The organism is Streptomyces sp. NPDC055243 (assembly GCF_044544025.1).
Taxonomy (GTDB): Bacteria; Actinomycetota; Actinomycetes; order Streptomycetales; family Streptomycetaceae; genus Streptomyces.
Window position 1 is genome coordinate 1,007,477 of record NZ_JBITWR010000001.1, and the last position, 57,671, is coordinate 1,065,147.

At 71.3% G+C, this 57,671-nt stretch carries 49 protein-coding genes (2 of these 49 running past the window's edge); 34 read left to right on the plus strand and 15 right to left on the minus strand.

Translation table 11 applies throughout. The features are described 5' to 3' along the window. Positions 1-301: the beginning of a lytic polysaccharide monooxygenase gene (locus tag ACIGXX_RS04410; protein WP_399972585.1), read on the minus strand. Its footprint begins 749 nt before the window's first position; 301 of the gene's 1,050 nt are visible here — the first part of the coding sequence; its start codon is at positions 299-301; its stop codon lies off the left edge, out of view. A gap of 104 nt (positions 302-405) precedes the next feature. Next, entirely contained in the window at positions 406-1,443 is a 1,038-nt protein-coding gene (locus ACIGXX_RS04415) for an NAD(P)-dependent alcohol dehydrogenase (RefSeq protein ID WP_399972588.1), read from the minus strand. A gap of 96 nt (positions 1,444-1,539) precedes the next feature. On the opposite strand from ACIGXX_RS04415, the gene ACIGXX_RS04420 reads away from it, so the two are divergent. The 3 genes from ACIGXX_RS04420 (at position 1,540) to ACIGXX_RS04430 (ending at position 4,297) form a co-directional block, all read left to right on the plus strand. After that, positions 1,540-2,127 (plus strand): TetR family transcriptional regulator, encoded by a 588-nt coding sequence (locus ACIGXX_RS04420; RefSeq protein WP_351155942.1) that lies wholly within the window; start codon positions 1,540-1,542, stop codon positions 2,125-2,127. A 188-nt stretch (positions 2,128-2,315) separates the two neighbouring features. After that, positions 2,316-2,489 (plus strand): hypothetical protein, encoded by a 174-nt coding sequence (locus ACIGXX_RS04425; RefSeq protein ID WP_351155939.1) that lies wholly within the window; start codon positions 2,316-2,318, stop codon positions 2,487-2,489. Positions 2,490-2,518: 29 nt separating this feature from the next. Beyond that, complete coding sequence (locus ACIGXX_RS04430; RefSeq protein ID WP_399972593.1) at positions 2,519-4,297, plus strand: HEXXH motif domain-containing protein; 1,779 nt, start codon at positions 2,519-2,521, stop codon at positions 4,295-4,297. Here the strand turns inward: ACIGXX_RS04430 and fxsT are convergent. The 5 genes from fxsT to ACIGXX_RS04455 all read right to left on the minus strand — a co-directional run bounded on the left by fxsT (position 4,273) and on the right by ACIGXX_RS04455 (position 14,133). After that, positions 4,273-8,172: an FxSxx-COOH system tetratricopeptide repeat protein gene (gene fxsT / locus ACIGXX_RS04435; RefSeq protein WP_399972596.1), complete on the minus strand. Its 3,900-nt coding sequence runs from the start codon at positions 8,170-8,172 to the stop codon at positions 4,273-4,275. The two genes, ACIGXX_RS04430 and fxsT, sit on opposite strands and share 25 nt — an antisense overlap. Next, positions 8,169-9,182: a MoxR family ATPase gene (locus tag ACIGXX_RS04440; protein WP_399972599.1), complete on the minus strand. Its 1,014-nt coding sequence runs from the start codon at positions 9,180-9,182 to the stop codon at positions 8,169-8,171. The genes fxsT and ACIGXX_RS04440 overlap by 4 nt, the downstream gene beginning before the upstream one ends. Next, positions 9,179-11,488, minus strand: coding sequence for a hypothetical protein (locus ACIGXX_RS04445; protein WP_366464120.1), 2,310 nt, complete (start codon positions 11,486-11,488; stop codon positions 9,179-9,181). Before ACIGXX_RS04445 ends, ACIGXX_RS04440 begins: the two co-directional genes overlap by 4 nt. A gap of 3 nt (positions 11,489-11,491) precedes the next feature. Further along, positions 11,492-11,812, minus strand: coding sequence for a trypco2 family protein (locus ACIGXX_RS04450; RefSeq protein WP_351155927.1), 321 nt, complete (start codon positions 11,810-11,812; stop codon positions 11,492-11,494). Between the two features lie 197 nt (positions 11,813-12,009). Next, on the minus strand, positions 12,010-14,133 hold the full coding sequence (locus ACIGXX_RS04455) for an alpha-galactosidase (protein ID WP_399972603.1): 2,124 nt from the start codon (positions 14,131-14,133) through the stop codon (positions 12,010-12,012). A 178-nt stretch (positions 14,134-14,311) separates the two neighbouring features. On the opposite strand from ACIGXX_RS04455, the gene ACIGXX_RS04460 reads away from it, so the two are divergent. The 12 genes from ACIGXX_RS04460 to ACIGXX_RS04515 all read left to right on the plus strand — a co-directional run bounded on the left by ACIGXX_RS04460 (position 14,312) and on the right by ACIGXX_RS04515 (position 28,858). After that, entirely contained in the window at positions 14,312-15,502 is a 1,191-nt protein-coding gene (locus tag ACIGXX_RS04460) for an ROK family transcriptional regulator (protein WP_351155921.1), read from the plus strand. Positions 15,503-15,510: 8 nt separating this feature from the next. Beyond that, entirely contained in the window at positions 15,511-16,824 is a 1,314-nt protein-coding gene (locus tag ACIGXX_RS04465) for an ABC transporter substrate-binding protein (protein WP_399972606.1), read from the plus strand. A gap of 39 nt (positions 16,825-16,863) precedes the next feature. Continuing rightward, positions 16,864-17,808, plus strand: coding sequence for a carbohydrate ABC transporter permease (locus ACIGXX_RS04470; protein ID WP_383824289.1), 945 nt, complete (start codon positions 16,864-16,866; stop codon positions 17,806-17,808). Further along, positions 17,805-18,731: a carbohydrate ABC transporter permease gene (locus ACIGXX_RS04475; protein ID WP_383824292.1), complete on the plus strand. Its 927-nt coding sequence runs from the start codon at positions 17,805-17,807 to the stop codon at positions 18,729-18,731. Before ACIGXX_RS04470 ends, ACIGXX_RS04475 begins: the two co-directional genes overlap by 4 nt. 69 nt (positions 18,732-18,800) lie before the next feature. Further along, positions 18,801-20,582: an alpha-galactosidase D gene (locus tag ACIGXX_RS04480; protein ID WP_399972611.1), complete on the plus strand. Its 1,782-nt coding sequence runs from the start codon at positions 18,801-18,803 to the stop codon at positions 20,580-20,582. A gap of 60 nt (positions 20,583-20,642) precedes the next feature. Continuing rightward, positions 20,643-23,063 carry a glycosyl hydrolase family 95 catalytic domain-containing protein gene (locus ACIGXX_RS04485; protein ID WP_399972614.1) on the plus strand — a complete coding sequence of 807 codons (2,421 nt, stop codon included), beginning with the start codon at positions 20,643-20,645 and terminating at the stop codon, positions 23,061-23,063. 77 nt (positions 23,064-23,140) lie between these two features. Further along, on the plus strand, positions 23,141-24,280 hold the full coding sequence (locus ACIGXX_RS04490; protein WP_399972838.1) for an SGNH/GDSL hydrolase family protein: 1,140 nt from the start codon (positions 23,141-23,143) through the stop codon (positions 24,278-24,280). Positions 24,281-24,347: 67 nt separating this feature from the next. Next, on the plus strand, positions 24,348-25,472 hold the full coding sequence (locus ACIGXX_RS04495; protein WP_399972617.1) for an NAD(P)/FAD-dependent oxidoreductase: 1,125 nt from the start codon (positions 24,348-24,350) through the stop codon (positions 25,470-25,472). Positions 25,473-25,628: 156 nt separating this feature from the next. Further along, entirely contained in the window at positions 25,629-26,030 is a 402-nt protein-coding gene (locus ACIGXX_RS04500) for a DUF6010 family protein (protein ID WP_351157911.1), read from the plus strand. A 120-nt stretch (positions 26,031-26,150) separates the two neighbouring features. Beyond that, the gene (gene mgtE, locus ACIGXX_RS04505) at positions 26,151-27,518 is read left to right on the plus strand and encodes a magnesium transporter (protein WP_399972620.1); all 1,368 of its coding nucleotides are present in this window, start codon (positions 26,151-26,153) and stop codon (positions 27,516-27,518) included. 91 nt (positions 27,519-27,609) lie between these two features. Continuing rightward, on the plus strand, positions 27,610-28,239 hold the full coding sequence (locus ACIGXX_RS04510) for a dihydrofolate reductase family protein (protein WP_366464113.1): 630 nt from the start codon (positions 27,610-27,612) through the stop codon (positions 28,237-28,239). 199 nt (positions 28,240-28,438) lie between these two features. Continuing rightward, positions 28,439-28,858, plus strand: a complete 420-nt coding sequence (locus tag ACIGXX_RS04515; protein WP_399972623.1) for a hypothetical protein — start codon at positions 28,439-28,441, stop codon at positions 28,856-28,858. A 45-nt stretch (positions 28,859-28,903) separates the two neighbouring features. Here ACIGXX_RS04515 and ACIGXX_RS04520 read toward each other — a convergent pair whose 3' ends face one another. Together ACIGXX_RS04520 and ACIGXX_RS04525 are read right to left on the minus strand one after the other, a co-directional pair. Next, positions 28,904-29,797 carry an SAM-dependent methyltransferase gene (locus ACIGXX_RS04520; protein WP_399972626.1) on the minus strand — a complete coding sequence of 298 codons (894 nt, stop codon included), beginning with the start codon at positions 29,795-29,797 and terminating at the stop codon, positions 28,904-28,906. Between the two features lie 112 nt (positions 29,798-29,909). Then, on the minus strand, positions 29,910-30,200 hold the full coding sequence (locus tag ACIGXX_RS04525; protein ID WP_351155897.1) for a hypothetical protein: 291 nt from the start codon (positions 30,198-30,200) through the stop codon (positions 29,910-29,912). Between the two features lie 178 nt (positions 30,201-30,378). On the opposite strand from ACIGXX_RS04525, the gene ACIGXX_RS04530 reads away from it, so the two are divergent. Together ACIGXX_RS04530 and ACIGXX_RS04535 are read left to right on the plus strand one after the other, a co-directional pair. Beyond that, the gene (locus tag ACIGXX_RS04530; protein ID WP_351155894.1) at positions 30,379-31,674 is read left to right on the plus strand and encodes an MFS transporter; all 1,296 of its coding nucleotides are present in this window, start codon (positions 30,379-30,381) and stop codon (positions 31,672-31,674) included. A 31-nt stretch (positions 31,675-31,705) separates the two neighbouring features. Further along, positions 31,706-32,224, plus strand: coding sequence for a TetR/AcrR family transcriptional regulator (locus ACIGXX_RS04535; protein ID WP_383824465.1), 519 nt, complete (start codon positions 31,706-31,708; stop codon positions 32,222-32,224). A 28-nt stretch (positions 32,225-32,252) separates the two neighbouring features. Here the strand turns inward: ACIGXX_RS04535 and ACIGXX_RS04540 are convergent, their stop codons facing one another. Continuing rightward, positions 32,253-32,663: a hypothetical protein gene (locus ACIGXX_RS04540; protein ID WP_399972630.1), complete on the minus strand. Its 411-nt coding sequence runs from the start codon at positions 32,661-32,663 to the stop codon at positions 32,253-32,255. 307 nt (positions 32,664-32,970) lie between these two features. Between ACIGXX_RS04540 and ACIGXX_RS04545 the strand changes: the two genes are divergently transcribed. Continuing rightward, positions 32,971-34,383, plus strand: coding sequence for a PepSY-associated TM helix domain-containing protein (locus ACIGXX_RS04545; protein ID WP_399972633.1), 1,413 nt, complete (start codon positions 32,971-32,973; stop codon positions 34,381-34,383). A 7-nt stretch (positions 34,384-34,390) separates the two neighbouring features. Here the strand turns inward: ACIGXX_RS04545 and ACIGXX_RS04550 are convergent, their stop codons facing one another. Next, positions 34,391-34,738, minus strand: coding sequence for an ArsR/SmtB family transcription factor (locus ACIGXX_RS04550; protein WP_399972636.1), 348 nt, complete (start codon positions 34,736-34,738; stop codon positions 34,391-34,393). 78 nt (positions 34,739-34,816) lie between these two features. Between ACIGXX_RS04550 and ACIGXX_RS04555 the strand changes: the two genes are divergently transcribed. From ACIGXX_RS04555 to ACIGXX_RS04605, 11 genes are all read left to right on the plus strand, one after another. After that, a complete protein-coding gene (locus ACIGXX_RS04555; RefSeq protein ID WP_399972639.1) occupies positions 34,817-35,914 on the plus strand; it encodes a cation diffusion facilitator family transporter in 1,098 nt (365 codons plus the stop codon). A gap of 330 nt (positions 35,915-36,244) precedes the next feature. Then, positions 36,245-36,637, plus strand: coding sequence for a hypothetical protein (locus ACIGXX_RS04560; protein WP_399972642.1), 393 nt, complete (start codon positions 36,245-36,247; stop codon positions 36,635-36,637). 155 nt (positions 36,638-36,792) lie between these two features. Further along, positions 36,793-37,488 carry a DUF3105 domain-containing protein gene (locus tag ACIGXX_RS04565; protein ID WP_383824322.1) on the plus strand — a complete coding sequence of 232 codons (696 nt, stop codon included), beginning with the start codon at positions 36,793-36,795 and terminating at the stop codon, positions 37,486-37,488. Between the two features lie 91 nt (positions 37,489-37,579). Beyond that, positions 37,580-38,317 carry a hypothetical protein gene (locus ACIGXX_RS04570; RefSeq protein WP_383824325.1) on the plus strand — a complete coding sequence of 246 codons (738 nt, stop codon included), beginning with the start codon at positions 37,580-37,582 and terminating at the stop codon, positions 38,315-38,317. 257 nt (positions 38,318-38,574) lie between these two features. Next, positions 38,575-39,549 (plus strand): PstS family phosphate ABC transporter substrate-binding protein, encoded by a 975-nt coding sequence (locus ACIGXX_RS04575; RefSeq protein ID WP_399972646.1) that lies wholly within the window; start codon positions 38,575-38,577, stop codon positions 39,547-39,549. Next, positions 39,546-40,496 (plus strand): phosphate ABC transporter permease subunit PstC, encoded by a 951-nt coding sequence (gene pstC / locus ACIGXX_RS04580; RefSeq protein ID WP_399972650.1) that lies wholly within the window; start codon positions 39,546-39,548, stop codon positions 40,494-40,496. The genes ACIGXX_RS04575 and pstC overlap by 4 nt, the downstream gene beginning before the upstream one ends. Beyond that, on the plus strand, positions 40,493-41,398 hold the full coding sequence (gene pstA / locus ACIGXX_RS04585) for a phosphate ABC transporter permease PstA (RefSeq protein WP_351155871.1): 906 nt from the start codon (positions 40,493-40,495) through the stop codon (positions 41,396-41,398). The genes pstC and pstA overlap by 4 nt, the downstream gene beginning before the upstream one ends. A gap of 204 nt (positions 41,399-41,602) precedes the next feature. After that, complete coding sequence (pstB, locus tag ACIGXX_RS04590) at positions 41,603-42,361, plus strand: phosphate ABC transporter ATP-binding protein PstB (protein WP_361474464.1); 759 nt, start codon at positions 41,603-41,605, stop codon at positions 42,359-42,361. A 12-nt stretch (positions 42,362-42,373) separates the two neighbouring features. After that, positions 42,374-43,090, plus strand: coding sequence for a response regulator transcription factor (locus ACIGXX_RS04595; RefSeq protein ID WP_399972656.1), 717 nt, complete (start codon positions 42,374-42,376; stop codon positions 43,088-43,090). Between the two features lie 65 nt (positions 43,091-43,155). Then, positions 43,156-44,052 (plus strand): DNA-binding protein, encoded by an 897-nt coding sequence (locus ACIGXX_RS04600; RefSeq protein ID WP_399972659.1) that lies wholly within the window; start codon positions 43,156-43,158, stop codon positions 44,050-44,052. 462 nt (positions 44,053-44,514) lie between these two features. Next, positions 44,515-44,991 (plus strand): hypothetical protein, encoded by a 477-nt coding sequence (locus ACIGXX_RS04605; RefSeq protein ID WP_351155861.1) that lies wholly within the window; start codon positions 44,515-44,517, stop codon positions 44,989-44,991. Here the strand turns inward: ACIGXX_RS04605 and ACIGXX_RS04610 are convergent, their stop codons facing one another. Further along, positions 44,992-47,193: an FUSC family protein gene (locus ACIGXX_RS04610; RefSeq protein WP_361474461.1), complete on the minus strand. Its 2,202-nt coding sequence runs from the start codon at positions 47,191-47,193 to the stop codon at positions 44,992-44,994. Between the two features lie 220 nt (positions 47,194-47,413). On the opposite strand from ACIGXX_RS04610, the gene ACIGXX_RS04615 reads away from it, so the two are divergent. After that, positions 47,414-48,907 (plus strand): MFS transporter, encoded by a 1,494-nt coding sequence (locus ACIGXX_RS04615; protein WP_399972662.1) that lies wholly within the window; start codon positions 47,414-47,416, stop codon positions 48,905-48,907. On the opposite strand, the gene ACIGXX_RS04620 is transcribed toward ACIGXX_RS04615, so the two are convergent. Further along, entirely contained in the window at positions 48,873-49,448 is a 576-nt protein-coding gene (locus tag ACIGXX_RS04620) for a TetR/AcrR family transcriptional regulator (RefSeq protein WP_351155855.1), read from the minus strand. The two genes, ACIGXX_RS04615 and ACIGXX_RS04620, sit on opposite strands and share 35 nt — an antisense overlap. Before the next feature lie 222 nt (positions 49,449-49,670). Between ACIGXX_RS04620 and ACIGXX_RS04625 the strand changes: the two genes are divergently transcribed. Genes ACIGXX_RS04625 through ACIGXX_RS04640 form a run of 4 tightly spaced genes read left to right on the plus strand, consistent with a single transcriptional unit; the run spans position 49,671 to position 54,478 of the window. Further along, complete coding sequence (locus tag ACIGXX_RS04625) at positions 49,671-50,225, plus strand: 2Fe-2S iron-sulfur cluster-binding protein (protein WP_351155853.1); 555 nt, start codon at positions 49,671-49,673, stop codon at positions 50,223-50,225. After that, positions 50,222-51,214 (plus strand): xanthine dehydrogenase family protein subunit M, encoded by a 993-nt coding sequence (locus ACIGXX_RS04630; protein ID WP_351155851.1) that lies wholly within the window; start codon positions 50,222-50,224, stop codon positions 51,212-51,214. Before ACIGXX_RS04625 ends, ACIGXX_RS04630 begins: the two co-directional genes overlap by 4 nt. Continuing rightward, entirely contained in the window at positions 51,211-53,337 is a 2,127-nt protein-coding gene (locus tag ACIGXX_RS04635; RefSeq protein ID WP_351155849.1) for a xanthine dehydrogenase family protein molybdopterin-binding subunit, read from the plus strand. Before ACIGXX_RS04630 ends, ACIGXX_RS04635 begins: the two co-directional genes overlap by 4 nt. After that, positions 53,330-54,478 carry an XdhC family protein gene (locus ACIGXX_RS04640; RefSeq protein ID WP_399972667.1) on the plus strand — a complete coding sequence of 383 codons (1,149 nt, stop codon included), beginning with the start codon at positions 53,330-53,332 and terminating at the stop codon, positions 54,476-54,478. The genes ACIGXX_RS04635 and ACIGXX_RS04640 overlap by 8 nt, the downstream gene beginning before the upstream one ends. A 55-nt stretch (positions 54,479-54,533) precedes the next feature. On the opposite strand, the gene ACIGXX_RS04645 is transcribed toward ACIGXX_RS04640, so the two are convergent. Beyond that, complete coding sequence (locus ACIGXX_RS04645; protein ID WP_399972670.1) at positions 54,534-57,503, minus strand: FAD-binding and (Fe-S)-binding domain-containing protein; 2,970 nt, start codon at positions 57,501-57,503, stop codon at positions 54,534-54,536. Between the two features lie 49 nt (positions 57,504-57,552). Then, on the minus strand, positions 57,553-57,671 hold the end of the coding sequence (locus ACIGXX_RS04650; RefSeq protein ID WP_383824354.1) for a pyridoxal-phosphate-dependent aminotransferase family protein. Its footprint extends 1,048 nt past the window's final position; only the last 119 of its 1,167 coding nucleotides appear in the window; its start codon lies off the right edge, out of view — the gene reads right to left on this strand; the stop codon is at positions 57,553-57,555.

Below are 57,671 nucleotides of genomic sequence, written 5' to 3' on the forward strand. Positions count from 1 at the left end.
AGTCGAGCACCGCGAACCAGTTGTACAGCGGCGTGGTACCCGCCTCCTGCACCGCCGCCTTGCAGGCGGGGTTGGTCGGCATCTGCGTGGAGGAGTTGGCGAGCAGGTCCTTGTAGCACAGGTAGGTGCGCGACCCGGGCACCATGGCCACGCCGTGTGCGGCGGCCGTGCCCGGGACGGCCAGGACGGCCGCGGCGGCGATGCCCGTGGCACCGGTGAGGCAGGCGAGGCGCCTGGCGTGCAGCGAGTTCCGTACGCGGGATCGGGCTCGGACGAGTACGGGGGAGCGGGGGATGGTCATGGGAACGTCTCCTTCGGGGAGTTTCCGATGAGCGGCTCGCCCCGTAGTCGTCGCCGTGCCCGCGATGGTTGCCGCGGTGGGCCGAGCGGTCCCCGGCCGCTTCCTCAGTCCAGGTCGGACATGTCGAGCACGAAGCGGTAGCGGACGTCATTGCGCCGCAGCCGGTCGAGTGCCTCGTTCACACGGGCCGAGGGGAGCAGTTCGATGTCGGCGGTGATGTCGTGCTCGGCGCAGAAGGACAGCATGGCGGCGGTCGCGGGCCTGCCGCCGCTGCCCGCCGAGCTCAGACTCTTGCGTCCGATGAGCAGGTCGGTGGTCTCCACGGTGACGGAGCCCAGGTGGCCGAGGTGGCTGAGCGTTCCGTCCATCGCGACCAGGCGCAGGTAGGGGCCGAGGTCGTGCGGGGCGGCGATGGTGTCGATGACGACGTCGAACCGGTCGCGGGCGGCGGCCATCCGGTCCGCGTCGGTGGAGACGATCACATCGTGCGCGCCGAGGCGGTGGGCGTCGTCGGCCTTGTCCGGTGACCGGCTGATGACCGAGGTCTCCGCGCCGAGCGCCACGGCGATCTTGACGGCGAGATGGCCGAGACCGCCCAGTCCCGCCACGGCGACGCGCGAACCCGGTCCCACCCCGAGGGCATGCAGCGGCTCCCACACGGTGACCCCGGCGCAGAGCAGGGGAGCGGCGGCGGCCGGGTCCAGGCCGGGGGGAAGGGGATGGGCGAAGCGCGATCGGACGACGTACTCACGGGAGTAGCCGCCCTGGGTGGTCGTTCCGTCGTGGCGGTCGACTCCACCGTAGGTCAGGGTCGGGAACGCGTGGCAGAAGTTCTCCTGGCCGGCCCGGCACATGGCGCACGTGCCGCACGAGTCGACGATGTTGCCCACCGCCACGGCGTCGCCGACAACGAAGTCCGTGACTCCGGCACCCCTTTCGGTCACCACGCCCGTGAACTCGTGCCCCGGCACCAGGGGTTGGCCCTCCTCGCGGGCGTTGACGGCGTGCAGGTCCGTGTGGCAGACCCCGCAGTAGTCCACGCGGACCGCGAGGTCGTCGGGGCGCAGGTCGCGCCGCTTCAGCGGCGTCCGCCGCAGCGTCGCCGCCGGTCCTTCGGCCTGCCAGCTCATGGTGGTCCTCATGGGGCTCTCCTCAGACAGACTGTTCGGTCTATTTGGAGAGTAGGGGCGATCGCGCCATCAGGCAAACCAACTGTTCTGTTTGGTAGCCTGGCGGACATGGCAGACCAGCCCCTGACCACCCGCGGAGCCGCGACCTACCAGCGCATCCTCGACGTGGCGACCCAGGAATTCGCCGAGCACGGGATCGCCGGTGCGCGCATCGAGCGGATCGTGTCCGCCGCGCGCACGAACAAGGCGCAGCTCTACGCCTATTTCGGGAACAAGGAAGGGCTCTTCGACGCCATCTTCTTCGGTTCGCTGGAGCGGATCGTGAACGTCGTCCCGATCGACGCCACGGACCTCGCGGACTGGGCGGTGCGCCTCTACGACGAGTACCTGCGCCGTCCCGACCTCATCCGCCTCGCCACTTGGGCGCGCCTGGAGCGCCGCCCGACGGGCCACCTGGTCGAGGACCCCGACCGCCTCGACGACCGCAAGCTGCGGGCCATCGCCGAGGCGCAGGCCGCGGGCCTGGTGCGTCAGGGGGACCCCTTCGACCTGATGGCCATGGTCATCGCCATGTCCATGGCCTGGTCCCCGGTCAGCAACGTCTACGCCGCAACCGCCCAAGAGCCCCCGGAACTGCACGAGCAGCGCCGCACCCTGCTCCACGAGAGTGTCCGGCGCGCCATGGCGAGCGACTGACCCGTGGTGGCCCGATGAAGGCCGTCCCACCCGCCGACCACACTTCGTTGGCGCCAAAACCATTCGAGATCTGCCATAGTCCCGCGTAGCGTGACCGTCGGCCCACCTGGGCCGTCGAGCCCCCTCTGGGGGCAGAGCTCTGTCCGGTTGCGGCAGTGTCGCCGCCTGTCCATAGATGCGAGTGCGGTGTGACTGAGCAGTACGGTGTCGAATCAGAGCTGGTTGACCTCGGCGCGGTCAGTCCGGCCGACGCCCGCACCCTGGATGCCGCACTCGTCGAGGCGTCGATGCAGCGGCTGTTGAGCCGTATCGACGATCCGGCGAGCAGCCTGGGTGGCTACAACCCGCAGCGCGACGAGTAGCGCGAGCGCGGCAGGACCCTGGAGCTGTCATGCATGTCGACGCGCAACCGCCACGGCCGCACCGTCTGGGCCTTGAGGCGTACCGCGGTCTGCTGTCCGGAGCCTGCGGTGCGGAGGCGGTGGATGCGCTGCGTGCCGCCGAGCGCAGTTGGCGCCTGCTTCTCCTGCGCGCGCTCGTCGATGCCGCCGACGGCGTGCCCACCGCTCCGCTTCCTCCCCTCGCCGACGGCTGGCGGCTGTTGACCCGTGCTTGGGAGGCCGACGCCGAGCCGGTGGAGCGCCTCCTGCTGTACCCCACCGTCGGCACATGGGCCGCGTACGCCCTGCGCCGCGTGCGCGGCAGCGTGACGGGCGAGTCCCCCCTGTGGGTGGAGCTCGGCCAGTTGCACGCGGTGGCGGCATCCGCCGCCGTGCTCGCGGGGCTGGACTTCCGCACCACGGTGCCGGTGCGCGACGGGTGGGTGGTGCTGCCGATGCTGGGCGGCGCCGAAGTGCCGCCCGCCGAGGGCCGCTGGGGCAGCGCCCAGGTGTCCGCGGAGGCGGGCGCGGTGCTGGTCGACAAGGTGCGGCGGGGCGGGCCCGGCTGGTACCCCCTGCGTGAGTTGAGCGGGGACGGATGCACGGCCGTCCTTGACGACCTCGACCCCTACCGCGGGCTGCGTGCCCCCCAGCCGCCGCAGCCCCTGCGCACGGCCGACCGCTACGCCGCGCTCTTCACCGAGGCCTGGCGCCTGCTCGCCCACGACGACCCGGAGACCGCCCGGGCCGCGGCCAAGGGCCTCAGCTCGGTGGTGCCCCAGCCACGCGCGGAGCCGTACCGCCCGCACAGCGCCTCGTCGGGCGACGCGTTCGGCGCCGTCGTCGCCTCGGAGCCCGACGACGCGGAACAGTTCGCGTCAACCCTGGTGCACGAGTTCCAGCACAACAAACTCGGCGCCTTCATGCATCTGTTCACCCTCTACCGCGACGGCGGCACCGAGCGGTTCTACGCCCCCTGGCGTGACGATCCGCGCCCGCTCGGCGGTCTCCTGCAAGGGGTGTACGCCTTCTTCGGCGTCACTCGCTTCTACCGGCGCAGGCCGACTCCGCTGGGCGCGTTCGAGTACGCCCTGTGGCGCGCTCAGACCTTGCGGGCACTGCACGGCATCCGTGACGTGGACCGACTCACCGACCTGGGGCGGGAGTTGATCGACGAGCTGACGGCACGCCTCACCGCCTGGCAGGACGAGCCGGTCGACCCGCAGGCACTGGACGCGGCCCGATACGCCGCCGCCGACCACTACGCGTCCTGGCGGGCCCATCACGTCGAGGCGGATGCGGACGCGGTCACGCGCGCCGCGAAGGCGTACGAGGAAGGCCGCGTCCCGCTCGTGCCGCCCCGACACGCCGACGTCATCGTGCCGGGCAAGCCGCGGCGGGGTCTCGACACCCGTGCCGTGCTGTCGCGCCGCCTGCTCGTCGACCCCGAGGCCTTGCGCGCGCTGCGTTCGGCGCCGGGTGCGGTGGTCGAAGGCGCCCGCCCGGAGGACGTCGCTCTCGTCACCGGTGACACGGGCTGGGCCCGGCAGCGGTTCGAGGCCCGCGTCGTCGAGGAGGGGACACCCGAGGCATGGGTCGGCCTCGGCCTCGCGCTGCGGGCCGAGCGCCACCCGGCGGCGGACGTCCTGCTGACCCGCCCGGAGTTCGTGAGGGCGGTGTACGCCGAACGAGGCGGCGGCAGTGTCGATCCGGTGCGGCTGGTGTCTTCCTTCCGCCCTGGCCCCGACAGCTCCGCTCCCGGCCGCTACAGCGGTAGTGGGTCGATGTAGCAGTTGGCCCGCGTCAGGTCGGCCAGGTTCGTGGCCGCCGGATGCGTGGCGCCCAGTTGCGTCCGCAACTCGTCCAGGATCGGCCCGAGCAGCGCGTCGCACTCCTCGTGCCGCTCCAGCGAGCGGAGGTCCAGCGCCCGGTTCGCGGCAGTGCTGAGCGTGGACGGGTGCGTGGCCCCCAGCACCTCGGTGCACCGTGCGAGCGTCGCCGTGCCCAGCGCCAGCGCCTCCTCGTACCGGTGCAGCGCCGCCAGATCACTGGCCAGGTTGGTCGCCACGACCAAGGTCAGCGGGTGCTGCTCGCCCAGCTTCTCGGCCAGATCGGCGTGGGCGCGCAGGTCCATCTCGTAGGCCTCCTGCGGGTGCCCGTCCAGACGCAGGGTGATGGCGAGGTTGGCCTCCGCCGAGACGGTGTGCGGGTGCTGCGGACCGAAGATGCGCCGATAGCGGTGGCAGCAGCCGTCGGCCAGTTCCCGGGCCCGTTCCAGCTGCCCGTCGTGCCGCAGGTCCACCGACAGGCTGAGCGACGCGGCGATCGTGTCCGGATGCTCCTGGCCGAACCGGCCGACCATCACCTGAAGTACTTCCTCCGAGATCTCGAGCGCCGCGGGGTGGTCGCCCGCCTTGCGCCGGGTCACCGCCAGGACGCGCTTGGCGTGCAGGGCGGCCGGAGTGTCCGCCTGCACCTGCCGCGCGTACTGGGCGACCACTTCCTCCTGCCGGTCGCGGGCGTAGGCGTAGCGGCCCAGTTCGCGCTCGTCGATGGTCAGGCCGACCCGGGTGTGCAAGGTCAGTTCGTGGTCGGTGCCCAGGAGGTTCTGCTTCAGCTCCCAGGTGGTGCAGTCCAGTTCGTACGCGTCCTGGAAGCGGCCGACGAGCCGCAGACAGACTCCGAGGTTGTGCGCGGCGTTCATGGTTGCCGGGTCGTCCGCGCCGAAGGCCGCCGTCGCCTGGTCGTACACCCGCTGGGTCAGCGCGAGGGCTTCGTCGAAGTCACCCGTGACCCGCAGGTCGGCGGCGACGGCCCCCATGGCGTCGAGATGGCTCTCCCGCGTCTCGGACACCGGAATGCGGGAGGGGAGCTGCGCGGACTCGTACGCCGCGAGCGTCGCCCTGTTGATCTCGGCGGCCTCCTCGTAGCGGCCCATGCTGAAGAGGGTCCAGCCGAGCCAGAAGGCGAGGGTGAGCGTCTTGTCGTCCTCGGGGCCGAAGAGCTCGCGGGCGGCGTCATAGGCCTCCTCGGTGAATCGCCGCGCGCTCTCGTGATCACCCCAACGCTGCAGATACTTGGCGATGTTGACCGCCAGGCTGTGCACCCAGGGATCAGTGGAGTGGACGGCGTCGGCGGCCACGGCGTGCGGATAGAGCATGGAGTAGCGGTTCCAGGTCGTGTTGGACTCCGGATTGCGCGGATCGGCCGAGGCGAGGAGCAGCTGGGCGCCGCGCTTCATCTGATCCTGCTGCAGCGGCGTCATGCGGTTGATCAGCACGGCCTGTACGAGCCGGTGTATCTGGAGGGAGTCGGTCCGCAGGTCCACCCGTGCCAGCGAGTACCGCTTGATCTCCCGGACGGCCCGGCTCAGGCGCAGCGGATCCGCGAGGGCCGCGTCCAGCTGCGGGGCGATGGAGCCCCGGTGCACGTGCGAGAACAGGTGCCGGGGAATGGGCTCGGGCGCCAAGTAGGAGCAGACCTGGAGGAGTTGGATGGCATCGGGGTTGGTCTGCTCCACGTGGTCGAGGGAGACGTTCCAGGCGGTGGCGATCGACTGCTGGTAGGCGTAGGGCGCGGATTCGAAGAGCAGCTCGCTGCGCTTCTCCTTGAACAGCCGCAGGTACTCCTGGACCGGCATCCCCGTCTCGGCCCGCCACGCCGCGGCCTGCTCGATGGCCAGCGGCAGGTCGCCCAGCGCGTCCGCGAGCAGATCGGCGTCCTCCTCGGTGAGTTCGGGGCCGCGCTTGTTGAGCAGCTTGATGCTCTCGCCGCGCTCGAAGACGTCCACCTCGAGACAGCGCGCCACGTTGTCCCAGTGCGGGTTGCGCGAGGTGATGAGGACGGCTCCGAGCCGGGAGTTGGGCAGGAAGGGCGCCAGCGTCTCGGTGTTCTCGGCGTTGTCGAAGACGAGCAGCCAGCGGCTGTACGGGTCCCCGCGGCGCAGCGCGTCGAGGACGGCCGGCACCGTGGTGCTCGCGTCGGATCCGTGGCTGATGCCGAGGCGCGGGGCCAGCTGGGCCAAACCGTTGATGATGCCGGAGGTGCGCTCGCTCGGTATCCAGCAGATCAGGTCGTAGGAGCTCTGGTGTACGTAGACGTACTCGACGGCCAGTTGGGACTTGCCGATGCCGCCGAGTCCGTACATCGCCTCCGGCAGCACCGCCGCCGTACCGCCGCAGTCCAGGCGCTCCGCCAGCTCTCCGAGCAGGCGCTCGCGGCCGGTGAAATTGGGGTTCCGCGGGGGGATGTTCTCCCACACGGCGGGTGACGACGGGGCGTGCCGTGGTGGGGCCTGCGGATCGCGTGGTGGGTTTCCGGTCGGGACGGGCGCGCTGGGCATGGATCCTCCCCCTTGGGCTCGGGTGCCGGCGTCGGCGGACGCGATGGTGGCTGCCCGTTCACTGTGCCGGTGCGCCAGCGCCCGTCCCAGGAGCCGGGCGCGCTCCTGGAAGGGGCCCGCGAGGGCGCGCAGGGCGAGTTGTTCGATCCGCAGGAGGCGGGCGTTGGCCGCGCTCACGGCGGGAATCGGTGCGGTCGTCGGTGAGGTGACCACCGCGGTGAAGTAGCCGCGCTTCGGGCCGGGCCGTACCTGGGCGGCCGCCTCCGGGACGAGTTCGTCGAGTGACATCAGGACACGCTGGGTGTCCGTGCGGCGGGCCCCGTCGAGCAGCAGTTCCCGCACCCCGTCGTCCATGTCGAAGCCGCTCCCGTCCGGCACGGGCACCAGCAGGCCGAACGCCCGCAACTCGGCCAGATCGGCGGATCCGGCGCCCGGCGCGAACCGCTCCCGCAGTGCCCGGATCACCGGAAGCGTCAAGGGCGCGGCGGCCAGCAGAGACGCGAGCGCCGGCCCGGTCGCCGAGCAGCCCGCCCGGTAGGCGGCGACCTGGGCCGCGGGGTCGGCGGCGGGCGCGGCCCCCGGGGACACGCATGCCGGTCCTGGCGCGGCCAGCGGCGGAATCGCGTACGCCGGTAGCTCCGTGAAGCCGTCGGCGCCGCCCGTCAGCCATCGGGACCAGCGCGCGAGCCAACGGCCGCGCAAGGGGAGCAGCGGGAGCGGGACGGTCCCGCACGGCAGCGGCGTGTCGTGCGGGGCGAGGGCGTTGTCGCCGACGAGGATGCCGCGCAGTTCACGGCCCGGGGTGGCCGGGCCGGGAGCCGGGAGGCGGATCCGTCGCATGGGCAGACCGGACCGTGACCAGAGTCGCTGCGGCAGCAGATGGACACAGGCCACCGGATGCCGGCTCGCCCAGTGGGCCACGGTGGCGGCAGCGGTGCCGTCCTGCCACGCCGGGCCGAGGGCGTCGGTGACGACCAGGATCAGCCGCCTGCGGCTTGTGGCCGGGAAGCGGTCCGGGCCCCGGCAGCGCGGGGGCCGGCCGTCCCAGGGCAACTCGGTCACGCGCAGGCCCCGTTGGCCCCGCAGCACGGCGTGCAGCCGGGACGTCACCGGCTCCCACAGCGCCATCCCCGCAGTTGTGTCGAGGACCAGGCTGAGCTCCAGGCCGCCGTCCGCGTGGCCCAGCCGGTGCACGCTGCGCGCGACGGCCGCCCAGTCCGGGGCGTCCCCGGAAGCCGCGCCCGCCGGGGGCCGGTCCCAAGCGCTCAGGGGCCGGCCGAGCACAGCGCCGTCGAGCCGGTCCAGGAGACGGCGGTCGCTCATGGTGTTCCCGGGGCCGGGCCCCGCAGCAGGTCGAGCAGGCGGGCAGCGACGGCGCCCGGGGTCTCATCGGGCGGCCAAGGACCGGCGGCGGCGAGCGCCACCGCGTCCAGGGCCTGGGCGGCGGTCAGCCGGCCGAGCGCGCGGGGGTCGGCGGACCAGGCATCGGCCAGCTCCGCCACCAGGGCCAGCAGGCGAGGGTCGGCGTCGTCGGTGAGCCCGGCCCGGCTCCTGACCGTCGCCGTCAGTTCCGCCGTCGTGGGCACCGGATGCTCCCAGTGCAGACAGTCCGCGACGAACTCGGCCGGGAAGACCCTGTCCCGCCCCGCGGTGATCACGGTGACCGGAAGCTCGTGGCAGGCGACGAGACCGCGCGGCACCGGCGCGGGCACGCCCGGGTCGTCCGTGGTGACCACGGCCGAGTCCTCCTCGGCCAGCTCCGGTATGTCGAAGCCGCCTCGCCGCAGCACCGCGCGCAGCTCGACGGGCAGGTCGAAGTCCCCGTGGTCCAGGCCTTCGACGAGCAGTACGCGAGGCCGCCCGTAGGGGAGCAGCGCCGTGCCCAGGGGGCCGAGCCGTACCTTCGTCCCGCCCTCCGCGGCCCGCGCCGTGTACAGGGCGGCCCGGAGCACCGAGGCGCCGGTCACCGTCCAGTGCAGCACGCGACCGAGCCCCAGCTCGCGGGCGATCCGGAAGGCCACCGCCGACCGGCCCACTTCGGGCGGGCCGGTGATCAGCAGCGGCTTGCGCAGCGACAGCGCGGCGTTCACCGCGGCCGTCTCGCCTGACGCGGTCTCCAAGTTCAGCGCCGCCCTCGTCGCCGCTCCGAGCCTGCGCTCGGCCTCCGCCGCATCGTCGGGCGGCGGCTCCAGGTCCGGGCCTCCCGCGTACGTCCGCCACGGCGGGGGAGCGGGAAGGACGGCGCAGGGTTCGTGCGGCAAACCCGTGCCCAGGTAGGGGCCCGGGGCGGCGACGGTGCGGGCCGGGGGCCTGGCACTGGGTGGCGAGTTCACGAAGCCGCTCCGTAAATGAGCTCGGGTAACCCGTCCGGCGTGTCGTAGATGATGACGATCCGCTGATGCCAGCCGGCGGTCCAGGGCGGGGCGGTGCCATCGCCCCCGCCATCATCCCGACCGTACTCCCGTACGTCGAGCCCTCCTTCGGACATGATGCGCGTGAACAGCACGGAGAAGTCGGGCTGCGCCCGCTCGTCGTGACGCCACATGACCAGCGGCACCCCGTGCCGCAGCGCTTTGGTGACGTCCTTGCGCCCTTGGACCGAACTGGGTTTGTGGGCGAGGACCAGACCCGCCACCGGCTCCTCGCCCTCGAACTCCCGTCCGTCCTCGCTCAGCGCCCGCACCAGCTGGAGCAGCCGCCCCGCCTCCGGCTGCCCGCTGAGGGGCCGCCAGCGCTCCCGCCACGTCCGGCACCAGGGCGGGTGCCGCATCCGGTCCCGGCTGTGCACGATCACGGGGAAGGACATCCCGAACTCCGGCAGCGCGCCGCGCCGTATCAAGGTGTCCGGGTGGTCGATGAGATCGAGCGGCAGCACGTATTCGACGTCGATCCGCTCCCTGGGCACGCCGTAGTCCCGCTGCAGCCGCTCCCTGGCCAGCTCGAGACGCGCCGGCAGATCAGCGAGGCGGATGCTCCGTTCGGTGTGCGGCAGCGGCAGGCGCAGCCAGGTGCCGGGCAGCGGCCGGCAGCGGAAGTAGAAGGACACCGCCCAGTCGTCGGGGTCGTTGCCGGGATCAGGCTCCAGTTCGACCAGGAGCTTCGCGGAAGCGGCGGGCTGTACCGGGGCCTTGACGAGGCTGCTGCGCAGGGCGTCGACCTGCTCCTGGTAGCCGGTGCGCTGGGGCGCGGGAGACCTCAGGGCAAGGGAAGGCCACCCCGTGTCCGTGCGGGGGCCACCGCCCTGCCGGGCGGTCTCCAGGCGCAGCGCCCAGGCGCGGCTGTACGCCTGGATCTCCCCGGCGGTCGCACCGCCGACCGCGCTGGCGACGAGTTCGAGGAAGTGCACGGCCGGGGGCAGCCCCTCGGACGGCATGTTGGAGCCCGCCAGATTGACGAACGCCTTCCACAGCCCGTCGCAGTGCGCGGGCATCCCCTCGCTCAGCGCCTTGGTGGCGCGTGCGTAGAGCGCGGACACCGGCATCTCGTTCAGGTCCGACTCGTACAACCTTGTCAGGACGGCGCGCAGTTGCACCCAGCCCTCCGGCCCGACCTGACGCAGGGCTTCCAGCTCGTCCACGCGGAAGTGCAGTCCGGCCGCGACCGCCCGGTCCTTCGGATGCGCTTGTTCGTACGCCGCCACCAGATCGCTCATACCGGTGGGCGTCTGCGCGCACCGGTCGACGAGCAGGGGCAGGAGGCACTCGCCCGGGAGGCAGGCGCTCTCGGCGTCCTCGGCCACGTCCGGGAACAGCCGGCGCAGCAGCGCCAGCCGGGGTGTGTACCCGCGCAGGGGCTCCGCCCGCTCCAGCAGAGCCCGGACTTCGGCAAGGACCTTGCGCCTGTTCCGCGGCTCGCTCAGGCCACCGGTGTGTTCGGACAGGCGCAGGCGGCAGTCGACGTCCTCCAACAGCACCTCGACCGGCAGGACGGTCAGCTTCCTGCGGCTGCCGATGTCGCTCCGCAGGACGACCCCGACCAGGGTGCGCCGCTGGTCGACGAGGACCGCGGCGCCCGAGATGCCGCCCCAGTCGGCACCCGATTCCGGGCAGTCCTCCTCCGCCACGTACAGGGCCATCAGCTCCGAGCGCGCGAGGTTGGCGGGCCGGAGCCTGCCACCGCCCTGAAAGGGATTGTGGGCGTGCCGCTCCTCGTAGTTGAAGCTGGGGAAACCGAAGATCTGGAACTCGGTGATGTCGGCTTCGACGAGGCCGAGGTGGGGATCGCTGCCCGGCTCCGGCGGCACCCAGCCGGAACCCGTCACGACCAGCAGCGCGGCGTCCAGCGAGGGAACCAGCGAGGGAACCAACGAGGGGAGGGGACCGATGTCGGCGCCCCAACGGGAACCTTGTGCCGGGCCGCTGTCACGGCGCTCGGGCAGGTGCGGCAGGCCGCTCCAGACGATCTCGCAGGGGTGCCAGGGCAGATGGGCCGCGTGCATGCCCTGGCGCACTTCGACGATCAGTCCGCCCGGGGCCGTCGGCCCGTCGGGGGGCTCCTCGGGCACCAGCAGATGAGCGGCGGTCACCACCAGATCCGCGTCGATGACCCAGCCCGAGCCGTACCCGACCTGCCGCCCTGCGTCGTCCCGCACGCTGATCTCCACCAGCCGGTCCGGCACGAGCCGTGCGGAGCCGACCATGCATCACTCTCCCGTGCCGGCCGCCGTAGGCCCCGAGGAGCGAGGCGGCGGAGCGTTCCGCGGCCGGTCGGTCCGATCGCCGACGTGCAGAACTCCGCGTGGCTTCAGCGTCACGACGAGCCGGGTCCCGGTGCGCTTCACGCCGGTGCGCCCGCGCTTCGCCGTCACGTACCAGGAGACCCCGCCCTCGACGGTGTCGCTCCGCTCGGCCTGTACGTCCAGTTCGACACTGATGCCGTCGACGGAGAACCCGACGGTCCTGCCGATGCCCTGCTGCTGTGCGGCAGCCAGATCCTGACGCAGTGACTCGATCGCTTCCGTCAACGTCAGTCGCCGTGGTTCACGTGCCACTCGGTCCCCCCGATGCGTGCGCGCCGACTTCTGCGCACAGTAACGGTGCCACTCGGCGTCACGCCGTGAGTCCTGTTTCGCGTACGCAGCCCCGCCTTCGTCCTACCCGGTTGGCAACTGCCCGACACGGGCCGTCAGTTGAGGCTCCAGGACGCGGGTGTGCTTTCCGGTCACGGGACGCGGACCAGATGCACCGCCGCACTCGCCCAGTCGCCGACCGGCAGCTCGGGCAGCAGGCCGTAGCCGCTCAGCACCGTCGCGGAGTGCACCGCGCCCGTGCGGGTGTCGCGGTAGCGGGCGGTGGGGTCGAGACCGGCGAGGCGCAGCGGTGGGCGCGGGGTGCCGTGGCGTGGGGTCCGGTGCCAGGCCAGGAGCAGGGTCTCGCTGCCGTCCGCCGCCGTGTACTGCACCGCGGCGAGGCCGTCGTCGACCGGGCCGCGCGGCCGGTGCAGCGTTCCGTGCTGCACGAGGTGGCGTACGCGTTTGTACTCGGCCACCAGGGCCACCCCTTCGGCCAGTTCCTCGGCCGTCCAGCGGGTGAGGTCACCGCCGAGGCCGAGGACCCCGGCCATGGCGACATGGAAGCGGAAGCGCAGCGGCACCGACCGGGCGGTGAGCTGGTTGGGCACGTCGGTCACCCACGCGGCCATCGTCCGGGCCGGGTAGAGCTGGCCGTAGCCGTGCTGGATGGACACGCGGTCCGCCGCGTCGGTGTTGTCCGACGTCCACGCCTGGTCGGTGCGGGAGAGCATGCCCAGGTCGACGCGTCCGCCACCGCCGCTGCACGCCTCGATCCGCAGGCCGGGATGGTCCGCGCGGAGCCGGTCGATGACGTCGTAGAGGTGGTGCACGTACGCCGTCCCCACGCGCTCCGCGCCGTCCGCCTGGTCGGGCCAGCCCGCCTCGCTGATCGCGCGGTTCATGTCCCACTTGAGGAAGTCGATGCCGTGGTCGCCCACCAGGCGGGTCAGCCAGCCGTACGCCCAGTCCGCGACGTCACGGCGGGCGAAGTTGAGCACCAGCTGGCTGCGCAGCTCGGTACGGGTGCGGTGCGGGAAGTGCAGGACCCAGTCGGGGTGACGTCGGTAGAGATCGCTGTCCGGGTTGACCATTTCGGGCTCCACCCACAGGCCGAAGCGCATCCCGAGCCGGTGCACCTCGCGCACCAGGGGCGTGAGTCCGTCGGGGAAGCGGTCCGTGGCGGGAGTCCAGTCGCCGAGCCCGGCGCGCTCGCTGCGGCGCGCGCCGAACCAGCCGTCGTCCATGACGTAGAGCTCCGCGCCGAGCTCCGCCGCCCGGGCCGCAAGGGCCAGCTGACCGGCCTCGTCGACGTCGAACCCGGTGGCTTCCCACGAGTTGTAGAGCACCGGCCGTGTCTCGTGAGGGTGGGGGAGCACGTGGGCCAGGACGTACGCGTGCCAGGCTCGGCTGGTCGCACCGAAGCCGCCGTCCGTGTAGAGACCGGCGTGGCGCGGAGTGGTGAACTCCGCGCCAGGTGCGAGGGGTTGGGTCATTCCGTCGCGGCCCGCGCCGCCCGTGAAGCCCGCCCGGCCGTCCGGGGTGCGCTGCACGGTGACGCGCCAGTTGCCGCTCCAGGCCAGGGCCGCGCTCCATACCTGGCCGTGGTCCTCGGTCGCGTCACCCGCGTCCAGCATCACCCAGGGGTTCGCGTGATGGCTGGTGACACCTCTGCGGCTGGTGAGCACCGTCTCGCCGAACGGCACGCGATCCCGGTGCAGCTGGGTCTCCGCGGACCACTGGCCCGTGACATGGCTGAGCCGGTAGTCGTCCCTCGCCGGAAGTGTCCACGCGGCGGAGTCGGCGCGCAGCAGCACCACGGTTTCCTCGCCGGTGTTGCGCAGCACGGTCCAGCGCTCGATGACGTCGCTGTCGTCGTGGACGCGGTAGTGGAGGGTGATCCCCAGGGGGTAGTGGCGGTCGCGGAACTCCAGGGCGAGTTCCGTCGATCCCGGCGCCGGCTCATGGACGCGGTGGCCTGACGCCTCCCATTCGAGGGCGCGGGTGCCGTCGGCGAAGCGCACCTGAAGCGAAGGGGTTCCGTACCGTGCCCCGCCGTCCACCGGGAGCTCCTCGCCGACCGGTGGCCGTCCCTCGAAACTGCTGGGGGTTGGGGCCGGGGGAGCGGCGAGCTCCTGCGCCTCCGCCAGGGTCAGCCGTGGTCCCCACGCGAGATGGCAGGGCGCTCCCGTCGCGTCGACCCGGAGTGCGTACGACGTGCGCGGAGTGCGGAGCAGCCAGACCCCGGTCTCAGGGGCGAAGGAGATCACAGGCATGGATCCTCACGTTGAGATGGCGCCTCGAGAACATGCGGCAGCCAACACGCCCTTCGATCAACTGTCAACACCCTCTTTCTGTAGCTGATTTGAAGCTCAACACCTCCTGACAGTGCTTCTTGAAAGGTGCTTGCTTCTTTCATTGACAGAGGAAAAGAACACCCCCTACGTTTCGGCCATGCGCTCGACGACCCCCTCGACGACCCCTCGGATCGACGTGGTTCCGGCACCCACACCTGCCGCTTCCCTGGTCTTCACCACCGTTCTGTCCCACGGCCCGCTCACGCGGATCGAGATCTCCCGGCGGACCGCGCTCTCCTCGGCGGCGGTCACCAAGGCGGTACGGCCGTTGATGGCGGCCGGCTACCTCGTCGAAGGAGCGGACGAGGAGGCGCGGCCCTCCCTCGGCCGCCCTGCCACCCTCGTGCGGGTCGACGGCGGGCGGGCCCTGTTCATCGGGGTCAAGGTCACCGGCGACGAGATCATCGCCGTCCTGACCGACCTCTGCTGCCGCATCCGCGTCGCCCGCCACCTCCCGGTCACCGACCGAGACCCCGGAGCGGTGCTCGCCTCGATCTCCGGACTCGTCCAGGAACTCCTCACGGAGGCGGAGGGATTCGGCGTGGAGGTGCGCGGCCTCGGTCTTGCCGTCTCCGGTGACGTGGACCGCACCGCCGGGGTGGTGCGCTACTCGCCCTTCCTGGACTGGCGGGACGTACCGCTCGCCGAACTCGCCTCCACCGTCACCGGACTGCCCGTCACCGTCGACAACGACGTGCGCGCGCTGACCGTCGCCGAGCAGTGGTTCGGCGCCGGGGCGGGAATCTCCGACTTCGCCCTGGTGACCGTCGGCGCGGGCATCGGCTGCGGGCTCGTGGTGCACGGCAAGGTCGTCTCCGGCGCGCACGGTGTGGCCGGTGAGATCGGCCATCTGCCGATCGACCCGCTGGGTCCGCCCTGCCACTGCGGCAACACCGGCTGCGTGGAGGCGATCGCCGGGGACGCCGCCATCCTCCGCCGCGTCCGTGAGGTGACCGGCACCCCGGTCGCCGACTCCGCCGCGGCCCTTGCGCTGGCGCACCAGGGCGATCCCGGCGCACGCGAGGCCTACGCACGGGCCGGGGAAGCGATCGGCCGCGCCATCGGAGCCGTCGTCAACGTCCTCGGACCGCAGCGAGTGATCATCTCCGGCGAAGGGCTCGCGGCGTACGACCTGTTCGCCGAGCAGATCCGCGAGGCGTTCACCGCGGCGGCCTTCGGCACCGCGGCGCAGTGCGACGTGATGACACGTCCGCTGCCCTTCGAGGAGTGGGCGCGCGGGGCCGCGGCCACCGCGATCCAGTCCTTCATCGGCATAGACACGTACTAGGAGTTGCGATGACGCAGCAGAGCCGCAGACCCTTCACCGCCCGTGAGCCGAGCCGCCGCACCGTGGTCCGCGGCTCCCTCGGGGCCGGTGCCGCCGCGCTGGCCGCGCCGCTCCTGACCGCCTGCGGCGGCGGACCGGCCGCCGATCCCAAGACGGTGACCTTCGGGTCGAACGGAGCCGACGCCACACCCGAGAAGGCCTACGCGGCCGTCACCGGCGCCTTCACCGAGGACAGCGGACTGAAGGTCAAGACGAACACCGTCGACCACGACACGTTCCAGAAGAGCATCTCCACTTATCTCCAGGGCACCCCGGACGACGTCTTCACCTGGTTCGCGGGCTACCGCATGCAGTACTTCGCCAAGAAGAAGCTGGCCCACCCCATCGACGACGTATGGGAGAAAATAGGCTCCGGATTCAGCGACGCCGCCAAGCAGCTGTCCAAGGGGCAGGACGGCAAGTACTACTTCGTCCCGCTGTACAACTACCCGTGGGCCGTCTTCTACCGCAAAAGCGTGTTCAAGGAAAAGGGATACGAAGCACCGCGCACCTGGAGCGAGTTCACCGCGCTCGCCAAGCAGATGAAGAAGGACGGCCTCTCGCCGATCGCATCCGGCTACGGAGGCGGCGACAGCTGGTCGATCCTCGGGGCCTTCGACTATCTCAATCTCCGTGCCAACGGCTACGACTTCCACATGGACCTGATGCGGGGCGAGGTCGCCTGGACCGACCGCCGCACCACCAAGACCCTCGATCTGTGGCGCGAGTTGAGCGGCTTCTACCAGCAGGGGGCGGGCGGCCGGTCCTGGCAGGACGCCGCACAGTCGCTGTTCGACAAGAAGTCGGGCATGGCCGTCATCGGGCTCTTCCTCGGCCAGCAGATCACCGACGAGAAGCTGCGCGCGGACATCGACTTCTTCGCCTTCCCGGAGGTCGACCCGGCCCACGGCCAGGAGACCGTCGAGGCCCCCACCGACGGCTTCATGCTCAGCCGCAAGCCGAAGAACCTCAAGGGCGCCACCAAGATGCTCGAATACCTCGGCGGCGCCGAGGCCGAGAACCTCTACATGGGCGTCGACCCGAGCAACGTAGCCGTCAACTCCCGCGCGGACACCGGCAAGTACAACGCCCTGCAGAAGAAGTCCGCCGACCTCATCGCGTCGGCCGAGCACATCACCCAGTTCGGCGACCGCGACAGCGACCCGGGCTTCATCTCCACCGTCGTCCTGCCCGGATTCACCGAATGGCTCGGTCACCCGGACGACGGCGCGGCCCTCCTGAAGAAGATCGAGTCCCAGCGTCCGCGCTTTTTCACGGCCTGAACGGCCCGAACGGCCTGATCCGGACCGGGAAGGTTCACCATGTCCCCCGTGCGCACAGCGCGCCCAGCGCCCCCGTCCAAGCGTGCCCGGCCCCGGCGGCTCGGCCCCGGTGACCGCGTCTTCCTCACCGTCATCGTCGGCATTCCGCTGCTCGCCCTGCTGGTCTTCGTCTGGCTTCCCGCGCTCGCCTCCGTGGGCCTGTCCTTCACCGACTGGGACGGCATCGCGCTCTCCGACATCCGCTGGACCGGGATCGACAACTACCGGGAGATCTTCACCAACTACCCGCCGTTCTGGCCGGCCGTCCAGCACAACGTCGTCTGGCTGCTCTTCACGGCGCTGCTGCCCACCCCGTTCGGCATCTTCCTCGCCTACCAGCTCGACCGGAAGATCCGCTTCACACGGATCTACCAGACCGCGATCTTCCTGCCGATGGTGCTCTCGCTGGCCGTCGTCGGCTTCATCTGGGAGATCATCTACAACCCCGACAACGGACTGCTCAACGGCGTCCTGGGCGGAGTGGCTCCCGGTCAGCACATCGACTGGCTCGGCGACCCGGACCTCAACCTCTGGGCCGTGCTGGTGGCTTCGGCCTGGCGGCACACCGGCTACATCATGATCCTCTACCTGGCGGGCCTGAAGGGCTTCGACCCCGCGCTCAAGGAGGCCGCCGCCCTCGACGGCGCCAACGGACGCCAGACGTTCCTGCGCGTGGTCTTTCCCGCACTCAAGCCGGTCAACATCATCATCCTCGTCGTGACCGTCATGGAGTCCCTGCGGGCCTTCGACATCGTGTACGTCCTGGGCGGTGGCACCGGCAGCAAACCCGGCATGGAGCTCCTCTCGCTCCTGATCACCGACAACATCATCGGCGAGTCCAGCCACATCGGTTACGGCTCCGCGCTCGCGGTCGTCCTGCTCGTCGTCTCCCTGCTCGCCATCTGCGCCTTCCTCGTACAGACCTTCCGCAAGGAGGACCAGTGACCGCGACCGCCACCCCGCCGGCCGCAGGCCCACGCACCCGGAGCGCACTGCCCTCGGGCGACGGCCCGCCCCGCCCGCGGCGGCAGACCGGCCGGCACGTCCTCCTCGGCGGGATCGCCCTCCTGTGGCTCGTCCCGCTGCTCTGGGCGGTGTACACCTCGCTGCGGCCCTACGAGGACACCGCGAAGCACGGCTATCTGTCCTGGCCGCACGGCATCAGCCTGGAGAACTTCTCCGACGCCTGGAGCCAGTCCGGGATGCCGCACTTCTTCTGGAACTCCGTCCTCATCACCATCCCGGCGGTACTCGGCACCCTGCTCTTCTCGGCCGCCGTCGCCTTCTTCGTCTCGCGCTTCGACTTCCGGTGGAACATCGCCCTGCTGATGTTCTTCACCGCGGGCAACCTGCTGCCCGCACAGGTGCTCATCACCCCGCTGTACCGGCTCTACCTCCAGATCGGCCTCCCCGGCTGGATGAGCGACTCGTTCCTGCTCTACGACTCCGTCTGGGGCATCATCGCGATCCACATCGCCTACCAGTGCGGCTTCTGCACCTTCGTCCTGAGCAACTACATGCGGACGATCCCCAAAGAGATCACCGAGGCGTCCCTCGTGGACGGCGCGCCCGTGTGGCGGCAGTTCTTCCAGATCGTGCTCCCGCTGTGCCGCCCCGCCTTCGCGGCGCTCGCCACCCTCGAATCGATCTGGATCTACAACGACTTCTTCTGGTCGCTCGCCCTGATCGACACCGGCGACAAGAGGCCGATCACCTCCGCCCTCGCCAATCTCCAGGGCCAGTACTTCACCAACCCCAACCTCATCGCGGCCGGTGCGCTGCTGACCGCGATCCCCACGCTGCTGGTGTACTTCGCGCTCCAGCGCCAGTTCATCAGCGGATTGACCATCGGTTCCGGCAAGGGCTGACCTCACAGCCGCGCGTACGTCTCTCTCCCCCCCCCGACACGCTGCCCCCGATCTCAGGAGGTCCGGCCCATGCGGTCGTCCCTGTACTCCTCCGTGCTCGTCCTGGCCCTCGCCGCCGGTCCGACGACGGCCGTGCCCGCCGCCACCCCCGTGGCCGAGGCGGCGCCCGCCGCGGACCTGGCCCAGAAGCCCTACATGGGCTGGACCAGCTGGTCCATGCAGTCCTCGAAGTACCCCGGGCTCAACCCCGACGGGGACTACAGCTACCTGACCGAGAAGAACGTCCTCAAGCAGACCGACGCCATGGCGTCCAAGCTCAAGAAGTACGGCTACGAGTACGTCAACATCGACGCCGGCTGGTGGCGCGACATGGCGTGGAAACCGGAGTTCGACGCCCACGCCCGCCAGACACCGGACGCGGGCCGCTTTCCGCGCGGCATGAAGCCGGTCGCCGACGACATCCACGCCAAGGGCCTGAAGGCGGGCATCTACCTGCCGGTGGGCCTGGAGAAGGAGGCGTACGGCGAGGGCAAGGTGCCCATCTGGAACGCGGAGGGCTGCACCACCGCCGACATCGTGTACGACGACCTGCGCACCACCAACGGCTGGGACAGCGCCTACAAGCTCGACTTCTCCCGCCCCTGCGCGCAGAAGTACGTCGACTCGCAGGCCCAGCTCTTCGCCGACTGGGGCTACGACTTCCTCAAGCTCGACGGGGTGGGCCCCGGCTCATCCAAGAGCGGCGACAACTACAACAACGTCGCCGACGTGGCCGCCTGGAAGCAGGCGATAGCCAAGGCCGGGCGCCCGATCCACCTGGAGATCTCCTGGGCGCTCGACATCAACCACGTCGCCGACTGGAAGAAGTACTCCAACGGCTGGCGCATCGACACGGACGTCGAGTGCTACTGCGACACCCTGGTGTCGTGGGAGAACTCCGTCGACGACCGCTGGGACGACGCACCCGGCTGGACCCGGCACGCCGGCCCCGGCGGCTGGAACGACCTCGACTCCCTGAACGTGGGCAATGGCGAGATGGACGGCCTGAGCAAGGCCGAACGGCAGAGCTACGCGACGCTGTGGGCCATCGCCAAGTCACCCCTCTACACCGGCGACGACCTCACCCGCCTCGACGACTACGGCGTATCGCTCCTGACCAACCGCGAGGTCATCGCCCTCAACCAGGGCAGCACACCACCCGCGAGGCCGATCACCGCCTCCGGCAACCGGCAGGTCTGGAGCGCGAAGAACGCCGACGGCAGCCACACCGTCGCCCTGTTCAACCTCGGCGACTCGCCCGCCGCCGTCACCGCCGACTTCTCGTCCCTCGGCTTCTCCGGCCGGGGCAAGGTCCGCGACCTGTGGAACCACGAGGACCTCGGCACGTACAAGGACAAGGTGACGCAGACGCTGACCGCGCACGGCTCGCGCCTCTTCACCGTCACGCCGCGCGGCCCCGAGCAGCGGATGACAGGGTACGAGGCCGAGTCCGCGGCCAACACCCTCAGCGGCAACGCGGCCGTAGGTGACTGCGCCGCCTGCTCGGGCGGAAGCAAGGTCGGCAACCTCTACCAGGGCGGAAAACTCCGGTTCAACGACATCGTGGTGCCGAAGGCAGGGCGCTACGTGATCGACGTCGCGTACGTCAGCGGTGATCCGCGCACGGTCCAGGTCTCCGCCAACGGCAACGGCTCCACCGCCCTGAAGTTCCCTTCCACCGGGGACTGGGGGACCGCCGAGACGATCGGTGTGCCGGTGACCCTCAAGGCCGGGACCAACACGGTCACCTTCGACAGCGGCGACGGCTACGCCCCCGACCTCGACCGGATCGACGTACCGAAGCGGTCCTGACCCACGTCCGTGCTCGTTTCCTCCCTCCCGCACGCACTTTCCTCCTGAACGGAGTGCCTAGTGGACGACGATCAGCACACCCGCTCACCACGCCCCAGACCGAGCCGCCGCGACATCCTCTCCGTGGCCGCCGCCGCGGGCGCCTTCACCGCACTCGGCGGTCTGCCCGCCTTCGCGGACTCCGCGCCCGAGACCCGGCGGGCGGGATCGCCCCTGCTGGCCGATGCGGAGACGACCCGCTTCTGGTACCGGGCGCCCGCGTCCGACCGGGCGATGATCGAACAGGGCCTGCCCGTGGGCAACGGGCGCCTGGGTGCGCTCACCGGCAACGACCCGGCCCGCGAACTGCTGCTCATCACCGACGCGACGCTGTGGACCGGCGGCCGCAACGCCACCCTCGACGCGGACGGCCAATTCCCCTACGGGCGAGATGACTTCGGTTCCTTCACCCTCCTGGGGCGCCTGACCGTGGACATCCCCGACCACGACCTGTCCGCGGTCTCCGACTACCGCCGCGAACTCGACATCAGCCAAGGTCTTGTCACCACCTCGTACGTCCGCTCAGGGGTGACGTACCAGCGCCGGATCTTCGCGAGCCATCCCGACGACGCGATCGTCCTGCACTTCTCCCAGACGGGTGGCGGCCGCTACACCGGAACGGTGACCCTCACCGGCACCCACGACGAGACCACCACCGCGCACCCTCCCCGTGCCGCCTCGTTCGGTGCCGCCTTCCCGGACGGCGGGCTGCGCTACGGCGCCGCGGTGACGGCCTACAGCACCACCGGCACGGTGGCCGTCGACGGCTCGCGGATTTCCTTCGCCGGGTGCAAGGAGCTCACGGTCGTGGTCAGCGGCGGCACCAACTACGCACCCGACGCGGCAGCCGGCTACCGCGACCCCACCCTCGACCCGCAACGCCTCGCCAGGACGAAGGTCCTCGCGGCGGCCCGCCACTCGGCGACCACGCTCCTGCACTCCCATGTCGCCGACCACCGGCGCCTGTTCGAGCGGATGGGCGTCTCGCTCGGCACCTCGTCGCGGACCCAGCGCGGCCTCGACACCTGGGAACGCGTACAGGCCCGTGCCCAGGACGGCGAGGCGGACCCCGAACTCGAGGCTGCGTACCTCCAGTTCGGCCGCTACCTCATGATCGCCGGGTCCCGCGACAGCCTGCCGCTCAATCTCCAGGGCCTGTGGCTGGACGGCAACGACCCGGACTGGATGGGGGATTACCACACGGACATCAACATCCAGATGAACTACTGGCTGGCCGACCGGGCGGCCCTGTCCAGCTGCTTCGACGCGTACGCCGACTACTGCCTGGCGCAGCTGCCCTCCTGGACCGAGCTCACCCGGACCCTGTTCAACGACCCGCGCAACCGCTACCGCAACTCCAGCGGGAAGATCGCGGGCTGGACCGTGGCCATCTCCACCAACATCCACGGCGGCAACGGCTGGTGGTGGCATCCGGCGGGCAACGCCTGGCTGGCCAACTCCCTCTTCGAGCACTACGAATTCACCCAGGACCGTGCCTACCTCGCGAAGATCCATCCACTGCTCAAGGGTGCCTGCGAGTTCTGGGAGGCGCGCCTGCTCACGGAGACCGTCACCGACGAGGCGACCGGCGAGAGCCGCGAGGTCCTGATCGCCGACAGCGACTGGTCTCCCGAGCACGGCCCCCTGGACGCCAAGGGCATCACGTACGCACAGGAACTGGTCTGGGCGCTCTTCGAGAACTACCGCACCGCCTGCTCCGTCCTCGGCAAGGACATCGCACACGCCAAGACCGTCGGCGCGCTCCAGGAACGCCTCAACCTCCCCCAAGTCAGCCCGAAGACCGGCTGGTTGGAGGAGTGGATGTCTCCCGAGAACCTCGGCGAGACCACCCACCGGCACCTCTCCCCGCTGGTCCAGCTCTTCCCCGGCGACCGGATCCGCCGCGACGCGTCGACGCCCAAGGCTCTGATCGAGGGGGCGACGGCGCTGCTCGCCGCACGCGGCATGGAGAGCTTCGGCTGGGCCAATGCCTGGCGGAGCCTGTGCTGGGCCCGGCTGAAGGACGCGGACAGGGCGTACCAGCTGATCGTGAACAACCTGCGGCCGTCCATCGAGGGCAGCAACGGCACCGCGATGAACCTCTTCGACATCTACGAGGTCGAGAAGGGCCGCGGCATCTTCCAGATCGACTCCAACTTCGGCACGGCGGCGGCGATGCTGGAGATGCTGGTCTACTCGCGCCCGGGACACGTCGAGCTGCTCCCGGCCCTGCCCGAGGCGTGGGCGCGCTCCGGCTCGGTCACCGGCGTCGGCGTGCGCGGCGGCTTCGTCGTCGACCTGCGCTGGCGGTCCGGGAAGGTCACCGAGGCGCGGCTGCGCAGCGTCGGCGGGCGCAGCACCACGGTGTCGTACGGGGGAGTGACCCGGAAGGTCGCCCTCAAGCCCGGAGGCTCCGTCACGCTGCGGGGAGCGGGCAGTTGAGGCCCGGGATGTGGTTCGCGCGGCGGAGCCGGGCGGTCGGCGTCGTCTGCGGGCTCGTGCTCGCGCTGTGCTTGCCGATGGCGTCGGCCTCGGCGGCGGGGGAGGCGTCCCGGCATCAGGTCGTCACCTGGGGAGCGAGCGCCGATCGGCTCGGCCAGGCGGTGGGCGACCGCAGCTACCGTCTCGTCGTCCGGACGAGCCTCGGCGGCTCCCAGCCGCGGGTCAGGCTGTCCAACGCGTTCGGCGACCGGCCGGTGACCTTCGGGAAGGTGTACGCCGGGAAGCGCGAGGAGGGTGCCCGGCTCGTCCCCGGCAGCAACCGCAGGATCACTTTCGGGGGCGCGCGTTCCGTCACGGTGGCGCCGGGCGACAGCGTGACCAGCGATCCGTTGCCCGGACGGCTCGCGGCACAGAGCGACCTCGTCGTCAGCCTGTACGTGGCCGAGGCCGCGGGCCAGGCGACAGGGCACGGCATGGCCATGCAGACGTCGTACGCGACCGGCGGCGACCACGCGGGCGAAGAGGGCGAGGGCAGTTGGAGCGAGCGGATCGGCTCGTGGTTCTACCTCGACGCGGTGAGCGTGGAGAGCGCGGCGGACACGGGCGCCGTGGTCGCGCTCGGCGACTCCATCACCGACGGCTGGCAGTCCACCACCGACACGAACCGCCGCTGGCCCGACTACCTGTCCCGACGACTGCAGGGCGCGTCCATGACCGGCGTCAAGGGCGTCGCCAACGAAGGCATCTCCGGCAACAAGGTCCTTGCCGACGGCGCGGGGCAGAGCGCCCTGGCCCGCCTGCAACGGGACGTCCTCTCCCAGCCGGGCGTGCGCACGGTGTTCTTGTTCGAGGGCATCAACGACATCAAGGCTCACACCGGGGTCACGTCGGCTCAACTCATCGACGGATATCGGCAGATCATCGACCGGGCGCACGCGGCGGGCAAGTGCGTCGTGGGCGGGACGGTGCTGCCCTTCAAGGGCTGGTCGGAGTTCGACGCCGCCGGTGAGGCGGTGCGCCAGGAGGTCAACGACTTCATCAGGAGCAGCGGCGAGCTGGACGCCGTCGCCGACTTCGACAAGGCGCTCCGCAGCCCGTACGACCGGGAACGGCTGCTCCCCGCCCTCGACGGCGGAGACCACCTCCACCCCAACGACAAGGGCATGCGGGTGATGGCCGACGCGGTCGACCCGGCCGATCTGGAGTGTGATCGGTGAAGGTTCTCATTTGCTGAACCAGCAAGGAAGCTTGCCGATCTGCTGAGGTCGGGCGCACGGTGTCCGCATGACTGAGACGAATGAGCGAGACATCGCCGCCGACCAGCGCGCGGCTGCCGGAGCGGATGTCGACGCAGAGGTGGATGTACTGGTGGTCGGGGGCGGCGCGGCCGGTCTGTCGGCCGCGCTGACCCTGTCCCGGGCCAGGCGCACGGTGCTGGTGGTCGACTCCGGTGAGCCGCGCAACGCTCCCGCCGACGGGGTGCACGGGTTTCTCTCCAACGAGGGCCTCGCGCCGGGCGACCTGCTGCGGATCGGCCGGGAGGAAGTCGCCCGATACGGCGGACGGATCGTGTCCGACCTGGTCACGGGCGTCCGTCGGGTCGGCGAGCGCTTCGTCGTGGACACCGCGGGCGGCCGGAGCCACGGCGCGCGACGCCTGCTGGTGACGACAGGGCTCGTCGACGAGCTGCCCGATGTTCCCGGTCTTCGTGAGCGGTGGGGCCGTGACGTCCTGCACTGCCCGTACTGCCATGGCTGGGAGGTGCGCGACGAGCCGATCGGCGTCCTGGCCACCGGCCCGATGGCGGTGCACCAGGCACTCCTGTTCCGTCAGTGGTCGCCGCGGGTGACCCTGTTCCTGCACACCGCCGGCGAGCTGACCGAGGAGCAGTGGGAGCAGCTGGCCGCCCGTGACATCGCCGTGGTCGACGGGGAAGTGGTCGGTCTCGATGTCGAGGAGGACCGGCTCTCCGGCGTACGGCTGGCCTCGGGCAGGCACATCCCGGTGCGGGCGCTCGCCGTGGCGCCGAAGTTCGAGGCGCGCGGCGCGGTGCTCGCGGGGCTCGGCCTGAAGAGCGTCAACCACCCCATGGGCGTGGGGAGTTACGTGGAGTCGGACGCGACCGGCTACACGGGCGTCGCGGGGGTGTGGGTCGCGGGCAACGTCACCGACCTGGTGGCCGGAGTCATGGTGTCCGCAGCCGCCGGCATGACGGCGGCGACAGCGGTCAACGCCGACCTCGTGAGCGCCGACACCGCGGCGGCCGTGGCGGCGCGGCGCGCGAAGGAGGCCTTCGGCCCGGCGGCGGAGGCCGCCAACTGCCGGCAGGTCATGGGAGAACGGGGTCACGGAATCGAGTCGCTCCTGACCGGCGGCGCGAGGCGCCACCCTGAGTCCGGGAGGCGATGAGGGACCGGGCGAGAGAGCCCTTCTCAGGCAGTGGCGCTATCCCGTTGAAGGCTGTCATTAATGCCACTGGGAGGCGGTCGTGGGCCCGGATAACTTCGGCGGTGATCCCGGCACGGACCGGACACGCACCACCACTGAAGGAACTCCATGCAGGCCATGACCTATGTCGCCCCGCTACTGATCGGCGTCCTCTACGCCCTCGTCATGTCCCTGATCCGCGAACCGCACCGGCGCCGCTTCAACGCCATCATGGTGGCCGGTGCGGGCGCGGCCTACCTGAGCGGCGGCGGCTTCGGAGGCTGGGAGTTCCCCTTCGCCGCCGCCGTCACCTACTGCGCCTACCGCGGCCTGGAATCCTGGACGTTCATCGGCATCGGCTGGCTGCTGCACACCGGTTGGGACCTGCTCCACCACTTCAAGGGCAACCCGATCATCCCCTTCGCCCACGACTCGTCCCTGGGCTGCGCCATCTGCGATCCCGTCATCGCGCTCTGGTGCCTGCGCGGCGGCCCCTCCCTGATCAGCCTCGTCCGCAGCCGGACCGCGCGGGCGCGGTGACCGCTCCCGCCGCCGTGAAACGCGCCCTCCCGGCGTTCATCCGGCCCATGTAGCCTTCATCGGCGCTCTCCACCCGGGTGCCCCGTGTCGTGTCTCACCGCTGCGCCGAGGACCTGCCCCATGCCTCAGACGAACCTGTCCGAAGAGCTGCATCCGGAACTCCCCGAATCGTTGCAGGACATAGTCAAGAGCCATCAACTGCACGCTGCGCTCGAGTGGTTGGAGACCAACCCGCCGCACGTGATCGCCGACGAGCTCGGCCGGATGGACACGGCCGACGCGGGCATGGCCTTCCGGCTCCTCGACAAGGACCGGGCGCTGACCGTCTTCGAGGAGCTGGAGCCGGTCGACCAGCAGCAGATCCTGGAGGGGCTGCGCGACCGCACCTTCCTGGAACTCGTCGAGGGCATGGACCCCGACGACCGGGCCAGGATGCTGCGCGAGGCCCCCGCCGAAGTCGCCAAGCGGGTGCTCGCGGGACTGAGCGCGCACGAGCGGCGGATGACCTCCGCGCTGCTCGGCTACCCGGAGGGCTCCGTCGGCCGCTACATGACCCCCGAGGTCGTGGCGCTGGGGCAGGACCTCACCGTGCGGCAGGCGCTGGAGGTCGTACGGGAGAAGGGCGGTCAGGCCGAGACGGTCTACACCCTGCCCGTCGTGGACGACGGACAGCGCCTCACCGGCATCGCCGAGCTGCGCGAACTGGTGCTCAGCCCGCCGGAGACGATGGTCTCCGCACTGATCGTCACCGAGCCGGCGTCCGTGTACGCCACCGACTCGGCCGAGCGGGCGGCCCGGCTGATGCGCGAGACCAACGACCTGAACCTGCCGGTCGTCGACGGCGAGAACCGGCTCGTCGGACTGCTCACCATCGACGACGCGCTCGAAGTCATCGAGGCGGCCGACACCGAGGACGTGGCACGGCAGTCGGGTGCCGCGCCCTGGGCCGGCCACTACATGGCCGCGTCGGTGTGGCAGCTCGCGCGCTACCGGGCGCTGTGGCTGAGCCTGTTGCTCGTCGCGGCGACCCTGACCGTCAGCGTGACGCAGTCCTTCGAGGGCACCTTGGAGAAGGCCGCGCAGCTGGCCATGTTCATCCCGATGCTCATCGGCGCAGGCGGCAACGCCGGGGCGCAGGCCGCGACCGCGTGCGTACGCGCCCTGGCCGTCGGCGAGGTGCGCGGATCGGACCTGCTCAAGGTCATATGGCGGGAGTGCCGCGTCGGCCTGGTCCTGGGCTCGTTGCTCGCGGTCCTCGGGGTGGTCGTGGGCACGCTCTTCGTCAGCGCGAAGATCGCCCTGGTGGTCGGGATCACGCTGGTGGTCATCTGCGGCTGGGCGGCGACCATCGGCGGCACGATGCCGCTGCTCGCCAGGCGGCTGCGGATCGACCCCGCGGTGGTGTCGGCGCCGATGGTCACCACCCTGGTCGACGCGACCGGTTTGATCATCTACTTCGTGACGGCGAAGGCCGTGCTGGGCATCTGAGGGCCGCGCGTGTGCCGATCCCGCCGGGGTCCGTTCGACGCGAAGATGAGAGAGCGGGAAACACCCAGGAGAATCACCCGGAGGAGAACTCATGCCGAAGGTGCGCGTACACAACATCACCGTCTCGCTGGACGGCTTCGCGGCCGGAGCCCATCAGCGCCTGGACGAACCCTTCGGGGACGGCATCGAAGGGCTGCACGACTGGATGATCGCAGCGATGCGCGACCGCGCCGACGGCAAGACGGGGATCGACGTCGACCGCATCGAGCGCAGCGAGGAGAACATCGGGGCCACCATCATGGGCCGCAACATGTTCGGGCCGCAGCGCGGACCGTGGCAGGACGAGTCGTGGAAGGGCTGGTGGGGAGAGAACCCGCCCTACCACCACGACGTGTTCGTCCACACCCACCACGTGCGCCCCTCGCTCGCGATGGAGGGCGGGACCACCTTCCACTTCACCGATGAGCCCGTCGAGACGGTCCTCGCGCGTGCCTTCGAGGCGGCGGGTGGCCGGGACGTACGTATCGGAGGAGGACCGGCCACCGTGCAGCAGTACCTGCGCGCCCGCCTGATCGACGAACTGCACCTGGTCGTCGTCCCGCTCCTCGTCGGCAGGGGCGAGCGGCTCCTGGACGACGTGGCCGACGGGCTCGACGGCTATCAGGTGACCGAACTGGTCAGTTCCGCTGCGGCGACCCACGCCCATCTGACGCGCCGCTGACCGGACCACGAGGCCGGGAAGAGGCAACGCGGGGGAGCCGTGCGGGTAGTTGCGGTGCCGTGACCGGTTTTACCGGATTCCGTTACGCGCTCTCCGGGTGATCGCAATGTCGGGTGCCTACGTTTATGTTCATCAATGTGCGGCTCGTCGCACGACGAGGACCGCGTGCTGACCGACACCCAAGGGGATCACTGCCGTTATGCGAAACACCCGCCGTCACAGCCTTCTGCGCACCGCCGCCGTCTCCGCCCTCGCCGGATCGGTCCTGTTGATTCCCGCCACCGCCGCGCTCGCCGCCGGGTCGGGCCCGGAGCCGGTCCCGTCGCAGACCGCGGCCGAGCCCGCCCCGGCCACGCTCACGGCGAAGGCGTCGCTCTCCCACGTGCGCGCGTGGCAGGAGCTGCGCATCACGGGCAAGGCGACCGGGCTCAAGGCCGGAAGCAAGGTCACCCTGCAGCAGAAGCAGCACGGGGCGTGGAAGGCCCTGCCCGCCAGCACGGTCACCAACGCGTCCGGAAGCTATGGCCTGCGCGCCAAGCTCGGCCTCAAGGGCAAGAACGAACTGCGCGTCGCCAGCGGCGCGACCGTCTCGCCGGTCGTCACGGTGACCGTGAGCTGAGCCGACCGCAGGAGGCCCGCGGGTCGCGCCCGGTCTCGCGGGGCGTCAGGCCTCGGGGGCGCGCACCACGAGCAGGTAGTAGTCCATGTGGTTGCGGCAGAAGGAGCGGTAGGGGGCCATGAGCGGATCGGTGTGGGCCAGGGCCTCCTTGCCGAACCGCTCCTCGATCTCGCCGCGCCGGTCCTCGTAGAGCACGCACATGAGCTCGCCGCACAGGGCCGCGTTCGAGGTCATGTCGCGTACGGACTCCACGCGGAATCCGGCCTGTTGGAGTTCGTCGACGAGTGTGGCGAAGGGGGTGAGCGGGGGACAGGTCCACATCCGCGTGTAGGCCGCCACTTCCTCGGCGGTGGGGCTGCCGCGCAGCGCGAACTCCGTGAACAGGAACCGCCCGCCAGGACGCAGCACCCGCAGGGCCTCGCGGAGCCCTGCGGGCCGGTCGGAGAGGTGCGGGACGCAGTCGATGGACCACGCGGCGTCGAACGCCGCGTCCGCGTAGTCGAGTCGCATGGCGTTGCCGTAGGCGAAGTCCACCCGCTCGGTGAGGCCCTGGACGGCGCGGCCCCGGGCAGTGAGACGGTCCTGGCACCGGGCGAGCTGGCTCTTGCTGACGTTGATCCCGGTGACGCGGGCGCCGGTGCGCTCGGCCAGCCGGACGGCGGGCCCGCCGGTTCCGCAGCCGATGTCGAGCAGGTGCTCGTGGGGCGCCAAGTCGATCGTGTCGACGAGGAATTCGGTCTGCCGGTCCTGGGCGAGGTCGGCCAGTGCGGTCAGTGTGGTGACGGACGGCCGTTCGTCGTGCGGCGCGTACATGCCGATGTGGACGGCGGTCGAGCCGAGCGTCATGGCGAGCATGTCGCCGAACTGGTCGTACATCGCCCCGACTTCCTCGGGAGTGGGGGCCGTCGTGCCGCTTGCGTCGAGGTCTTCCACGGTCATGTGCATCCCTTTCAGCGACGGACGCTGGGACGCTAGCACCGGCCGCGGTCGCGGTGGAGCCCGGAAAGCGCCAAGCCGCTCCGCGGCTCAGCCCCCTGGCGCCCCGTGCGGGTCACTCACGCTCCGCGCGCTCCTGAGGTGCGGCGGAGCCCTCGGCCTCGGCGTGCGCGTCGACCTGCCGCCCCACCTCGCGCGCCTCGTCGGTCAGCATCCGCAGCCTGGCCTCGGCCTGATCCGCTCGGGCCTGGAGGCGGGCGGTGTCGTCCTCGATGACCCGGTAGGCCAGATCCATCGCCGCGTCCACCTCCTCGGGAGAACCGCGTTCGGCCAGCTCCTCCAGTGCGCTCTTGACCGCGGGGATGCCGCCGCGGGTGTGGATGTCGTTCCAGAACTCATAGTCCATCCGGGCAGTTTGCCGGATCGGGGACCGAGGAGCGAACCGCGGCGGTGATCCGGACTTTCCCCTCCCCGGGTCGTCGCCCGTGATAGAAAGTGGGACGTTCGTTCAAGTTTCTCGTGATGCGCTGCGGAGGCCCGAATGCACCACTTCCTGCTGCCCGGAAACGACCGGGGAGCGCTCGATGGCTAACCCCTACCGCGCGCTGTTCTCCGCGCCCGGCGCCAAGGGTTTCTCCGCGGCCGGGCTGCTCGCGCGGCTGCCGCTGCCGATGACCCACATGGGCATCCTCACGATGCTGTCCGAGCTGCGCGGCGAGTACGCGCTCGCCGGTGCCGTCGCCGGGACGTTCACGCTGTCCATGGCGCTGATAGGCCCTCAGATATCCCGCGTGGTCGACCGGCTGGGGCAGGGGCGTGTCCTGCTCCCGGCCACCGGCGTCAGCGTCGCCGCCCTGGGCGGGCTGCTCCTGTGCGCGTACTACGACGCGCCCGTGTGGACCCTCTTCGTCTTCGCGTTCCTCGCCGGGTTCATGCCGAGCATGGGCGCGATGGTCAGGGCCCGCTGGACCCATCTGTACCGCGGCTCGCCGCGGCTCAACGCCGCCTACTCCCTGGAATCCGTGGTCGACGAGCTCACCTACATCATCGGGCCCGCCATCGCCGTGGTCCTGGGCACCGCCCTCTTCCCCGAAGCGGGGCCGATGGTCGCGGCCGCGCTGCTCGTGGTGGGCGTACTGCTCTTCGTCCCGCAGAAGCGCACCGAACCTCCCGTGCAGCCGCAGGCGCGCGGCGCGGGGCGGTCCGCGATCCGGTCGGGCTCGCTGCTCGCCATGGCGCTCACGCTGCTGTTCGGCGGCGCCATCGCGGGCACCGTCGACACCATGGGGCTCGCTGTCGCCCAGGAGCAGGGGCAGAAGGGGGCCGCGGGGATCGTCTTCGCCGTGTACGCCGTCGGGTCCGCCGTCTCGGGACTGACCTTCGGAGCGCTGAAGTGGAGCGTGCCGCTCCCGCGGCTCCTCGTGCTCGGGGTCACGGGCACGGCCCTGACGACGGTGCCGTTCCTCGTCGTGGACAGCATCGCGACCCTGTCCGCCGCGGTCTTCCTCGCCGGCGTGTTCTTCGCGCCGACCATGGTCACCATCATGGGCATCGTCGAGCGGCTCACTCCCGCGGCGCGCCTCACCGAGGGGATGACCTGGATGATCGCGGGGCTCCAGATCGGCGTCGCGCTCGGCGCCGCCGCCTCGGGGCAGGTCGTGGACTCCTTCGGGACCCGTGCCGGGTTCTACGTGTCCTTGGCCATGGGCGCGCTCGCGCTCCTGACCACGCTGCTCAGCTACCGGCACGTGAGCGCCGAGACGGCACGGGCGGCGGGCGGGGAGCAGGTCACGAGCGGCCCCGACCGGCCAGGTATCGTCGCGGAGACCGCCACCGGACAGGAGTCGCACACTGAACGCGCCGATCACGGACGGCCGTAGGGCCAAGGGCGAACGCCGTCGACGTGAGCTGATCGAGGCCACCTTGCGCGTGATCGCGCGCGACGGCGCCTCGGGGGTGACGCACCGCAAGGTCGCCCGCGAGGCGGAACTGCCGACGACCGCGAGCACGTACTACTTCGAGAGCATCGACGCCCTGCTGACCGCGGCGCTGACGTCCTGCATGAACGAGGACTCCGAGCGGCTGCGCCGGCTGATCGAGGCACCCGGCGAGGGCACCGACAAGCTCAGTGCCCTCGCCCGCCTGATGGCCGACCTGCTCACGGCCCCGGGGCGGCTGCTCGCCGAGTTCGAACTGTGCCTGCTCGCCTCGCGCAGGCCCGACCTGCGCGGGCCGACGCGGCACTGGGCTCAGACGCTGTGCGCCTTCGCCCGGCTCTTCACCGACGATCCGTTGCGCGTCAAGCTCTTCGCCAACGCCTACGACGGGCTGCTTCTCCAGGCGCTCCTCGCGGACACCCCTGTGACGGCGGACGAGTTCGAGGCCATGCTGCGCGAACTGCTCCCCGGGGACGCCCGGACCGAAGGCTGAGCCCCGGCACCCCGGGCATCCGGGTGAGTCAGGCCCCCAGGCTCCGCAGGACCTCGCGGCAGGTGGACGCGGCGCCGTCGGTCGCCTCGGAGCAGAGGCGGCAGTGTTCGTGCTGCGGCGCGTGCTGGGCGCACAGCTCGTGGCTGTGCTCGCAGGCCAGTACGCACGCCTGCAACTGCGCGGCCAGCAGCGCGTGATCGGCGTCCGTGCCGCGCGTCAGGACCCGCCGCGTGGCGAAGGCCACGTCGGCACAGTTCAGGTCGCGGTTGATGGCGGCCCGCAGCTCATCGGCCTCCTTCTCGGCGAGCATGCCGACCGCGCAGGCGGTCACGGCCTGTTCGCACGCGGAGAGGGCGTCGGCGGCGGTGGCGAGCGTCTGGTTGTCGAGGTGGTCGGCGCGAGAGGCAAGGCTGTCGAACAACTCGCGTGTCTGGAGCATCGCGTCTCCAACGGAGTCTTGAGGGGCCCCGGTTCCGGGGGTTCCCGGCCCTGAGGGTTCCCGGTCTCTCGACGCTAGTCCCGCCCCTGCCACCGGTGAAGGGCGCGGGATACGTCAATCGCGGCGCACGCCCGGCAGCCGGATTCTCCCGCGGGCCCGGGTCTCCCGCGCCCGCCGTGTGGCGCGCGTCACACGATTCCTGGCCATCGCCGGGAACTCTTCCGCCCCGCCGGCCGACTCCTGCACCGGCCCGTTACGGCGCCGCTCCGCACCAGCCCTTCGTCCCGTTCATCCAGGAGAGCAGCTCATGTCCGCCGAACCCACACTCCTCGCCCCGGACGACGGGCAGGAGACCCAGGGGACACCGCCCCCCGCAGGACGGTCCGGATGGGCGTCGCTGCGTCCGCTCGTACTGCGACTGCACTTCTACGCCGGGGTGCTCATCGCCCCCTTCCTGCTCGTCGCCGCCACCACGGGACTTCTGTACGCCTGCTCCTACCAGGTCGAGAAGGTCGTGTACTCCCATGAACTGCGCGTCCCCGTCGGTGAGAACAAGACCGAGCTGCCGATCTCGAAACAGGTCGCGGCCGCCCGCAAGGCGCACCCCGAGGGAACGGTCAGCGCGGTGCGGCCATCGCCGCAGGACGGTGCGACGACCCGCGTGCTCCTGGCCGGAACGCCGGGCGTGGACGCCGACCACACCCTCGCCGTCTTCGTGAACCCCTACAACGGCGAAGTGCGCGGCGCGCTGGAGCAGTACGGCTCCACCGGTGCCCTGCCGCTGCGCACCTGGATCGACGAGCTCCACCGCGATCTGCACCTGGGGGAGACCGGCCGGCTCTACAGCGAACTCGCCGCCAGCTGGCTGTGGGTGATCGCGGGCGGCGGCCTGGTGCTGTGGTTCGGACGCCGACGCTCCCAGCGCAAGCTGCGCGGGGCCACCGGCCGCCGTCGTACGCTCTCGCTGCACGGCTCGGTGGGCGTGTGGGCAGCCCTGGGGCTCATCTTCCTGTCGGCCACGGGGCTGACCTGGTCGACGTACGCGGGACAGAGTGTCAGCGATCTGCGCGAGGCCATCGGGCAGACGACGCCGGCGCTCACGGCGACCGCCGGGAGCGGCGGGGAGCACGCGGGGCACGGCGGATCGGACGCGGGCGGCGCCTCCGCCGGTGACGGTGTCGGGCTCGACGCCGTCCTGAAGGCGGCCCGTGCCGAGGGGCTCTCCAACCCGGTGGAGGTCGTACCGCCCGCCGACGCGTCGTCCGCGTACGTCGTCCGGCAGATCCAGCGCAGCTGGCCCGAGAAGCAGGACTCGGTCGCCGTCGACCCGGCCAGCGGCGAGGTCACCGAAGTGCTGCGGTTCGCCGACTATCCCGTGCTCGCCAAGCTGACCCGCTGGGGCATCGACGCGCACACCGGCACGCTGTTCGGGCTCGCCAACCAGATCGCCCTCGCCGGTCTCACCCTCGGTCTGATCCTGATGATCGTGTGGGGGTACCGCATGTGGTGGCAGCGCGGGCGCGGCAGTTCCTTCGGGCGTCCGCTGCCGCGCGGTGCGTGGCAGCACGTACCGGCCTACGTCCTGGTCCCGTTGATGGCGGCGATCGCCGTGCTCGGCTACTTCGTGCCGCTGCTCGGCATCCCGCTCACGGCCTTCCTCGCCGTGGACATCGTGCTGGGGGAGATCGCCCACCGGCGCGGCAGGCGCGACTACGCCTGAAGCCCGCTCAGTCGTGGACGGCGGCGCCGCTGAGGTGGTGGTCGGCGAGGTTGAGGACCTCGTCGACCACGCGGCGCAGATGCCCGTCGGGCGGGCCGTAGATCATCCGTCGCCCTTCCTTGCGTGCGGACACGAGCCCGGCGATGCGCAGTTTGGCCAGGTGCTGGCTGACCGCCGGGCGGGCCGCGCCGCACGCGGCGGTCAGGGTCGTGACGTCCGCCTCGCCCTTGCCGAGGGTGTGCAGCAGGGCGAGCCGCGTGCGGTCGGCGAGGAGGCCCAGGACCTCGGCCGCATGGGCGAAGTGCTCGGCGCCCGGATCGTGCGGGTGCGCATCGTGCGCAGGTGATAGGTGCATGCGTGCGCTCATACGCACATAATGGGCGCGGGCGCCTCGCGGTGTCCACTCTCCGTCCCGCGTCGGAAGGCCGCACTCGTGAGTGAGCAGCACGGACACCCGCACCCTGCGCACGAGCACCACCCTCATGGCCATTCCCATTCCCACTCCCACTCCCACGGCCATGAGCCCGGCGGTGCGGGGCGTCGCTCGGCCCGCTGGTGGCACAAGGCCGGGCACGTGCTGAAACCGCACTCGCACGAGTCCGCCGACAAGGTCGACCCGGCGCTGGAATCGTCCGCGCGCGGCATGCGCGCGCTGTGGATCTCCCTGGCCGTCCTCGGCGTGACGGCCGTGGCCCAGGCGGTGATCGTGGTGCTCACCGGTTCGGTAGCGCTCCTCGGCGACACCGTGCACAACGCGGCCGACGCGTTGACCGCGATCCCGCTCGGCATCGCCTTCGTCCTGGGCCGCAGGGCCGCCACGCGCCGCTTCACCTACGGCTACGGCCGGGCCGAGGACCTCGCGGGCATCGTCATCCTCCTGACGATCGCCGCGTCCGCGGCCTTCGCGGCCTGGGCGGCGGTCGACCGGCTGCTCAACCCCCGCACCCTGAACCACCTCTGGGTGGTGGCCGCCGCTGCCGTCATCGGCTTCATCGGCAACGAATGGGTGGCCCGCTACCGCATCCGCGTCGGCCGCGAGATCGGCTCGGCCGCCCTGGTGGCCGACGGCCTGCATGCCAGGACGGACGGATTCACCTCGCTCGCCGTCCTGTTGAGCGCGGGCGGCGCCGCCCTGGGCTGGCGTCTCGCCGACCCGATCGTGGGCCTGCTGATCACCGCGGCGATCCTGCTGGTCCTGCGGGACGCGGCACGCGAGGTCTTCCGCCGGGTGATGGACGCCGTCGACCCGGCCCTGGTCGACGCGGCCGAGGCGGCGCTCCTGACGGTGCCCGGCGTACTCGGCGTGGGCGAGCTGCGCCTGCGCTGGATCGGCCACCGGCTGCGCGCCGAGGTGGCGGTCGTCGTGGACGGGGAGCTGTCCGTACGGGAGGCGCACGAGGTCGCGGTCGACGCGGAGCACGCCCTGCTGCACGCGGTCCCGAAGCTGACCGCCGCGCTGGTGCACGCCGACCCGGCGGTCGTGCCCGGCGCCCCGGACCCGCACAAGGTCCTTGCGCATCATGGGGCGTGAGGGGGCACGCTGAGCTTGGTCAGGCCGGGCTGCTGCGCATGGCCTGCGCGGTATGGCTTGGGTGGCATTGCCTTGGGCGGTGCGGCCCTGCGCGGTATGGCTTGGGTGGCATCTCCTTGCGTGGTGCGGCTGCGCGGTATGGCCTGAGCGGCATCTCCTTGCGTGGTGCGGCTGCGCGGTATGGCCTGAGCGGCATCTCCTTGCGTGGTGCGGCTGCGCGGTATGGCCTGAGCGGCACCTCCCTGCGTGGCACCTCCCCGCGCGGCATGGCCTGCACCGCACCGCCCCTGAGCCCCAGCACTGATCCGGCAGCGGCTACTATCTGCGGCCATGGCGTCAGGGCTGCGGGACACGGTGGGCGGAGAGCGGCGGACCGCCGCGCGCTGTGCCGTGTTCGGGGTCAGCCTCGCCACCCTGCTGGCCGTCCTGTGCGTGTGCTTCGGCTCGGCGGGGCATCACGACGACACGCGCGCTGGTGGCGTGGTCTCGGTCTCCGCCTCCGCGGGGGAAGCCTCGCTCGGTCACAGCTGTCCGCCCGGCGACCGGTGCGCCTCCGCCACGCACGCCACGGCGACCGCGCTCCCGGCCCCTGAACCGTCGGTGCCGACGACACTGGGGGAGGCGGGACTGCCCGCGCCCCCTGCCACCGCACATCCCTTGCCACGGGGGCCTGTTCACCGGTACGCCCCGGATCTCCACGTCCTTCAGGTGCAGAGGACCTAGGCCGGACCCCCGCGCGACCGAGTCGTCCTCCGTCCGTCACGGACGGCGGACGACAGACACAGTCACGATCACGGTCGCGCGCCCGTGCCGCTCACCTCACACACCATCACCACCGCCGTGCCCCGGGCACGGCGGGGACAAGGACATCCCCGGACATGGGCACCCCCAAGACAGGCAAGTCCAGGACAGGCAAGCAGAAGACGGGCAAGACGGCCGCGACAGCCGCGGCGCGCAAGACCCGCATCCAGGAGCAGCGCCGCGCCGAGCAGGCACGCGACCGGCGCAACCGCGTCATCGCCATCACCGCGGGCGTGGCCGTACTGGCCGGGCTCGCCGGATTCGGTTCGTACGTCCTGCTCGACGCGGCGGAGAAGAAGGATAAGAAGGAGGCCGTCGCGCAGGCCCCCGTCAAGGGCGAGAAGACGTGGGACGCGAAGAAGCTCGGGCGCAACCACGTCACGAAGAAGGTCGACTACCCGATGACCCCGGCAGCGGGCGGCGATCACAGCCAGGCCTGGGCCAACTGCCAGGGCGATGTGTACGACAAACCGCTGGGCGAGGAGAACGCCGTCCACTCGCTGGAGCACGGCGCCGTCTGGATCACGTACAACGACAAGGCGGCGGCCGGCGACATCAAGACCCTGAGTCGGAAGGTCAGCACGACGCCCTACACGCTGATGAGCCCGGTCGCCGAACAGAAGGGGGCCCTCACGCTCACCGCGTGGGGCCGCCAGCTCACCGTGGACAAGGCGTCCGACCCGCGGGTCGAGCAGTTCCTGGGCAAGTACGTGCAGGGAGACCAGACCCCCGAGCCCGGCGCGGCCTGCACGGGCGGGGTCGGACCGGCGTGAGGAGTGGCGCTTGAGCGGGAGCGGGCGGGCGGCGAGTCCCGCCCGCTCCCGCCGGGTGCCATAGAAGAGCGGTGCGCCTAGTCTCTGTGGTGTGCTGAGCATCGTTGATGATCTGGCCGGGTTCGGACCGCTGCGCATGTGCGCCCATGCGCCGTCGGCCGACGACCCCGACGACCTGACCGGACTGCGTGTGCTCCTCGTCGCGGACGTCCTCGCCCGCCTCGTCGAGCTGCGCGGCCGGACCGTCCTCATGGGGTGGACCTGTCCACCGGCAGCCGCCGCCGACGCCGCCGGTATCCGTCCGGCCGACGCCCACGGCACCCCCGAGGAGATCGCCGAGGCTCTCGGCGGCCCACCGGCCGTGCACCTCACCAGCCGTACGTACGAAGGCGCGGGCGGTCTGTCCCTGCACATCGGCGCAGCCGCCGCGCGAGGAGACGCCGACCAGAACGCCGACCAGAACGCGGACCGGGACGCTCTCGCCCTGCGGCTGCTCCTGCTCGGCCACCCGCACCACGAGCCCGTCGAGGTCACCGGGGAAGCCGTCGACGCCGCCGACGAGAAGCTGGCCAACTGGCGCAAGGCCGTGGCCGCCTGGGCCGAGGAGCCGTCCAAGGCGATGCCCGCCGACTTCGTGGAGCGGGCGCGCGCCGCCCTGGAGAACGGCTTGGGCACCCCGGCGGTGCTGCGACTGCTCGACGGTCTGGAAGCGGCCGTCGACGTACCGGGCGGCGCCAAGTTCGAGACGTTCGCCCATCTCGACCGCGTACTCGGCCTGGAGATCGTCCGCGATGTCGGCCGCTCGCACTCCGCCGAGGTGTACCGGTGACGGAGCGCGTCGCGGGCACGCCGCAATATCCCCAACTGCCCCTGGTGTAGCGGGAGTTGATTGCGTTCGGGCGGCATTCACCTAGTGGTGATCGTCCAGGGAGAAGCTCAGCCATGCTTCGGCGCCGCGACACCTCCCATACACCCGCGGTTCATATAGCCGCAGTTCGCTCCAAGGTGTCTTGTGGGAGCTCCGCTCCACGCGGACCTCCTCGGTTGCCGGCCCAGTCACCGGCCCGACATCAGGGATCGTGAGAGATGAACGCAACCAGTGGTTCACGAAGGTCCGTCGGGGGAGCGGCGCTGGCCTGCGCCGTGGCTCTCACCCTGAGTGCCTGCGGGGGCGGTGACGCGGGTGGCGGCTCCGGTGACGGCGATCAGCTCTCGGGCACGGTCAAGGTGGACGGCTCCAGCACCGTCGCCCCGCTGACGACGGCCGCGGCCGAGATCTACGCCGAGGAGCAGCCCAAGGTCCGTGTCACGGTGGGCACATCGGGCACAGGTGGCGGCTTCGAGAAGTTCTGCAACGGCGAGACCGACATCTCGGATGCCTCCCGTCCCATCAAGGACGAGGAGAAGGCCGCCTGCGAGAAGAAGAGCATCACGTACGAGGACTTCCAGGTCGCCAACGACGCGCTGACGGTCGTGGTGAACAAGGACGCCGACTGGGTGGACTGTCTGACCGTCGAGCAGCTGAAGAAGATCTGGGAACCCAAGTCCAAGGTGAACAACTGGAACCAGATCGACCCGAAATTCCCCGACCAGCCCTTGAAGCTGTTCGGCGCGGGCACCGACTCCGGCACCTTCGACTACTTCACCGAGGCGGTCAACGGCGAGGAGGGCGCCTCGCGTACCGACTACTCGCCGACCGAGGACGACAACGTCACCGTGCAGGGCGTCGAGGGCTCCAAGGGCGGGCTCGGCTACTTCGGTTACTCCTACTTCGAGGAGAACACCGACAAGCTCAAGGCCCTGAAGGTCGACGGCGGCAAGGGCTGCGTGGCGCCCGGCGTCGAGACGGCCCAGAACGGCGAGTACGCGCCCTTGTCCCGGCCGCTGTTCATCTACCCCAACGCCAAGTCCCTGGACCGGGAAGAGGTGTTGTCCTTCGTCGAGTACTACGTCGAGAACAACGAATCCATCGCCGAGGACGCGAAGTTCATCCCGCTCAACCAGAAGCAGGAGGAGCAGCTCAAGGGCGACCTCGACAAGCTGAAGGCGTCGACGAAGTGAGCCCGCCGCCCCGCCCGCCCTCCGTGGGGCCTCTTGGCCGGCGGTCCCTGCGCAGGGACCGCCCTCGCTACGGCGAACGGGCCGTCCAGACCGTGCTGTTGATCGCGGCCCTGGTGTCCGTCGCCACGACCGCGGGGATCGTCATCTCGCTGATCCCGCCCACCGCCGAGTTCTTCGAGCGGGTGGACGTCGGAGAGTTCCTGGGCGGCACCGAGTGGACCGCGCTGTTCACCAAGCCCCAGTACGGTGTCCTGCCGCTGCTCGGCGCGACCCTCCTGATCACCGTGATCGCGCTCCTGGTCGCGATTCCGGTCGGGCTCGGCTCGGCCGTCTACCTCAGCGAGTACGCGAGCCCGCGCGTGCGCAAGGTGCTCAAGCCCGCCCTCGAAGTGCTCGCCGGTGTACCGACCGTCGTCTACGGCTTCTTCGCCCTCAGCTTCGTCACGCCGCTCCTTCAGGACCACTGGCCGTTCGGCGAAGGGCCCGACTTCAACAACGCCCTGTCGGCGGGGCTCGTCATGGGCGTCATGATCATCCCGACCATCGCCTCGCTCTCGGAGGACGCCATGGCCGCCGTGCCGGACGCCCTGCGCGACGGCGCCTACGCGCTCGGCTCCGGCAAGCGCGTCGTGTCCGTACGCGTCGTGGTGCCCGCTGCCCTGTCCGGCATCGTCGCCGCCTGCGTCCTTGGCATCTCCCGCGCGATCGGCGAGACGATGATCGTCGCGATCGCCTCCGGCAACCGGGCCACGCTCAGCTTCAACCCGCTGGACGCGATGCAGACCATGACCGGATTCATCGCCCAGGCCGGCTCGGGCGACATCCCCGTCCAGTCCTTCGAGTACAAGACCATCTTCGCCGTCGGCGCCCTGCTGTTCGTCATCACCTTCGTGATGAACATGATCAGCATCCGCCTGGTGCGCAAGTACCGGGAGGTGTACGAATGACCGACATCCGCGTCACCGAACCACCCGCGCACGCGGCACCCCGCAAACTGGCGGGGCCGCGCTTCCGGCCCGGTGAAACCGCCTTTCGCGCCCTGCTGCTGTGCTGCCTGGGCGTGGGGATCGTCTTCCTCGGCGTGCTGCTCACGTACGTCCTGGTCGAGGCCTGGCCGCGCCTCGACTCGCGGCTGTGGAACAACTTCCCCTCGATCCGCAGGCCCGAGCGCGCGGGCGCCCAGTCCGCGATCTTCGGCACGATCTGGGTGGTCGCTTTCACCGCGCTCTTCTGCCTGCCGACCGGCGTCATGGCCGCCATCTACCTGGAGGAGTACGCCGACCCCAACCGCTGGTACAACCGCATGATCGAGCTGAACATCCAGAACCTGGCCGCCGTGCCCTCGATCATCTACGGCATCCTCGGCCTCGGTCTGCTTGCCCGCCAACTCTCCCTTGGTACAACGGTACTGACGGCCGCACTCACGCTGTCCCTGCTCGTCCTGCCGGTCGTCATCATCGCGTCGCGGGAGGCGATCCGGGCCGTGCCCCAGTCGATTCGGCAGGCGTCCCTGGCCCTGGGGGCGACCCAGTGGCAGACCATCCGCCGCCAGGTGCTTCCCGCGGCCGTACCCGGCATCGCGACGGGGTCGATCCTCGCCCTGTCGCGGGCCATCGGAGAGGCCGCGCCGCTGCTGCTGCTCGGCGCGGTGACGTACGTGGCCTTCAACCCCGAGGGCCTGGAGAGCGCGTACACCGTCCTGCCCATCCAGATCTTCGGCTGGATCAGCCAGTCCCGCGAGGAGTTCCACCACCTGGCCGCCGCCGCGATCGTCATCCTGCTCGCCATCCTCCTCCTCATGAACGCGGCCGCGATCTGGCTGCGCAACCGCTTCAGCAAGCGCTGGTGACCCCGATGAGCCAAGACCCCGTCCCTTCCCCCCCCCCCCCCCCCCCAAACCCCCCGCCCCCCCCCCCCCCCCCCCCCCCCCCCCCCCCCCCCCCCCCCCGACCCCACCCGCCACGACGCGCCCGAAGGGCGCTCCCTGGTCCTCGCGATCGGCGACCGCCGCCAAGGCCGGCCCACGCCCTCCCTCGGCGATCCGGTCTTCCACATCTCCGACCTGGACGTCTGGTACGCCGACCACCAAGCGGTCCGCGACGTGACGCTGACCATCGGCCGTCGCCAGATCACCGCGATGATCGGTCCGTCCGGCTGCGGAAAGTCCACCGTCATCCGCTGCCTCAACCGGATGAACGACCTCATCCCCGGCGCCCGCGTGACCGGCAAGGTCGTCTACCACGGGGAGAATCTGTACGACGCCGAGATCGACCCCATCGAGGTCCGCCGCCGCATCGGCATGGTCTTCCAGAAACCCAACCCGTTCCCCAAGTCGATCTACGACAACATCGCGTACGGCCCGCGGGTGAACGGCAAGAAGGGCAACCTCGACGACCTCGTGGAGGAGGCCCTGACCGGCGCCGCGCTCTGGGACGAGGTCAAGGACAAGCTCAAGGCGAGCGCCCTGGCGCTGTCCGGCGGGCAGCAGCAGCGGCTGTGCATCGCGCGGGCGATCGCCGTGCGGCCCGAGGTGATCCTGATGGACGAACCCTGCTCGTCACTCGACCCGATCGCCACCGCGCGCATCGAGGACCTGATGGCGTCTCTCGCGGCCGAGTTCACCATCGTCATCGTCACGCACAACATGCAGCAGGCGGCTCGGATCTCCGACTACACCGCCTTCTTCACCGCCGACGTGGACGACAAGGGCGTACGTCACGGGCGCCTCGTCGAGTACGACACCACCGAGAAGATCTTCGAGAACCCGGCCGACCCGCGCACCGAGGACTACATCACCGGCCGCTTCGGATAAGGGGGTGGCCCGATGCCGCAGCCCGGAGCGCGAAGGACGCCCAGGCGTCTGCCCACCGCACCCGCGCTGCTGCTCGCCGAGGCCGACGAGGCGGTCGCCGGGGAGGTGGCCGCCGGTCTCACCGCCGAAGGCATCAAGGTCACCGAATGCCGCGACGGCGCCGAAGTCCTGCTACGCGCGGGCCTGGAGCGGCCGTCCATGGTCCTCCTCGGTGTTCCGCTGCCCGTCGTCGACGCGGCGGCGGTCACCGAACTCCTCAGCCGTCTCTGCCCGTTGACGGTCGTCGTGGGGGTCGGCCGGCAGGACGCCGATGAGGCGGTGGCCGCCCTGAACGCCGGAGCGGTCGCCGTCGTCGCGCGCCCCTACCGCCTCGCCGAGATCCTTCCGCTGCTGTGGCGGGCGCCCGCGTCGGGCGCGGCACCGGGGGAGCGGCTCACGGTGGGCGACATCGAACTCGACCCGGCCGGGATGCACGTCCACGTACGCGGCAGGCCGCTGCACCTGCCGCTGCGGGAGTTCCAGGTCCTCGGCTATCTGATGCAGCACGCCCATCAGGTCGTGGGCCGCCAGCAGATCCTGCGCGAACTGTGGGGCGACGAACTCACCGACACCAACACACTCACCGTCCACATCAAGCGACTGCGCGAGAAGATCGGCTCGGTGCCCGGCAGTTGCTGCACCATCGACACCGTACGGGGGCTCGGATACCGCCTGGAGTCGGCCCGCTGAGCGGAGTGCCGGTCCCGGCCGGGGCGCCTGTCCCGTTCGGGAGACGCGTGGCGGATCATGGCAGGGTGATCCCCTTGGCCGTCCGCACCGTCGAGCGCCTCGTGGCCCTCGACGCCACCTCCGGCGCGACCTCCGCGATGCCCGCCGTGAGCGAGGCCGTGCGGCGCATCCCGGAGCTGTCCGCCGATCCCCGGACCCTGCGCCCCCAGGGCGGCGACCGGCTCGCGGCCCTCGCCGAACTGTGCGAAGTCATCGGGTGGATCCTCTTCGACGCGGGCCGCTACCGCGCTGCCCACCGGATGAACGCACGGGCGCTGGCCCTGGCGCAGGTGTGTGGCGACCGCTGGACGGCTCGCTTCGTCCTGCTGAACGACAGCATGCTCAAGGCCCATACGGGTGCGCCGCGCACCGCCCTGGAGACCGCGGCCCGCGTGGGCGGGGCCCGAGCACTCCCGGCCAGGGTCAGCACTCTCGTCCTGATCCGCCAAGCGCACGCGATCGCGCTCCTGGGCGGCGACCGGGAGCCCACGGACCTGATGGCCCGCGCCCGGAACCGGTTCCTGGACGGCGTATCGCGCCACGACCCGCCCTGGGCCTGGTGGATCGACCAGAACGAGCTGCTCGGCCACCAGGGCTGGGTCCTCGCCCGGCTGCGCCAGTGGGATCAGGCCATCCCCCTCCTGCACGAGGCGGCCACCGCACCCGGCCCCTCCTACCGGAACCTGTTCACCGCGCAGCTCCTGTCGGCCCTCGCACGAGCCGGAGCCTGGCGAGAGGCGCAGGACCTCATCGCCGAGATCGCTCCCCGCGCCGCCCGCATCGGCTCCGTACGCACCACCCAGACCCTTGGACGGACGGCATCCCACCTGCTGGGGAAGCCCGGCACCCCGGCACCGCTGCGGGAGGCGGCAGCGTTCCTCCTGGAGTCGCTGCCCGCGCCGGAAGGCACCGGCCCGAGCTGATCGCCGACCGGAAAGCGACCCACCCGACCCGTCCCCTGAACTGTCCCGGCCATGGGCGAGCCCCGCAGAGATCGTGCACCTGTTCCTCGCCGACCCGACCGCCGACCACGGCTGGGTGCACGACTGCGCGGTCGAGTGACCCGGCGTCGACGAGGCGCTGATCGCCCGGCTGCGCACACAGTTGCCGGTCGGGGAGTAGGTGCCGGTGTCTCGGTGGTGCATCGCCGTGCCGCAGCGCGAGTATCCGAGGCGTCTGAGGCCCCGACGGAGCGACATTTCAGCCCTCCGCCGGAGCCGCTTCGCGGCGTATTGCGTCCGCGTCCCAGTCGTACGACAGTCAAAGTGCCCTCTGCGGGAGCGAGTTGACGTCCGGCTCGCAGAGGGCCGCCCCGGACCCCGGCGAGAGATCACGCCTGATGTGAACCCTGCCCGCCGAGCGGGCTGCCGCCGGGGAGCCGGGACATGGACCGACGCGAACGCAGTGCCCTGACCGAGCAGGAGTGCCTCGAGCTGCTGGCCCGTACCCCGGCCGGACGCCTGTCCTTCGTCCATCGCGGTCTTCCGCACATCGAACTGGTCGGCCTGATCGACCTCGACGGGGAACCGGTGGCCCTGCTGCCCGACGACAGCGACATCGCCCGCGCCCTCTCGGCGGTCATCTCCCCGCGCAAGCTGGTCGCCGTGCAGACCGACGACCTGACCGAGGCCGGCCGCTGGGTGCGCTCCGTGACCGTCGTGGCCCGGCCCCGCTGGATCGTCAGCGTCGACGGGCTGCGCGTGTGCCGTCGCGCCGCCGCGGTCCGCGGCCTGCACACCGCCGCGGACGCCTGGTTCCTGGCCCTGACCCACCCCGCGCTCTCCGGTCAGCGCACCGCACTGCGTGCGGCACAGCCCCGACTCACGGCGGCCCAGGCCCCCAAGAGCGCCGTCGCGCGGTGATCAGAGCTGCGGGGCCCTGCTCGCCGACCTGCCGCGGCCCGCGACCGGCACGTCCAGGGGGCGGGCGAGGCCCACCACTCCCTCGTCGAGGCGCTGGAGATGGCGCAGGACGCGGTAGGTCACCGTGCCCGAACGGGGGGCGCCCGAGCCCTCGGCCTCCAGCATCGAGGCGATGCTGGCCCCCGACTCGACCTCACCCGTGGCCTTCTCGTCGTCCACGTACGCGGCGATGACCTCGAGGTTGTGGGCGATGCGCAGCCCCGCCCGCTCAAGGCGCGGATCGGCCGCCACGTTCTTGCTGTAGGGCACGAGCTCGGCCGTCGCGGCCAGCGAACGGGCGTGGTAGGCGCAGGTCTCCAGAAGCGCCACCAGGTAGCGGGCCGTCCTGCGGCGCCCGCGCAGCGGGGTGATCGGGTGGGTCAACGGCTGGATGGAGGCGCGCAGATCGTCGAGCGCGGTGTCCAAGTCCCGCGCCTTGTCCAGGAGGTCGGCCGCGGGGCCACCGCTGAGCTGCTCGACCGACGCGGAGATGACGTCGGCGAGCCGGGTCAGGACCGTGTTCAGGAGCTCGTCGGTGCGGTGGTCGGTGCGCACCGGAAGCACGAGGACCGCCGCGATGATGCCGCAGGCGGCCCCGAGCGCCGTCTCCTCGATGCGCAGCCAGAGCACGGCGAGGCTGTAGGTGTTCAGGAGTGTGTAGAGCAGGCCCAGCATCGCCGTGACGAAGAAGGACATGAGGGCGTACGACAGGGGAGCGGTGAAGAACATCGCGAAGATGAAGACCAGGACGAGCGCGAACGCCACCCAGGTGTGGTTGCCGACCAGACCCGCCAGCGCCACCCCCGCGACCACCCCGAGCACCGTGCCGAGCAGCCGCCGGTAGCCCTTGACCAGGATCTCGCCGGTGGAGGCGGTGTTGAGGAACACCACCCAGCAGGTGAGCACCGCCCAGTACCAGCGCTGCGTGGAGAGGAACTCGCCGCCGATGATGGCGAGCGTCGAGCCCACCGAGACCTGGAACGCGGCCCTGGTGGTGGGGCGCCGCAGCCCGGTGCGGTCGTCCTTGTCGGGTTCGGCGGCCTCCTCGGCGCCGGCGATCGCGATGTCCTCGGCGTCGAACTCCTCGCGGGAGCGGGTGGTCGCCGGTGAGTCGTCGGACTCGTCCTGCGGGCCGTCGAGCGCGAGCCGCAGGCCGAGGATGGCGCGTGCGGCCTCACCGATACCGCGGAAGACGTCCTGGACGGCCGCCGAGGCCCGGGGCAGATTGTCCTCGTCGCGGTAGCCGAGCAGCCTGTTGCGCACGTGGGCGAGACCCGTGCCCCGCTCCTCGGCGACCGGGCGGCCGACCAGCAGGTGCAGCGCGTTCAGATCGCGGCGCAGGGTGACGGTCGCGGCGTCCTCGGCGCGGATGCGCGTTCCCGTGGCCGGGACGGGAGCGTGCGGCAGATGCAGGGTGAGGGTGTCCGCGCGTTCGGCGCTGCGCGCGTTGAGCAGGAGTACGCCCAGACGTTCGGCGGCGATCTCCGCGTCCGCCACGCGGCGTTGGACCAGCGCCGCCGTGGCCTCGTCGGGGGTGCCCTCCTCGAGGCGGCCCTGGATCATCAGGGCGGTCTCGTGCAGCCGCGCGGTGCCGCGGCGCAGCTCGTCGAGGACCTTCTCCAACTGCTCGGGCGCGGCGTCGAGCAGCGCTGTCTGCGTGGCCACCAGCTGCGCGAGCCGCGCCCGGAAGGCGACGCGCAGCCGCGCCAGGTCACGTCCGGGCGTCTCGGGCACGACGGCGAACCGTACGACGGCGCTGCACACGAAGGCGACGGCCAGCGCCAGGTAGAGGCTGGGCAGGGCGGACGTGGTGGCGCCCACGAACAGCGAGACGAAGTAGACCTGAAAGCCGATCAGGCCCAGCGCGGTGCCCCGGTCGCCGAACCGGCGGCTGTAGACGGCACCGAAGATCAGCGCGACGAAGAAGATGTCACCGGCGACGACCTGGTTGTGCAGCAGCGCCCCCAGGGAGATCGCCGTGATCGCGACGGGCAGGCCGAGCGCGAGCGTGACCGCCTGGCCGCGCACTTCCTTCTCCTTGATGGCGAAGGTGGAGACCATCGCGGTCATCGCGCCCGCGACCATGTGCGTGACGTCCGTGCGCAGCAGCGCGAGGACGACGAGCGTGAGAGCGATCGCGCCGACCGTCCGCAGCCCCGCCATCAGTCGCAGGAGTCCGGGATCCGACGCCACAAAGCGGTCCCATGTGTTGGTCCTGGTCCGCCGTTTCACTGCGCTCACACCCTCATCGCCGCTGTTCAGGCCGGATTCTGTCACGGCGTGGTGCAACCGGGGCTTGAGGGTTCACAGCGTGATACACCCACGGCGTCGACCGGAAGCGGGCGAAAGTCTCCGGGGCGACTTCAACGAAACACTTGAAGTCATGAATCCAGCAGACAACGAACTGTCCGGGGCCCAGCCGCGCGCCGACGCCCCGGCACCGCACGACGCGGGGCCGGGCCCCGGACCCGACTCCGCCCGGCGACGCTTATGGACGCTCCTGGCGGTGAGCGCGGCCCAGCTCCTGGTGGTCCTGGACGGGACCATCGTGAACATCGCGCTGCCCTCCGCGCAGAGCGCGCTCGGCATGTCCGACGCGAGCCGGCAGTGGGCCGTCACCGCGTACGCGCTCGCCTTCGGCGGGCTGCTGCCGATCGGCGGCCGGGTCAGCGGCGCGCTCGGCCACCGGCGTGCGTTCCTCATCGGCCTGATCGGGTTCGCCGCCGCGTCCGCGCTCGGCGGGGCCGCCGTGCACCCCGAGATGCTCTTCGGGGCGCGCGCCCTGCAAGGGGTGTTCGCCGCGCTCCTGGCACCCGCGGGGCTCTCCTTGCTGACGATCACCTTCACCGAGCCCGGCGAACGCGGCAGGGCCTTCGGCGTGTTCGCCGCGGTGGGAGCCGCGGGATCGGCGGTCGGTCTGGTCGCCGGGGGACTGCTGACCGAGTACGCCAGCTGGCGCTGGTGTCTGTACGTCAACGTCCCCGTGGCCCTGCTCGCCGTGCTCGGCGCGGCGTTCGTGCCACGCGACCGGCCGGTGCGCGACGCGGGGCGGCTCGATGGCGCGGGCGCCCTGCTCAGCGCCACGGGCTTCGCCGCGATCGTGTACGCGTTCAACGAGGCGGAACCTCTCGGGTGGGGGGCGCCGAAGGTGCTCGCCCTGCTCGCGGGCGGTGTCCTGCTGCTCGCAGCGTTCGCGGCCGTCGAGGTCCGCGCACCGCGGCCGCTACTGCCGATGTACGTCCTCGTGCACCGCGCCCGCGCCGCCGCGTTCGCCTCGATCACGCTGCTGTTCGTCGCGATGTTCGGCTTCTACCTGTTCATGAGCTACTACACGCAGACCGTCCTCGGCTACTCACCCGTCGAGGCGGGCCTGACGCTGATCATCAACGCCGTGGCCGCCCTGGTCGGCGCGACACTGATCGCCGGGAAGCTGCACGGACGCGTCGCGCCCGCCGCGCTGATCGTGCCGGGGCTGCTCGCCGCCGCCGCGGGGATGTTCCTGCTGACCCGCCTGACGGCGCAGAGCACGGACGTCTTCCCGCTGTACCTGGTGCCCGCGCTGATCCTGACCGGCCTGGGCCTGGGCTGCGTCCTGCCGCCCACCGCGAGCCTGGCCACCGCGGACGTGCCGCCCCGCGACATCGGAGCCGCGGCGGCCGCGTACAACGCCTCCCAGCAGCTGGGAGCGGCGCTCGGCACGGCCCTGCTCAACACGGTCGCGGCCAGCGCCACCGCCTCATACCTGGCGTCCACCGCGGCCGCCACGCCCACGGCGGCCTCCGTGCACGGCTACACCACGGCCCTGACGGTCGCCTTCGGCATCCTTCTGGCCGCGGCGGGCGTCACCGCGGCGCTCCTGCGCGCAGGCCGTCCATGACCAGGTCCAGGAGCCGTCCCGCGCGCGTCTGCCAGTCGCCGTGCGGGTCGATCTGCCAGAGGCCCGCGATGGCCAGCAGGAAATCGTCGGGGGTGACGCCGGGGCGGATGGTGCCCGCCTCCTCGTTCGCCTTCAGGAGGAGCGTGACCGCCGAGCTCACCGGCCCGTGCCCCACGCCCGCGAAAGAGCCCTGCGCGCTGGTGGCCTTGCGCATCGCGTCGGCCAGGCCCGCCTTGGCCATGGCGTACTGCGCGAGGCGGTCCATCCACTCCCGCAGGGCCTGGTCGGGCGGCCGGGTCTGCAGGAGCTGGCAGGCGGTGTCGGCGACCTGCTGGACCTCGTAGCGGTAGACCTCCAGGACGAGAGCCTCGCGGTTGGGGAAGTTGCGGTAGAAAGTCCCCTGCCCGACGCACGCCTTCTTCGCGATCGCGCTCAGCGGGGCGTCCGCCGACTGCGTCAATTCGGCCAGGGCCACTTCCAGGATGCGCTCGCGATTCCGTTGCGCGTCCGAGCGCAGCTGGGGGTCCTTCTTGGGATGCACTCGTCCTCCTCCCGAGAATCGCGGCTCGGATCACTCTTGCTAAGCGGACAGCTGTCCGTTAAGTTTTGAAGCTAACGGACAGCTGTCCGCTTAGGGTCACCATACCGGCAGACCCCCTCTACGCACAGCGCCATCTCTTCCCGGAGTCTCCCTCGGGGCCGCCCCGTACGACGCTCCCGCTCTTACGTGACAGAAGCTGACAGAAGCGAAAGAAGGCTGATCGTGGCCCTATCGACGTCCAGCGCCATCACGCTGAACATCAACGGCGAAAAGCACTCGCTGCCCGTCGACCACCGCACCACCCTGCTCGACGCCCTGCGCGAGCGCCTCGATCTGACCGGCACCAAGAAGGGCTGCGACCAAGGGCAGTGCGGCGCCTGCACGGTGCTGATCGACGGTCGCCGCGCGGTGTCCTGCCTGCAACTCGCCGTCGCCTCCGAGGGACGCGAGATCACCACCATCGAAGGCGTGGCACAGGGAGACCAACTGCACCCGGTGCAGCAGGCGTTCCTCGACCTCGACGGCTACCAGTGCGGCTACTGCACGCCGGGACAGATCTGTTCGGCCATCGCGGTCATCGAGGAGCACGCGGCGGGCTGGCCCAGCGCCGCGACCACCGACGTACGGCCCGAGGCGGGCGTGCCGCAACTGAGCGCCGACGAGATTCGGGAGCGCATGAGCGGCAACCTCTGCCGCTGCGGCGCGTACGTGTCGATCGTCCAGGCGGTCGCGCAGGCGGCAGCCGCAGAGACCGAGGGTACGGAGGCCGTGGCATGAGGGAATTCGGATATCAGCGGGCGTCCGACGTCCCCGGCACGGTCGCGCTCCTGGGCACCGACCCCGACGCACGCGTCCTGGGCGGCGGCACGAACCTCGTCGACCTGATGAAGGCCGGCGTGGAGCGGCCCGGACTGCTCGTGGACGTACGCGAGTTGCCCCTCGACCGGATCGAGACCACGGACGACGGCGGTCTGCGGATCGGCGCGACCGTCACCAACAGCGATCTCGCGGCCGACCCCGAAGTGCGCCGCCGCTACCCCGCGTTGGCGGAGGCCGTCCTGGCCGGCGCGTCGGGCCAGCTGCGCAACATGGCGACCGTCGGCGGCAACCTGCTCCAGCGCACCCGCTGCGGCTACTTCGCCGACCTGTCCAAACCCTGCAACAAACGCGATCCCGGCAGCGGTTGCCCCGCCATCGAGGGCGAGCACCACAACCACGCCATCCTCGGCGCCACCGAGCACTGCGTGGCCGTCCACCCCTCCGACATGGGGGTGGCGCTCGCCGCCTTCGACGCCGTCATCTCGTACGAAACGGCCGAGGGCACCGGCGAGTTGGCGCTCGCGGACTTCTACCTGGCCGTGGGCAGCACCCCGCACCTGGAGACCGCGCTGCCCTCCGGCGCGCTCATCACCGGCATCACCCTGCCTCCCGCCCCGGTCGCCGCCCACTCCCGCTACCGCAAGGTGCGCGAGCGCGCGTCGTACGCCTTCGCGATCGGCTCGATCGCCGCGGCGCTCGACGTCCAGGACGGCGTCGTACGCGAAGTGCGCCTGGCCTTCGGCGCGGTGGCGTCCCGGCCGTGGCGCGCACGGGAGGCCGAGCGGGCCCTGACGGGCGGCCCGGCGACCGCCGAGGCGTTCGCCGCGGCCGCCGACGCCGAGCTGGCCGCAGCCCGGACGCTGCCCGACAACGGCTACAAGGTGACGCTGATGCGCAACCTCGTCGTCGCCCTGCTGACCGAGCTCACCGAGGAGACCGCTCGATGACCACGACGACCACGTCCACAGCGGCGACGACCGCCGCCGGCGCTTCGTACACCCGCGTGGAGGGCCGGGACAAGGTCACCGGCGCGGCCCGGTACGCCGGGGAGATCCCCTTCGCCGAACTGGCCCACGGCTGGCTGGTGCTGTCCACCATCGCCCGCGGCCGTATCCTCTCGGTCGAGTCCGACCCCGTCCGCACGATGCCCGGCGTCCTGGCCGTCATGCACCACGGCAACGCGCCGCGCGTCGACTCGAACTACGTCAGCATGCTCGGCCCGCCCGACCCGATCGTCGAGGTCTTCCAGCACGACCGGGTGCCCTTCGTCGGCTGGCCCGTGGCACTGGTCGTCGCCGAGACCTCCGAGCAGGCCAGAGAAGCCGCCGAGGCACTGGTGGTGCGGTACGAAGAGGAGTCGCACGACGTCGCGTTCTCCGCGGAGCACCCCGGCACGTACACGCCCGAGGGCGACGGCCACCTGATGGAGAAGGGCGACCTGGAGGCCGAACTCGCCGCGTCCGCCCACGTCGTGGACGCGGAGTACACCACCCCCGAAGAGCACCACGGCTCGATGGAACCGCACGCGGCGATGGCGCGCTGGGACAGCGGACGCCTCGAGGTCGTCGACTCCAACCAGGGCAGCACCTGGGTCGCCGACGAGCTGGCCAAGCTCTTCTCGCTCGACCCGGCCTCGGTGCGGGTGCGCTCCGAACACATCGGCGGCGCCTTCGGGTCCAAGGGCGTACGCGTGCACCAGATCCTCGCCGTGATGGCGGCGACGCTCCTGGACCGCCCGGTCAGGGTCGTCCTCAGCCGTCGCCAGCTGTTCTCGCTCACCGGCTACCGCAGCCCCACCGCCCAGCGCGTGCGCCTCGGTGCCGACGCCGACGGGCGGCTGCGCGCCGTCGACCACCAGGCGCACAGCCTCACCTCGACGGTGCATGAATTCGTCGAGGGTAGCGCCGGTTTCGGGCGCCCCATGTACGCCGCCGACGCCCACCGCAGCGTCAACCGCGTGGTGCGCCTGGACGTGCCGACGCCGACCTACATGCGCGCGCCCGGCGAGGCCCCGGGCTCCTTCGCCCTGGAGTCCGCGCTCGACGAACTCGCCGAGCGGTGCGGCGTGGACCCGATCGCGCTGCGCGCACGGAACGAACCGGACGTGGGCCCCGTCTCCGGCCTCCCGTTCGCCAGCCGCAATCTGCTGTCCGCCTTCCAGGAGGGTGCCCGCCGGTTCGGCTGGGCCGACCGCGACCCGCGTCCGGGCGTGCGGCGCGAAGGGCGCTGGCTGCTGGGCACCGGCACGGCGGCGGCCACCTTCCCGGTGATCGTCGCGCCGTCCACGGCGGCCGTGACGGCGGAGGCCGACGGCACCTTCACGGTGCGGATCACCGCGGCGGACGTCGGGACGGGCGCGCGGACCGCGCTGACGCTGATCGCCGCGGAAGCCCTCGAAGTACCGCAGGACCGCGTCCATGTGCGCATCGGCGACAGCGACTTCGGCCCGGCGGCGATCTCCGGCGGATCGATGGGCACCCGCTCCTGGGGCTGGGCGGTCACGGCCGCGGTGAGTGAGCTGCGGGAGCAACTGGCCCTGGGCGGCGACATTCCGCCGCAGGGCATCACCGTGCGCTCCGACACCAGTGCCGCCGTGGGAGGCCTTTCGCAGAAGGAACGGCACTCCTTCGGCGCGCAGTTCGCCGAGGTCGCCGTCGACGTCACCACCGGCGAGGTGCGCGTGCGGCGCATGCTCGGCATGTTCGCAGCGGGCCGCATCATCAACCCGCTGACCGCACGCAGCCAGTTCGTCGGCGGCATGACCTGGGGCCTGTCCATGGCCCTGCACGAGGAAGCCCACCGGGACCAGGCGACGGGCGGACACGTCGGCGCCGACTTCGCGGGCTACCACTTCGCGGCCAACGCGGATGTGCCGGTCATCGAGGCCGACTGGGTGGAGGACACGGACGCGGACGACCCGATCGGCATCAAGGGCATCGGCGAGATCGGCATCGTGGGCGCCGCCGCGGCGATCGCCAACGCGGTCTGGCACGCCACCGGCGTACGCCACCGCCACCTGCCGATCCGGCCCGACCGCATCCTGAACGGGGGAGGAGCCGGGGGTGCTTGACATCGCCGAAGAGCTGAACCGCTGGGTCGAGGAGGGCCGGGACTTCGCCGTCGCCACCGTCGTGACGGTGGGCGGCAGCGCACCGCGCGATCCGGGCGCCGCCCTCGCCGTCGACAGCGAGGGCACGGCCATCGGTTCGGTCTCCGGCGGCTGTGTGGAAGGGGCGGTGTACGAGCTGTGCGTTCAGGCGCTCCAGGACGGCACGGCCGTGCGCGAGCGCTTCGGCTACAGCGACGAGGACGCCTTCGCGGTCGGCCTGACCTGCGGCGGCGTGATCGAGGTCCTGGTCACGCCGCTGGGCGCGGACGCGCCTGCCCGGCAGGTCTTCGCGGCGGCCCTCGCGGCCGCCGCCCGGGGCGAGGCCGCGGCGATCGCCCGCGTTGCGCTCGGCCCGGCCGAACTCCTCGGCAGGGTCGTGCTCGTCCACACCGACGGATCGTACGAAGGAGGCCTGGACGGCCATCCGGAACTCGACCGGACGGTGGTGGGGGAGACCCGCGCCATGCTGGACGCGGGCCGCACCGGCGAGTTCGTCGTCTCGGAGAGCGGATCGCGCTGCGGGGCGCCCCTGACCCTGTTCGTCGAGTCGAGCGTGCCGCCGCCCCGCATGATCGTGTTCGGTGCGATCGACTTCGCCGCGGCCCTGGTGCGCACGGGCAAGTTCCTCGGCTACCACGTGACCGTGTGCGACGCCCGGCCGGTCTTCGCCACCCGGACCCGCTTCCCCGAGGCCGACGACATCGTGGTCGACTGGCCGCACCGCTACCTCCGGGACACCCCGACCGACGGCCGCACGGTCCTGTGCGTCCTCACCCATGACGCCAAGTTCGACATCCCGCTCCTTGAGGTGGCCCTGCGGCTTCCGGTCGCGTTCGTCGGCGCGATGGGCTCGCGCCGCACCCACGAGGACCGCAACCGGCGGCTGCTCGACGTCGGCGTCAGCGACGAGGAGCTGGCGCGGCTGCACTCCCCGATAGGGCTCGACCTCGGGGCCCGTACGCCGGAGGAGACCGCCCTGTCCATCGCGGCGGAGATCGTCGCGGCGCGGCGGGGCGGGTCGGGCGTTCCGCTGACCGACTCCAAGATGCCGATCCATCACGAGGCGGGCGGTGCGGCGGGCGGTACCCACGTGGCCGCCTGACCTGACCGGGCGAGGGGCGTCCGCGGTGCTCGGTCACCGCGGCCGCCCCTCGCGCTCACGCCGCTTCCACCGCCTCCCACAGCAGCTGCACCGGATGCCAGGCGTCGCGCTCGGTGCCGTGGAAGATCTGCTGGCGGCAGGAGACACCCGTGGCCACCACGACCGTGTCGGCGTCCTCCGCCTCGATCGCGGGGAACAGCCGGTCCTCGCCGACCGTCATCGACACCTCGTAGTGCTCGGACTCGAAGCCGAAGGACCCCGCCATCCCGCAGCATCCGGCGTCCAGTTCGGACACCGTCGCCCCCGGGATGCGGTTCAGGAGCGCGACGGTCGCGGCCGTGCCCACCTCCGCCTTCTGGTGGCAGTGACCGTGGTAGAGCAGTTTGCGTCCGGCGAGCCAGGAATCGGCGCGCAGCCGCAGCCGACCCTCGTCGATGGCCTCCACCAGCAGCTCCTCGACCTGACGCACCCGCCCGGCGATGTCCCTGACGGCGGTGTCGTCCGGCAGCAGGGCCCGGTGCTCGTCGCGCAGGGTCATCAGGCACGAGGGCTCGCACCCCACGATCGGTGAACCGTCCTCGGTCGACTCCCGCAAACGGTGGGCGAGTCGGCGTGCCTTGTTCTTCGCGTCGTCGACCAGGCCCTTGGAGAGACTGGACCTGCCGCAGCAGCCCCCGCTCTCCAACCGCACCCGCCATCCCGCCCGTTCGAGCAGTTCGATGGCCGCACGGCCGATGCCCGGCTCGGTGAACGTGGTGAAGGAGTCCGCGAGATAGGTGACCGTGCCCTGGGTGACCGGACGCGCGGCAGGCGTGCGCCGCCGGAACCAGCGCAGCAGATTCCGGCGCACGAACACCGGCAGCGGCCGCTCAGGAGCGATGCCGACCAGACGGTCCAGCAGCCGGCGCACCGGGGCGATGCGCCCCGGCAGGTTGGACAGCGGGGCCGTCGCCGACCCCAGACGGTTCAGGAGCCGGATCGCGCCGAACAGACGGGTGCGCGCGGGCACCCCGTGAGTGTCGTGGTAGTGCGAGAGGGTCTCGCTCTTGAGGGTGGCCATGTCGACGCCCAGGGGGCATTCGCTCTTGCACGCCTTGCACATCAGGCACAGATCGAGGATCTCGTGCAGCCGCTCGTCCCCCAGCGCGGCCTTCGGGTCCGGCTCGGACAGCGCCTTGACCAGGGCTCCTGCCCGGCCGCGGGTGGAGTCCTCCTCCTTGCGGGTGGCCATGTACGAGGGGCACATGGCGCCGCTGCCGGACTTGCGGCACAGGCCGATGTTCATGCACCGGTCGGCCGCCGCCCGCATGCCGCCACCGCCCACGACCTCGAAGGACAGCCGGGTGCGCAGTGGCTCGGCGGGCGCGAGCGCCGCGTCGCGCAGGTTGTCCGTCATCGGCGCCGCGTCCACGATCTTTCCGGGGTTCAGGATGCCGTCGGGGTCGAAGAGCCGCTTGACCTGGCGCATCGCCTCGTACAGCTTCTCGCCGAATATCTCCCGGTTGAACTCGCTGCGTGCCAGACCGTCGCCGTGCTCGCTGGAGTTCACCCCGCCGTACTCGGCGACCAGGTCCTTGACCTCCTCCGCGACGGCACGCATCCGGCCGACGTCCGCCGGGTCCGCGAGGTCGAGATAGGGCCGGATGTGCAGACAGCCCACCGAGCAGTGGCCGTAGAACCCGGCGGTCATGCCGTGCCGGTCCAGGACGTCCTTGAACCTGCGGGTGTAGTCGGCGAGATGGACGGGGTCGACCGCGGTGTCCTCGACGAAGGCGAGCGGTCGCCGGGTGCCCTCGCTGGCGGCCATCAGCAGGCCGAGGCCCGCCTTGCGGACCTTCAGGAGGGACGACTGCTGGGCCGGGGTGATCGCCTGGAGGGTGTGGTAGCCGTGCCCGTGGCGGGACCACAGCTGTGTGAGCTGCCGCATCCGGTCCAGGAGCTCGCCCTCCTCATCGCCGGTGAAGGAGACGAAGAGCAGGGCTTCGGGTCGTCCTTCTAGGATCTCGCCGAGCGCCGCGTACTCGATCTTGCGCCGGGACAGATCGAGGATCGTACGGTCCATCAGCTCCACGGCGGCCGGATCGCAGGCCAGCGCGTCCTCCGTGCCCGCGATGGCTCCCGCCACCGAGGTGAAGTGCCCGACGGCGATCACCGTGCGGCGCGGCTTGGGCACCAGGTCGACGAGCGCCGTCGTCGCGACGGCGAGCGTCCCCTCCGAGCCGACGACGAACTTGGCGAGGTCGAAGGGGGCGTTCTCGCGGGCGAGACGGTCCAGGCGGTAGCCGCAGGCGCGGCGCCAGTGCTCGGGGAACCCCTCGGAGATGGCCGCCGCATTGGCCCGTACGATCTCGGGCAGCTCCCGGTAGAGGGCGCCTTCGAGCGTCGGCTGCGCGGCGCGGTGGGCGCGTTCGGCCTCGTCGACCCGGCCCAGGGGCACCCGGCTCGCGTCCGAGAGCACCACGTCCAGTTCGCGGACGTGGTCGATGGTCATGCCGTAGCGCACCGACCCGCTGCCGGCCGAGTTGTTGCCGATCATGCCGCCGATGGTGGCGCGGTTGCTGGTCGAGGTGTCCGGGCCGAACATCAGCGCCCACGGGCTCGCGGCGCGATTGAGCTGGTCCTGTACGACACCGGCCTCGACCAGAGCCGTGCCGCTGCTGGGATCGAGCTCCACGATGCGGTTCATGTGCCGGGACAGGTCCAGGACCAGACCGGGCCCGACGGTCTGGCCCGCCAGGCTGGTCCCGGCCCCGCGCGGCACGACGGGCACCCGGTGGGCCGCGGCGGCCGCGACCGCCGCGGCGACGTCGCCGGCGTGCCGGGGGAAGACCACACCCATCGGCGTGATGGCGTACATGCTCGCGTCCCGGGCGAACAAGTGCCGGGTGTAGTCGTCGAACTGGACCTCTCCGTCGAGATCCTTGACCAGGTCCCTTTGGAGACCACGGGCTCGGTCCTGGCTCTCGGCGCTCTCGATGCTCTTGGCGCTGTCGTGCGTGGGGCTCTCGCCCCCGGTGACGGTCATGCTCGGCAACCTCCTCGGCGGGACGGTGAGTTGGGCGGGGCGGTTGCCGTCACTGGGCGCGCAGGACGTCCAGGGCGTCGGTGAGCCCGCGGGGATCGACGCGCACACCGGCCAGCTGAAGGCCCATCTGCACCCCGGCGAGGGTGCCCGCGAGCGTCAGATCGTTGA

Excerpts from the sequence above, each read along its gene's own strand:
- ACIGXX_RS04480 (WP_399972611.1), top strand. The coding sequence starts at position 18,801 with ATGCGGTCGTCCCTGTACTCCTCCGTGCTCGTCCTGGCCCTCGCCGCC.
- ACIGXX_RS04545 (WP_399972633.1), top strand. The coding sequence starts at position 32,971 with ATGTCCGCCGAACCCACACTCCTCGCCCCGGACGACGGGCAGGAGACC.
- ACIGXX_RS04645 (WP_399972670.1), bottom strand. The coding sequence starts at position 57,503 with ATGACCGTCACCGGGGGCGAGAGCCCCACGCACGACAGCGCCAAGAGC.
- fxsT (WP_399972596.1), bottom strand. The coding sequence starts at position 8,172 with ATGAGCGACCGCCGTCTCCTGGACCGGCTCGACGGCGCTGTGCTCGGC.
- ACIGXX_RS04445 (WP_366464120.1), bottom strand. The coding sequence starts at position 11,488 with ATGGTCGGCTCCGCACGGCTCGTGCCGGACCGGCTGGTGGAGATCAGC.
- ACIGXX_RS04565 (WP_383824322.1), top strand. The coding sequence starts at position 36,793 with ATGGGCACCCCCAAGACAGGCAAGTCCAGGACAGGCAAGCAGAAGACG.
- ACIGXX_RS04615 (WP_399972662.1), top strand. The coding sequence starts at position 47,414 with ATGAATCCAGCAGACAACGAACTGTCCGGGGCCCAGCCGCGCGCCGAC.
- ACIGXX_RS04610 (WP_361474461.1), bottom strand. The coding sequence starts at position 47,193 with ATGGCGGGGCTGCGGACGGTCGGCGCGATCGCTCTCACGCTCGTCGTC.
- ACIGXX_RS04470 (WP_383824289.1), top strand. The coding sequence starts at position 16,864 with ATGTCCCCCGTGCGCACAGCGCGCCCAGCGCCCCCGTCCAAGCGTGCC.
- ACIGXX_RS04430 (WP_399972593.1), top strand. The coding sequence starts at position 2,519 with ATGCATGTCGACGCGCAACCGCCACGGCCGCACCGTCTGGGCCTTGAG.
- ACIGXX_RS04520 (WP_399972626.1), bottom strand. The coding sequence starts at position 29,797 with ATGACCGTGGAAGACCTCGACGCAAGCGGCACGACGGCCCCCACTCCC.
- ACIGXX_RS04605 (WP_351155861.1), top strand. The coding sequence starts at position 44,515 with ATGGACCGACGCGAACGCAGTGCCCTGACCGAGCAGGAGTGCCTCGAG.
- ACIGXX_RS04530 (WP_351155894.1), top strand. The coding sequence starts at position 30,379 with ATGGCTAACCCCTACCGCGCGCTGTTCTCCGCGCCCGGCGCCAAGGGT.
- ACIGXX_RS04630 (WP_351155851.1), top strand. The coding sequence starts at position 50,222 with ATGAGGGAATTCGGATATCAGCGGGCGTCCGACGTCCCCGGCACGGTC.
- ACIGXX_RS04550 (WP_399972636.1), bottom strand. The coding sequence starts at position 34,738 with ATGCACCTATCACCTGCGCACGATGCGCACCCGCACGATCCGGGCGCC.
- pstA (WP_351155871.1), top strand. The coding sequence starts at position 40,493 with ATGACCGACATCCGCGTCACCGAACCACCCGCGCACGCGGCACCCCGC.
- mgtE (WP_399972620.1), top strand. The coding sequence starts at position 26,151 with ATGCCTCAGACGAACCTGTCCGAAGAGCTGCATCCGGAACTCCCCGAA.
- ACIGXX_RS04560 (WP_399972642.1), top strand. The coding sequence starts at position 36,245 with ATGGCGTCAGGGCTGCGGGACACGGTGGGCGGAGAGCGGCGGACCGCC.
- ACIGXX_RS04465 (WP_399972606.1), top strand. The coding sequence starts at position 15,511 with ATGACGCAGCAGAGCCGCAGACCCTTCACCGCCCGTGAGCCGAGCCGC.
- ACIGXX_RS04420 (WP_351155942.1), top strand. The coding sequence starts at position 1,540 with ATGGCAGACCAGCCCCTGACCACCCGCGGAGCCGCGACCTACCAGCGC.
- ACIGXX_RS04460 (WP_351155921.1), top strand. The coding sequence starts at position 14,312 with ATGCGCTCGACGACCCCCTCGACGACCCCTCGGATCGACGTGGTTCCG.
- ACIGXX_RS04540 (WP_399972630.1), bottom strand. The coding sequence starts at position 32,663 with ATGCTCCAGACACGCGAGTTGTTCGACAGCCTTGCCTCTCGCGCCGAC.
- ACIGXX_RS04635 (WP_351155849.1), top strand. The coding sequence starts at position 51,211 with ATGACCACGACGACCACGTCCACAGCGGCGACGACCGCCGCCGGCGCT.
- ACIGXX_RS04415 (WP_399972588.1), bottom strand. The coding sequence starts at position 1,443 with ATGAGGACCACCATGAGCTGGCAGGCCGAAGGACCGGCGGCGACGCTG.
- ACIGXX_RS04595 (WP_399972656.1), top strand. The coding sequence starts at position 42,374 with ATGCCGCAGCCCGGAGCGCGAAGGACGCCCAGGCGTCTGCCCACCGCA.
- ACIGXX_RS04575 (WP_399972646.1), top strand. The coding sequence starts at position 38,575 with ATGAACGCAACCAGTGGTTCACGAAGGTCCGTCGGGGGAGCGGCGCTG.
- ACIGXX_RS04455 (WP_399972603.1), bottom strand. The coding sequence starts at position 14,133 with ATGCCTGTGATCTCCTTCGCCCCTGAGACCGGGGTCTGGCTGCTCCGC.
- ACIGXX_RS04490 (WP_399972838.1), top strand. The coding sequence starts at position 23,141 with ATGGCGTCGGCCTCGGCGGCGGGGGAGGCGTCCCGGCATCAGGTCGTC.
- ACIGXX_RS04515 (WP_399972623.1), top strand. The coding sequence starts at position 28,439 with ATGCGAAACACCCGCCGTCACAGCCTTCTGCGCACCGCCGCCGTCTCC.
- ACIGXX_RS04525 (WP_351155897.1), bottom strand. The coding sequence starts at position 30,200 with ATGGACTATGAGTTCTGGAACGACATCCACACCCGCGGCGGCATCCCC.
- ACIGXX_RS04510 (WP_366464113.1), top strand. The coding sequence starts at position 27,610 with ATGCCGAAGGTGCGCGTACACAACATCACCGTCTCGCTGGACGGCTTC.
- ACIGXX_RS04495 (WP_399972617.1), top strand. The coding sequence starts at position 24,348 with ATGACTGAGACGAATGAGCGAGACATCGCCGCCGACCAGCGCGCGGCT.
- ACIGXX_RS04500 (WP_351157911.1), top strand. The coding sequence starts at position 25,629 with ATGACCTATGTCGCCCCGCTACTGATCGGCGTCCTCTACGCCCTCGTC.